The organism is Pseudomonas sp. NCHU5216, from assembly GCF_052156495.1.
Lineage (GTDB): Bacteria > Pseudomonadota > Gammaproteobacteria > Pseudomonadales > Pseudomonadaceae > Aquipseudomonas.
Map to the genome: position 1 here is coordinate 56,029 of NZ_JBQLIX010000017.1, position 42,923 is coordinate 98,951.

The window sequence follows — 42,923 nt, forward strand, 5'->3', positions numbered from 1 at the left end:
AGCAGGTATCCGATCCTGCCTTCTATCAGCAGCCGGTGCAGATCACCACGCAGGTATTGGCGCGCCTCGACGACTTGCAGAAGGAAATGGACAAGTTGCTAGAGCGCTGGGCCGAGCTGGAAAGCTAACCAAGGAACGAACGGGCAATGGCCATCGAATACCGCATCACCCTGGATGACGAACATCAGTTCAGCTACCGGATCGAGCTGAACCGCGAGTATGACCCGGAGCTGGCGCAACGCACGCCAGCCTGGACCCGCCTCGAGCATCAGCAGTGCAGCAACTGTCCGCTGAGCCGCGAACAGTTCAGCCATTGCCCGGCAGCGGTCGACCTGCATCGCGTCATCGAGGACTTCCATGGCCTGCCCGCCTTCAAGAAGGTTGGCGTGTGGGTGCGTACCCCCGAGCGCGAGTACAGCAAGAATCTGGGCCTTGAAGAAGGGCTGCGGGCGCTGCTCGGGGTGATCATGGCCACCAGCGCCTGCCCGGTGCTGGGGCGCCTTAGGCCGATGGCGCAGCACCATCTGCCGTTCGCCAGCAATCAGGAATTCATCCTGCGCGCCGTGTCGCTGTACCTCACTCGGCAGTACTTCAACATGCGTGAAGGGCGTCTGGCGGACTGGGAACTCAAGGGGCTGGTGCGGCATTTCCAGCAGCTCAAGCTGGTCAACCAGGCGTTCTGGCAGCGCATTCACGATACCTGTGAGGGCGACTCCAACCTCAAGGCCTTCCTCACCTTCTTCTCGCTGTCATCGAGCATGACGGTGACCCTGGAAACCCAGTTGCAGAAGATTCGCCCTCTGGTCATGAGCGCGGGCGAAGCCTTCGACTGAGGGCCTGCCCGATGCGCCAGGCGCTGATGCATCGGGCAGGCTGGGCAGCTATCAGTCGGTTTTCTTCAGGCGCACGGCGAGCACGTCGCAGGGGGCACCATGCAGCACGTCGTTGGCGGTGGAGCCCAGCAGCAGGGCCAGGCCATGGCGGCCATGGCTGCCGACCACGATCAGGTCGCAGCCTTGTTCCTCGGCCAGGCGGTGGATTTCCTGGCGCGGCTGACCGTAGGCCAGGTGCCGACGATCATCTGTGATTTCCGGGTATTTGCCGCTGAATGCGTCCAGGCGTTCGCGGGCTTGCTCGAACTGCTGTTGTTGCAGCATCGACAGATCCATCGGTACGTCACCGCCAAAGGCCATGGCCATGGGCTCGACGATATGCACCACGGACATCTTCGCGCCGCTGGCCTGGGCCAGCTTGCGCGCGCGGCTCACCACCGGGTCGCATTCCTCGGTGAGGTCGACGGCGACCAGGATATGTTGGTAGGGCATGGTGAAGTCCTCCTGAGGATAAAAACCGCTTCGCATCCAGTATGGCCCTGGATGCCTGCTCGTGTCCCAAAGAAAAGATTCTTTGCGGAATCTCGGGAAAGTCAGTCTTGATACCGGTCAGGCAATACGGTGTGGGTTGTTCTGGTGACTGTTCCGAATTGCCGCGTTTCTGCTGATGTTTTTGGTTTCGCCCTCCCGGGCGAGTCACTTTTGACGGGCAAAAGTAACCAAAACCCTCCGCCCGGTCATCCGGCCCTGGCTGCGCCAGGGTTCGCTCACTCCATCGCCGTTCCAGAGGCCCGCCACGGTGGGCCATCCCTGGCCCATCGTGGCTTTCGCGACATCCATGTCGCTCAACCTCTTCCACGACGATTCCGTTCGCCCTCCTGGGCGGGCTCTGCACGCGCCTGAATCCGAGGTAACCCAGAATTAGCGTAGAGTGCTTGAATGGGGCAGCCGTAGGGCGGGCTCAGGAGCGCCAGCGAACAGCCCGCCGGGCCATGCCCAGTTCGGCACCACGGCTCACGCCCCCAACCAGCGGCCTACTGCCTCCGATGTCAACCAAGCATTCTCCCCCCCTTAAATGTGCAGAGCGCAAAGAAAAGCCCGATGCAAGCATCGGGCGGTGGTAAGGCCAGGCAGGCCGGAAACGGGGAGGGCATCAAAGCTGGTGCGCGGCATACAGGGCCGCGACCTCTTCCAGGCCGTCGATGATGCTGTCGGAATACTTGTTGACCAGAAAGGGTACGGTGTTCTGGTTGTAGTTAAGCAGGGATTTCTCGATATAGCGGAACTTGGTGACGATATTGCCAATGGCCGTGTTGATCTCGGGCGTATTCTGTGGCGCCTGGGCCAGGGCGTCGAGGCCACTGGCGAACTCCCGTACCTGCTCGTCGATGGCGCGCTCTTCGCCACCGCCGAAGAAACTGCCACCGATCGAGGCGCTACGCGAGGCATAGTCCAGGGCGATGTTCTGCATCAGCAGGCTCTGTTCACGGCTGCGCTGGGTGAGCGCCGGTACGCTCTGGCCACTGTCCTGTTGGATCGTCTGGTACAGCGCCTGGCTGAGTTCCATCAGTTGCTCATTGCTCTTGGCCAGGGCGGCGATGGGTTGCAGGTCGGTGAAACCCTGTTTCTTCATGGTCGCCATCAATTGTTGCAACCTGTCGCGGTAGTCCTGCCATTGCTGTTGCAGCGCGTCCTGCTGCGCCTTCGCAGCTTCTCCCGACTGAGTGGGCAAGCCCTCGAGCCGGCTCTGCGCCCGCTGCACCGCGTCGTTGATCATACGCGCGTAACGTTGATCCCCTTCCATGGCGTTGTACATGTAGAAATCGCTCAGGCTCTTCTGCGCGGCCAGGCGCATCTGCTGAATCTGCAGCAGGTCATCGGCGGGGCCCGCGAACGACGAGGTCGCGAGCAAGGTGCTGAGGATGAGGGTGAGCAGGGCGCTCAAGGGCAATGCAAGCTTACCGCGGCTCGACATCGTGAAGCTCCGTCTGGCCCATCGAGGGGCTCGATTTGTTGTGTTCAGGTTCGCGCCACTGGTTCGGCTTGGGCGAACGAGAAGCGACTGTACTCGCTAGCCCGGGCGTTTGGCTAGGCACCAGCAGGGCGAGGCGTGCTGAAAGCAGTGAATGCACCAGTCTGGGGCGTGTCTAAACTGCAGAAAGGCCTTTGCAACGAGGCCAATTGACAAGTTCGGGCTTTTCCCCGAAGGTGTGCACACCCAAATCAAACGGGCGTATGAATTGAGCGTTTGCCTGGTAAGGCGCGCCGCTACAGCCCGAACATCGCGTCGGCGGGTGTGTCGTACCGATTGGGGCTATGCTCGAACGGCCATGCCGCGAGCTGGCCTGGCGGTTGGCTCCGATGTGTACTGTTCAGCTTCCATACCGTGGAGATCAGTTGATGATTTACGAAGGTAAAGCCATCACGGTTAAGGCTCTTGAGAGCGGCATCGTCGAATTGAATTTCGACCTCAAGGGTGAGTCCGTCAACAAATTCAACCGTCTTACCCTGAACGATCTGCGTGCTTCCGTGGACGCGATCAAGGCCGACGGTTCGATCAAGGGCGTGATTGTCACCAGTGGCAAGGACGTGTTCATCGTCGGTGCCGATATCACCGAGTTCGTCGACAACTTCAAGCTGCCCGACGAAGAGCTGGTGGCGGGCAATCTGGAAGCCAACAAGATTTTCAGCGATTTCGAGGATCTCGGCGTGCCGACCGTGGTCGCCATCAACGGCATCGCCCTCGGTGGCGGCCTGGAGATGTGCCTGGCCGCTGATTACCGCGTGATGAGCGCGACCGCCAAGATCGGCCTGCCGGAAGTCAAGCTGGGCATCTACCCGGGCTTCGGTGGCACCGTGCGTCTGCCGCGCCTGATCGGTACCGACAACGCCGTCGAGTGGATCGCCTCCGGCAAGGAAAACCGTGCCGAAGACGCGCTCAAGGTTGGCGCCGTGGATGTCGTGGTCAAACCCGAGCTGCTCAAGGACGCTGCCCTGGATCTGCTCAAGCGCGCCATCGCCGGCGAGCTGGATTTCAAGGCCAAGCGTCAGCCCAAGCTGGAAAAGCTCAAGCTCAATGCCATCGAGCAGATGATGTGCTTCGAGACTGCCAAGGGCTTCGTTGCAGGGCAAGCCGGCCCGAACTACCCGGCGCCGGTCGAAGCCATCAAGAGCATCCAGAAGGCCGCCAACTTCGGTCGTGACAAGGCGCTGGAAGTCGAGGCCGCCGGCTTCGTCAAGCTGGCCAAGACCTCGGTCGCCGAGAGCCTGATCGGCCTGTTCCTCAACGATCAGGAACTGAAGAAGAAGGCCAAGCAGCACGACGAGATTGCCCGTGACGTGAAACTGGCCGCCGTGCTCGGCGCCGGCATCATGGGCGGCGGCATCGCCTACCAGTCGGCCTCCAAGGGCACCCCGATCCTGATGAAGGATATCCGCGAAGAGGGTATCCAGATGGGCTTGGACGAGGCCTCCAAGCTGCTCGGCAAGCGCGTCGAGAAGGGCCGCATGACCCCGGCGAAGATGGCCGAGGCGCTCAACGCCATCCGCCCGACCATGTCCTACGGCGATTTCGGCAACGTCGACATCGTGGTCGAGGCCGTGGTCGAGAACCCCAAGGTCAAGCACGCCGTGCTGGCCGAGGTGGAAGGCCATGTGCGTGAGGACGCGATCATCGCTTCCAACACCTCGACCATCTCCATCACCTACCTGGCTCAGGCCCTCAAGCGCCCCGAGAACTTCGTCGGCATGCACTTCTTCAACCCGGTGCACATGATGCCGCTGGTGGAAGTCATCCGTGGCGAGAAGTCCAGCGACGTGGCCGTGTCCACCACCGTGGCCTACGCCAAGAAGATGGGCAAGAACCCGATCGTGGTCAACGACTGCCCGGGCTTCCTGGTCAACCGCGTGCTGTTCCCGTACTTCGGCGGTTTCTCCAAGCTGCTGGGCTTCGGTGTCGACTTCGTGCGCATCGACCGGGTGATGGAGAAGTTCGGCTGGCCCATGGGCCCGGCTTACCTCTCCGACGTGGTGGGCATCGACACCGGCCACCACGGCCGTGACGTGATGGCCGAAGGCTTCCCGGACCGCATGGCGGTGGAAGGCAAGACCGCCGTCGACGTGATGTACGAGGCCAATCGCCTGGGCCAGAAGAACGGCAAGGGCTTCTACGCCTACGAAACCGACAAGCGCGGCAAGCCGAAGAAGGTCTCCGACCCGGCCGCCTACGAGCTGCTCAAGTCCATCGTGGTCGAAGAGCGTGAAGTCAGCGACGAGGACATCATCAACTTCATGATGATCCCGCTGTGCCTGGAAACCGTTCGCTGCCTGGAAGACGGCATCGTCGAGACCGCAGCAGAGGCCGACATGGGCCTGATCTACGGTATCGGCTTCCCTCCCTTCCGCGGTGGTGCGCTGCGCTACATCGATTCGATCGGTGTGGCCGAGTTCGTCGCCCTGGCCGACAAGTACGCCGAGCTGGGCGCCCTGTACCACCCGACCGCAAAACTTCGTGAAATGGCCGCCAAGGGCCAGAAGTTCTTCGGTTAACCGTGCAGCGAACAGAGCGAGAGTAGAAATATGAGCCTGAATCCTAGAGATGCAGTGATCGTCGACTTCGGTCGTACCCCGATGGGTCGTTCCAAGGGCGGCATGCACCGCAACACCCGCGCCGAGACCATGTCCGCGCATCTGATCAGCAAAGTGCTGGAGCGCAACGCCAAGATCGACCCGGCTGAAGTCGAGGATGTGATCTGGGGCTGCGTCAACCAGACCCTGGAGCAGGGTTGGAACATCGCGCGCATGGCGTCGCTGATGACCCAGATTCCGCACACCAGCGCCGGCCAGACCGTCAGCCGCCTGTGCGGTTCGTCCATGAGCGCTCTGCACACCGCCGTGCAGGCGATCCAGACCGGCAACGGCGACGTGTTCGTCGTCGGCGGCGTGGAGCACATGGGCCACGTCGGCATGATGCACGGTGTCGATCCGAACCCGCACCTGTCGCTGTACGCCGCCAAGGCGTCCGGCATGATGGGCCTGACCGCCGAGATGCTGGGCAAGATGCACGGCATCAGCCGTGAGCAGCAGGACGCCTTCGGTGAGCGTTCGCACCGCCTGGCGCACAAGGCCACCGTCGAAGGCAAGTTCAAGGATGAAATCATCCCGATGCAAGGCTACGACGAGAACGGTTTCCTGAAGATGTACGATTTCGACGAAACCATTCGTCCGGAAACCACCTTGGAAAGCCTGGCTGCATTGAAGCCTGCGTTCAACCCGAAAGGCGGCACCGTGACTGCAGGTACTTCCTCGCAGATCACCGACGGCGCTTCCTGCATGATCGTCATGAGCGCCCAGCGTGCTCAGGACCTGGGCATCCAGCCGATGGCCGTGGTGCGCGCCATGGCCGTTGCCGGTGTCGATCCGGCGATCATGGGTTATGGCCCGGTGCCGTCCACTCAGAAGGCGCTCAAGCGTGCCGGCCTGAGCATGGCCGACATCGACTTCGTCGAGCTCAACGAAGCCTTCGCGGCCCAGGCCCTGCCTGTGCTGAAGGATCTAAAACTGCTCGACAAGATGGAAGAGAAGGTCAACCTGCACGGCGGCGCGATCGCTCTGGGTCACCCCTTCGGTTGTTCCGGGGCCCGTATCTCCGGTACCCTGCTCAACGTCATGAAGCAGAACGGCGGCACTTTCGGTGTCTCCACCATGTGCGTGGGCCTTGGCCAAGGCATCACCACCGTCTTCGAACGCATCTAAGCGTTAGTGGACAAGAACCGGGGCCCAGTGCCCCGGTTTTGCTTTTTACGGCTTTTTATTTCGGGAACCGCTCATGCAGTTGCAGCCAGGACTCTATCGTCACTACAAAGGCCCGCAGTACCGCGTATTCGGGGTGGCGCGCCATTCCGAGAACGAGGAAGAGGTTGTGGTTTACCAGGCCCTGTACGGCGAGTTTGGCCTGTGGGTGCGGCCGCTGAGCATGTTCTGTGAAGAGATCGAGGTGGACGGCAAGCGCGTTCCGCGCTTCGCTTTGATTCAGGCTGAAGTCAGCCCTATCGGCAGTTCGGAAGTCTGACTGCGCAGTCCCTGCGCTTGACCTACGCTTGGTCGCCACTATATATAGCGGGGCCTCAAGGCTCCCAGCCTTTTATATTTCGCAATTCAGGAATTTTCTGATCCATGGGCAAATCGCTGGTCATCGTGGAATCCCCGGCCAAGGCCAAGACCATCAACAAGTATCTGGGCAGCCAGTACGTGGTGAAGTCGAGCATCGGCCACATCCGTGACCTGCCTACCAGCGGCTCGGCAAGCGCCAGCAAGGAGCCGGCCAAGCGCGGCAAGGCGGCCGGCGAGGCCCCTGCGCTGTCGCCCAAGGAAAAGGCCAAGCGCCAGTTGTTCGCGCGCATGGGGGTCGACCCCGAGCATGGCTGGAAGGCCAAGTACGAGATCCTGCCTGGCAAGGAAAAGGTGATCGACGAACTGCGCCGCCTGGCCAAGGATGCCGACACCATCTATCTCGCAACCGACTTGGATCGCGAAGGGGAGGCCATCGCCTGGCACCTGCGCGAGTCCATCGGTGGCGACGACAGCCGCTACAAGCGTGTGGTGTTCAACGAGATCACCAAGAAGGCGATTCAGGATGCCTTCTCCAAACCTGGTGATCTCGATATCAACCGTGTTAACGCGCAACAGGCGCGACGCTTCCTCGACCGCGTGGTGGGCTACATGGTTTCGCCGCTGCTGTGGGCCAAGATCGCCCGTGGCCTTTCGGCTGGTCGTGTGCAGTCGGTGGCGGTGAAGCTGGTCGTAGCGCGTGAGAAAGAAATCCGCGCCTTCGTCCCGGAAGAATACTGGGAAGTGCACGCCGACCTGGGTACCGCGAAGAACGCCAAGGTGCGCTTCGAGGTGGTGCGCGAGAACGGCGCGGCCTTCAAGCCGGTCAACGAAGCCCAGGCCATGGCCGCGCTGGACAAGCTCAAGGCGTCCAGCTACAGCGTGGTCAAGCGCGAAGACCGCCCGACCAGCAGCAAGCCCTCGGCGCCTTTCATCACTTCGACCCTGCAACAGGCGGCGAGCAACCGCCTGGGCTTCGGCGTGAAGAAGACCATGATGATGGCTCAGCGTCTCTACGAGGCCGGCTACATCACCTACATGCGTACCGACTCGACCAACCTGTCGGCCGATGCAATTGACATGGTCAGGGGCTTTATCGGCAATGAGTACGGCGACAAGTACCTGCCGGGCAAGCCCAACCTGTATTCGAGCAAGGAGGGCGCTCAGGAAGCGCACGAAGCGATTCGTCCGTCCGACGTCAATCTGCGTCCGACCCAGCTTTCCGGCATGGAGCGCGATGCCGAGCGCCTGTACGACCTGATCTGGCGCCAGTTCGTGGCCTGCCAGATGCCGCCGGCCGAATACCTGTCCACCAGCGTCACCGTGGCCGCTGGCGACTTCGAGCTGCGTGCCAAGGGCCGCATCCTCAAGTTCGACGGTTACACCCGTGTGCTGCCGCAACAGAGCAAACCGGGCGAGGACGACGTGCTGCCGGAGATGAAGGAGGGCGAGGGCCTCAAGCTGATCAAGCTCGATCCCAGCCAGCACTTCACCAAGCCGCCGGCGCGCTACTCCGAAGCCAGCCTGGTCAAGGAACTGGAAAAGCGCGGCATCGGTCGCCCGTCCACCTATGCGGCGATCATCTCCACCATTCAGGATCGTGGCTACGTGACGGTGCACAACCGCCGTTTCTATGCCGAGAAGATGGGTGACATCGTCACCGAGCGTCTCGACGAAAGCTTCGCCAACCTCATGGACTATGGCTTTACCGCCACCATGGAAGAGCACCTCGATGACGTGGCTCAGGGCGAGCGCGAGTGGAAGCACCTGCTCGACGAGTTCTATGCCGACTTCAAGAAAAAGCTCGAAGCCGCCGAGGCGGGTGAGGGCGGCATGCGCGCCAACCAGCCGACCCTGACCGACATCCCCTGCCGCGAGTGTGGTCGGCCGATGATGATTCGTACCGCCTCCACTGGCGTGTTCCTGGGCTGCTCCGGCTATGCGCTGCCGCCGAAGGAACGCTGCAAGGCCACCATCAACCTGGTGCCGGGTGACGAGATCGCCGCCGATGACGAGGGCGAGTCCGAATCCCGCGTGCTGCTGGGCAAGCACCGCTGCCCGATCTGCTCCACCGCCATGGATGCCTACCTGCTGGACGAAACCCGCAAGCTGCACATCTGTGGCAACAACCCGGACTGCACCGGCTACGAAATCGAGCAGGGTCAGTACCGCATCAAGGGTTATGAAGGCCCGAGCCTGGAATGCGACAAGTGCGGCAGCGAGATGCAGCTCAAGACCGGCCGCTTCGGCAAGTTCTTCGGCTGCACCAACCCAAGCTGCAAGAACACCCGCAAGCTGCTCAAGAACGGTGAAGCCGCGCCGCCGAAGATGGACAAGGTGGAGATGCCGGAGCTCAAGTGCGAGAAGGTGGATGACACCTACGTGCTGCGCGATGGCGCCTCGGGGCTGTTCCTCGCCGCCAGCCAGTTCCCCAAGAACCGCGAAACCCGTGCACCGCTGGTGCTGGAGATCGTTCCGCACAAGCACGAGATCGATCCCAAGTACCACTTCCTCTGCGACGCGCCGCAGAAGGATCCGGATGGCCGTCCGACGGTGATTCGTTACAGCCGCAAGACCAAGGAACAGTACGTGCAGTCCGAAGTGGACGGCAAGCCGACTGGCTGGCGTGCCTTCTACGATGGCGGCAAGTGGAAGGTCGAGGACAAGCGCTGACACGCGTCCGCACTGGCTGAACGCCTGCCGAGCCTCATTGCCGGCTCGCTTGAGGGGCAATTGATGGCGAATGCCTGACGAGATGCGCACCAGCCCCTGCCGGTGCGCGTATCATGAGTCGATCTGCTGTGGAGGGCATCGCGATGGCCAAAGAAATCTACACCCGCACCAATCAGAAGATCTTCTTCGCCGGTATTGCCCTGGACAACTGGCGCAAGGCCGAAACCTCCAATGCCTTCAACTTGCAGGCGCTGGTGCAGGCCGAGCGCGAGGCCGCGTTGTTCCATCTCTACGGTGGGCTGCTGGGGCTGTGCCACGAGATTGCCGGTTACTACCGCATGAGCGAGGCTGCCCCTTCTCGTGTCGAGGTCTTCGTGCAGCAGGCGGTACTAGAGGCTACGCCCAGCCCCGAGCTGGCCGAGCTGGTTGAATTGGCTCAGCAGAGCGAAACCTGGTTGGCGCAGTTGCTGGCGGCCTATGCCGCGCTGTTCCAGCCGCCGCGCGAAGAGCGCAAGGCCAAGGTTGACCCGGCCATGCCGTTGATCACAGCGGTCAGCGTCGGTGAAGAGCCTGCAGAGCTGAGCCTGGACGACATCGAGGCCTGGCGTCAGCAGCTCAGGGGCCTGGTGCTGCGTTTTCGTGAGGGCCTCAGCGAGTGCTGAGCGCGTTATCTGGACGAGTGGGCTGGGGTTGAGCCGGGCCGGCTGTTACAATTTCATGTTTTTTGCAAAGAGACCGAGCCATGCCTACATCCTTTCTGGAAATCGTCGAACTGCCCGATGGGCGTATCGCCTTGCGCCGTGCAGAGGATGAGGAGGCATTGGTAACCCTGGATTTCTCTGCCGATGCCAAGGCTTTTCTGCAGGGTCAACATATCGAGGTGGCCAAGGCCATGCTCAATGTCGGCGTGCAGATGGCCGGTCGCATGGCCGAAGGTGAGTTGGTGGCCGAGGAAGAAGAGTCGCCGCGCGTTCTGCACTGATGCAGTGACGAGTTGCAAGCCGCAAGCCGCAAGCCGCAAGCGACAAGCAAGAGCAAAAAGCCCCTCCGTCAGGAGGGGCTTTTCTTTGGGCTGCAACACCGATCCATAGGCCAAATCATTTGACAAATCGTCGTCCGGCCTGAGGCTCTTGCAGCTTGCAGCTTGCAGCTTGCAGCTTGCAGCTTGCAGCTTGCAGCTTGCAGCTTGTCAGCCCAGGCTGATATTCAGGCTCTGTGCCTGGCCGGCTCGCGCGGCTTTGGCCAGGCGTAGCCGGGTGCTGCGCTCGACTGGGTGTAGCCAACTGATCACGGTATGGCTGCGGCCCAGCTTGAGCGCTTCTTCGGCCAGCTCCAGTGCGCTTTGGCCCTGGCGCGGGTGCAGCAGCAGAATGCGTTCGCGGTTGAGGCCGGCGTCGCGCAGCCAGGCCTGGGTCAGGCTGGCCGGTGGCGCTACCAGGGTCAGCCAGCGGGCGTCCTGATCCTGGCTCAGTTCGCGCAGGATCGGGGCCAGCAGGTGCAGGCAGTGGCCGGCTGCGCCGCGTAATGCCAGTTCGCTGAAACCCTGGTCGTCTGCTGCATCGCCCAGCAGGGCGTCGCTGGGGGTAGCGCTGAGAAAGGCATCGAACAGGGGGAGTTGCGGGCGCTCGAACGACTGCTGCATGTGCATGGGAGCCTCCTGTGGCGCTTAGCGGCGAATCACGCCGACGCTCAGACCTTCGATCACCAGTTCCTGATGTTCGAGATCCACTTCGATCGGGGAAAATTCCGGGTTCTCGGCAATCAGCCAGACCTTATTGCCTTCGCGCTTGAAGCGCTTGACCGTCACCTCGTCGTCGATGCGGGCGACGACGATCTGGCCGTTGCGCGCTTCGCGGGTGGTATGCACGGCGAGCAGGTCGCCGTCGAAGATGCCGATGTCCTTCATGCTCATGCCGCGCACACGCAGCAGATAGTCGGCTCTGGGCTGAAAGAAGGCCGGGTTGATCTGGCAGGATTCTTCGACATGCTGCTGGGCGAGGATAGGGGCACCGGCGGCGACGCGACCGATCACCGGCAGGCCATCGTCCTCGTTGGCGGCGCCAGGCTCGAAACCGGGGATGCGGATGCCGCGTGAGGCGCCTGGGGTCATCTCGATGGCGCCCTTGCGGGCCAGGGCCTTGAGGTGCTCTTCTGCCGCGTTGGGCGACTTGAACCCCAGCTCCTGGGCGATTTCCGCGCGGGTAGGGGGGTAGCCATTGTCTTCCAGGCAGCGCTTGATGAAGGCAAGGATTTCAGCTTGGCGTGGCGTCAGTTTCAGCATGGCTGGGCTCTGTCTTTTTATACAGTGACTGGGATTATATACAGTAAGCGTGGCTTGGCAATCATCAATTTCAGTGTGCTTGCGCGGGTCTGTAACTTGTCGCCCGCTATGGGCGTCATTGCCTGTTGTATGCTGTGACTGCTCGGACAAAATCCGGCTCGCGCGGCTTGACAATTCGATGGGCTGAAACGTATGTTTCAAACAAGTGTTTGTCAGGTGATCATTCATGGCTCAGTCGGAAACCGTTGAACGCATTCTCGATGCTGCGGAACAGCTGTTCGCGGAAAAGGGCTTCGCCGAAACCTCGTTGCGCCTGATCACTAGCAAGGCCGGTGTCAACCTGGCGGCGGTGAACTACCACTTCGGCTCGAAGAAGGCGCTGATTCAGGCTGTCTTCTCGCGCTTTCTCGGCCCCTTCTGCGCCAGCCTGGAAAAGGAGCTCGACCGCCGTCAGGCCAAGAGCGATACCCCGGCTACGCTCGAAGAGCTGCTGGAATTGCTGGTGGAGCAGGCGCTGGCGGTGAAACCGCGCAGCGGCAACGATCTGTCCATCTTCATGCGCCTGCTCGGCCTGGCCTTCAGCCAGAGCCAGGGGCACCTGCGCAAGTACCTGGAAGAGGTCTACGGCAAGGTATTCCGCCGCTACATGCTGCTGGTGCACGATGCCGCACCGCGCATCCCGCCGCTGGAGCTGTTCTGGCGCGTGCACTTCATGCTCGGTGCGGCGGCGTTCAGCATGTCCGGGATCAAGGCGCTGCGGGCGATGGCCGAAACCGATTTCGGTGTGCACACCTCCATCGAGCAGGTCATGCGCATGATGGTGCCCTTTCTGGCTGCCGGCATGCGCGCTGATAGCGGTGTTGCCGATCCTCTGCTGGCAGGCGCTCAGCTCAAGCCCCGGAACAAGCCTGTGAGCGTGCCCGCCAAGGCGTGAGAGCGGTGGGCTCGCCTTGAGTCATCCGCTAAGCTAGCGGGCATGGCGAATCTCGATTCATTGCACATTTCCCTGGCCGATCAGATGCTCTATGGCTTTGCTGCCGGGCGTCTGCGCGTGCGCTTTGCCGTTTCCACAGCGCTCAATGGCCCCGGCGAGCGCAATGGCAGTGGCTGCACACCGCGCGGCCTGCATCAGGTACGTGCGCGTATCGGCGCCGGGCTGCCGCTGGCGGCGGTGCTGCGAGGGCGACGCTGGACGGGGGAGGTCTGGTCACCCGAGTTGCACCAGCAGTTTCCCGGGCGCGACTGGATACTGACCCGCATTCTCTGGCTTAGTGGCCTGGAGCTGGGGCGCAACCGTCTGGGCGAGGTGGACACCTTTCGCCGCTATATCTACCTGCACGGCACACCGGATACGGAACCCATGGGGGAGCCGTTGTCCCATGGCTGCGTGCGCATGCGTAACGCCGACATGTTGACGCTGTTCGAGTGCGTGCCGCTGCATTGCCCGGTGCGCATCGACGAGGCGTCATGCCCGCAGTGGGCCGCAGGCCAAGATTTTCAATAAGGAATATCCCTATGCAAGGCTCTTTGATGATGGATGTCGCTGGCACCTGGCTGACCGCCGAGGATCGCCAGATGCTGCGCCAGCCCGAGGTGGGCGGCCTGATCATCTTCGCTCGCAATATCGAATCACCGCGCCAGGTGCGCGAGTTGTGCCAGAGCATTCGTGCCGTGCGCCCGGATCTGCTGCTGGCGGTGGATCAGGAGGGCGGCCGCGTGCAGCGCCTGCGCCAGGGCTTCGTGCGTTTGCCGGCGATGCGTGCCATTGCCGACAACGACAATGCCGAAGCCCTTGCCGAACACTGTGGCTGGCTGATGGCCACCGAAGTGCTGGCGGTGGGGCTGGACTTGAGTTTCGCCCCGGTGCTCGACCTCGATCATCAGCGCAGCGCGGTGGTCGGTAGTCGCGCCTTCGACGGCGACCCGCAGCGTGCCGCCACGCTGGCCGGTGCCTTCATCCGTGGCATGCACCAGGCCGGCATGGCGGCGACCGGCAAGCACTTCCCGGGGCATGGCTGGGCCGAGGCCGACTCCCATGTCGCCATTCCGGTGGACGAGCGCAGCCTCGATGAGATTCGTGCCTGTGACATGCAGCCGTTCCGCTTGCTCGGTGGGGCCCTGGATGCGGTGATGCCGGCGCACGTCATCTACCCCGAGGTGGATGATCAGCCCGCCGGTTTCTCACGCCGTTGGCTGCAGGAGATTCTGCGTGGCGAGCTGGGTTTCGACGGGGTGATCTTCAGCGATGACCTGTCCATGGCCGGTGCCCATGTGGCCGGTGATGCCGGGCAGCGCATCGAGGCTGCGCTGAGTGCCGGGTGCGACATGGGCCTGGTGTGCAATGATCGGGCCGCCGCCGAGGTGGCGCTGATTGCCCTGCAGCGTTTGCAGGTGACGGCGCCGCCGCGCCTGGCGCGGATGCGCGGGCGCGGTCACGCCTGCACCGATTACCGCGCTGCGCCGCGCTGGTCGCAGGCCATGGCCGCGCTGCGCGCCGCACAGTTGCTGGACTGACGCCGATGACCCTGCACGCCATCATCGGAGGCAGTGGGCTGACCCAGCTCGAAGGGCTGCGCATCGAGGCCGAGCTGAGCATGGAGACGCCTTATGGCACGCCATCGGCGCCAATCTTGCGGGGTGAGCTGCGTGGGCGCGCCGTGCTGTTCCTGGCGCGTCACGGCCACCCACATCGTATCCCGCCGCATCAGATCAACTACCGCGCCAATCTCTGGGCACTCAAGCAGGCCGGCGCCGAGGCCATCATCGCGGTCAATGCGGTCGGCGGCATTGCCCAGGCCATGCCGGCTGGCCACTTCTGCGTGCCGCAGCAGCTCATCGATTACACCTACGGGCGCGGCCATACCTTCTTCGAGGGTGAGCTGGAGCGGGTGACCCATATCGACTTCAGCGAGCCCTATGACGCCGACCTGCGCGCCGCGCTGATCACTGCCCTGCGCAGCGAGGGCGTGGCCTTCAGTGACCATGGCGTCTACGGTTGCACCCAGGGCCCACGCCTGGAAACGGCAGCGGAAGTCCTGCGTCTGGAGCGTGATGGCTGCGATCTGGTGGGCATGACCGGCATGCCCGAGGCGGCCTTGGCCCGTGAGCTGGAACTGCCTTACGCCTGCCTGGCGCTGGTGGTCAACCCGGCTGCCGGCAAAGCGCCGGGCCTGATCACCATGGCCGATATCGAGCGCGTGCTGGAGCAGGGTATGGGCACGGTCAGGTCGGTGCTGACGCGGGTATTGGTTGTTTGAACGAATGAAAAGGGCCGCTGAGCGGCCCTTTCATCTGTCGGGTGGTGCGCTCAGAGCGGGCTGATGCGAATCAGAGCGCCCAGGCTGCCATGGTCGAGGTAGGCCAGGCTGTTGTCTTTCAGGCGCTGGCTCACCTTCATGTGTTCGCTGGCCTCGACCAGGCCGTCCGCGCTGAAGTGGTTGATCCACAGATCCAGATTCAGGTCGGTGAAGCGCTCCTGCACGAAGTTCAGCGTGCCTTCGACCGGGTAGTGGCCGAGCTGGCCATCGCCGCTGGTGATGGAGACGCTACTCGGGGTGTTGCCCAGGGTCTGGCTCCAGGCCTTGTGCAGCAGCAGTTGGTAGCCATTGCCGGGGTTGAGCTTGGCCGCTTCGCCGTTCAGCGCGGTGGAGCGTTCGCTACCGCCGATCGGCAGGGCGTTGCCGGCCCAGTCGTCCGGGGCGATCTTCGGTGCTATCACGGGTTCGCCGCCCTGGCGGAACACCAGCAGCTCGACCTGGTACAGGCGATCGGCGAAGGCGCTGGGGGCGAGCAGGCAGAGCAGCAGGGCAATCAGGTGCAATGGGCGCGTCATGGGAGAGTCCTTCAGGTGGTGGGCGCGAGGCGCTCGAACAGGGCTTCCAGGGTGTTGAAGCGTTCTTCCGCGCGCTCCATCGGCACCTGGATCTTGAAGACGGTGGCGCCTTCGAACTTGTAGCGTTTTGGCTGGGCCTGGATCAGCTTGATCAGGGTCAGCGGGTCGACGCAGGTTTCCGCGGCGAATTCGATACGACCGCCCTGCGGGCCGGCGTCGACCTTGGTGATGCCCAGCTTGTCGGCCTGCAGCTTGAGCAGGGTCAGGCGCATCAGGTGCTTGGTCGGCTCGGGCAGCAGGCCGAAGCGGTCGATCATCTCCACCTGCAGTTCCTTCAGGCCGTCCTCGTCGCTGGCCGAGGCGATGCGTTTGTAGAGGATCAGGCGGGCATGCACGTCGGGCAGGTAGTCCTCGGGGATCAGCGCCGGCACGCGCAGGTTGATCTCCGGGCCGCCGCCCAGCGGCTGCTCGAGGTTGGGTTGTTCGCCTTTCTGGATGGCCTTGACCGCGCGCTCGAGCATTTCCATGTACAGGGTGAAGCCCACAGCCTGGATCTGCCCGCTCTGGCCGTCGCCGAGCAGTTCGCCGGCGCCACGGATTTCCAGGTCATGGGTGGCGAGGATGAAGCCGGCGCCGAGATCCTGCGCGCCGGCGATGGCTTCCAGACGCTTCTGCGCATCCTCGGTCATGCTCTTGCGCGGCGGCGTGAGCAGGTAGGCATAGGCCTGGTGGTGGCTACGACCGACGCGGCCGCGCAGCTGGTGCAACTGGGCCAGGCCGAACTTGTCGGCGCGTTCGATGATGATGGTGTTGGCGCTGGGCACGTCGATGCCGGTTTCGATGATGGTCGAGGCCACCAGCACGTTGAAACGCTTGTGGTAGAAGTCGCTCATCACCTGTTCGAGATCACGCTCGCGCATCTGTCCGTGGCCGATGCCGATACGCGCCTCGGGCACCAGCTCGGCCAGATCGGCAGCGCATTTCTCGACGGTCTTCACATCGTTGTGCAGGTAGTACACCTGGCCGCCGCGCAGCAGTTCGCGCAGCAGCGCTTCCTTGATGGTCGGCTTGTTCTCCTCCATGACGAAGGTGCGTACCGACAGGCGCCGCGCCGGCGGCGTGGCGATGATCGACAGGTCGCGCATGCCGGCCACGGCCATGTTCAGGGTGCGCGGAATCGGCGTGGCGGTGAGGGTGAGGATGTCCACCTCGCTGCGCAGGGCCTTGAGCTGTTCCTTCTGGCGCACACCGAAGCGGTGTTCCTCGTCGATGATCACCAGGCCGAGGTTGTGGAACTTGACGTCATCCTGCAGCAGCTTGTGGGTGCCGATGACGATGTCCACCTTGCCGTCGGCCAGTTGTTGCACGGCGCCTTCGACTTCCTTGGCGCTCTTGAAGCGGCTCATCACCTCCACCTTCACCGGCCAGTCGGCGAAGCGGTCGCGGAAGCTGTTGTAGTGCTGCTGGGCGAGCAGGGTGGTGGGCACCAGCACGGCCACCTGCTTGCCGCTGTGCACGGCGATGAAGGCGGCGCGCATGGCCACCTCGGTCTTGCCGAAGCCGACATCGCCGCAGACCAGGCGATCCATCGGCTTGCCAGCGAGCATGTCGGCGCGCACGGCGTCGATGGCGGCCTGCTGATCAGGGGTTTCCTCGAAGGGGAAGCCGGCGCTGAAGGTGGCGTAGTCCAGGGCCGGATCCTGGAAGGCGAAACCTTCGCGGGCGGCGCGGCGGGCGTAGATGTCGAGCAGCTCGGCGGCCACGTCGCGCACCTGTTCGGCGGCCTTGCGCTTGGCCTTCTGCCAGGTTTCCGAGCCAAGCCGGTGCAGCGGCGCCAGGGCATCGTCGCTGCCGCTGTAGCGGGCGATCAGGTGCAGGCTGGCCACAGGCACGTAGAGCTTGGCCTCGTCGGCGTACTGCAGGGCGAGAAATTCGGCGGCCTGGCCGTCGAACTCCATGGTCACCAGGCCCAGGTAACGGCCGACGCCGTGATCGATATGCACCACCGGCGCGCCTTCGCGCAGCTCGGTGAGGTTCTTGATCACGTTGTCGCCGCCTTCGCGGCCTTTCTCGCGGCGGCGACGTTGCATCACGCGCTGGCCGAACAGCGGATTTTCCGGCAGTAGCGCCAGATCGTCGAGCAGCAGGCCTTCGTCCAGCGGGGCGATGCAGATGTTCAGGCGTTCGGTGCTGGCGACGAAGGCCGGCCAGCCGTCGACTTCCTTGGGCTTGAGCTTGAGGCGGGCGAGCAGTTCCAGCAGCACTTCGCGGCGCCCGGCCGATTCGGCGCAGAACAGCACGCGGCCCTGATATTCCTCGATGAAGCGGCGCAGCGCCGCCAGCGGCTCTCCGGCCTTGGCCTGGATCGCCAGGTCGGGCAGGGCGCTTGCCTCGAAACGGGTGTTGCCGACGCCGGATTCGATATCGTCCTGGTTGACCACCACCCGCGGCCAGTTCTTCAGGCGGGCGAAGCAGTCTTCCACCGGCAGGAAGATGTCGGCCGGCGGCAGCAGCGGGCGTTCGGGGTCGACGCGGCGGTCTTCGTAGCGGGCGCGGGCATCCTGCCAGAACTGCTCGGCGGCTTTCTCGATGCCCGGCAGGGAGAACACCTGGGTGTCGCCTGGCAGGTAGTCGAACAGGGTGCCGGTTTCCTCGAAGAACAGCGGCAGGTAGTACTCGATGCCGGCCGGGGTGATACCCGAGGACAAGTCCTGGTAGATCGGGCAGCGACGGAAATCCACGTCGAAGCGCTCGCGAAAGCGCCCACGGAAATCTGTGACGGCCTTTTTCTCCAGGGGAAACTCGCGCGCCGGCAACAGGCGGATCGATTCCACCTTGTCCACCGAGCGCTGGTTTTCCGGGTCGAAGGTGCGCAGGGTCTCGATCTCGTCATCGAACAGGTCGATGCGGTAGGGCACCTCGCTGCCCATGGGGAAGAGGTCGATCAGCGCGCCGCGCACGGCGAACTCGCCATGCTCGTAGACGGTATCCACGCAGCGGTAGCCGGCGGCTTCCAGGCGCGTGCGCATCTGCTCCACGTCCAGCTTCTGGCCGACGTCCAGCACCAGGCTGCTGCCCAGCAGGAAACGCTTCGGCGCCAGGCGGTGTAGGGCGGTGGCGATGGGCACTACGAGAATGCCGCGGCTCAGTTGCGGCAGGCGGTAGAGCGTGGCGATACGCTGGGAAATGATGTCCTGGTGCGGCGAGAAGACGTCGTAGGGCAGGGTTTCCCAGTCCGGGAAATGCAGCACCGGCAGATCCGGAGCGAAGAAGGCCAGCTCTTCCTGCAGGCGCTCGGCGCTCTGGCTACCCTCGCTGAGCACCAGGGTGAAACGCCCGGCATGGCTGGCTGCTTCGGCGATGGCCAGGGACAGGGCGGCGCCGGGCAGGTTGCCCCATTGCTGTTTGCCGGCGCTGGCCGGCAGAGACGGAAGACGCAGTACGGACACGGGCGGCTCACGGTCGTGACGAAAAGGCCGGGAATTGTAGCGGGGCTTGGCGGTCAATGTCAGTCGCGACAGGCGCGCATTGCTCATGCTTGCGTGCGCCGTCATAATGTAGCCCCTTTTTTCAGCCCCTACATGTGGAAGGTATTGCCCGTGACTCAGAAGCCCGACCAGTGTCTCGGTGAATGGATCGATCGTGAAGCCCTTGCGGAAGCCATGATTCCGCTGATTGGTCAGCTCTACCGCAACAACAATGTGGTGACCTCGATCTATGGCCGTGGCCTGATCAACCGTTCGGTCATCGACATCCTCAAGGCTCACCGTTTCGCCCGTCACCGCCTGGCCGACGAAACCGAGCTGTCGGTGCACGACACCTTCCCCATGCTCAAGGCCATGAGCGAGCTCAAGCTGGGCGCCGCCTCCGTCGACCTGGGCAAGCTGGTCGCCAAGTTCAAGGCTGAAGGCGCAGGCCGCAGCGTCGAGCAGTTCGTCAAGGACGAGCTGGCCGATGTGGTTGGCAAGCAGAACGGTTCGGCCCGTGAAGGCACCGACGTGGTGCTCTACGGCTTCGGCCGTATCGGCCGCCTGCTGGCGCGCATCCTGATCGAGAAGACCGGCGGCGGCGACGGCCTGCGTCTGCGTGCCGTGGTGGTGCGCAAGGGCGCCGACAACGACCTGGTCAAGCGCGCCAGCCTGCTGCGTCGTGATTCGGTGCATGGCAAGTTCGATGGCACCATCACCATCGACGAAGAGCACAACACCATCACCGCCAACGGCAACCTGATCCAGGTGATCTACTCCAACGACCCGGCGTCCATCGACTACACCCAGTACGGCATCAAGAATGCCCTGCTGGTGGACAACACCGGCAAGTGGCGTGATGCCGAAGGCCTCGGCCAGCACCTCAAGTGCCCGGGCATCGACCGCGTGGTGCTGACCGCACCGGGCAAGGGCGCGCTGAAGAACATCGTGCACGGCATCAACCACGGCGAAATCACTGCCGAGGACAAGATCATCTCCGCCGCTTCCTGCACCACCAACGCCATCGTGCCGGTGCTCAAGGCGGTCAATGATCAGTACGGCATCGTCAACGGTCACGTCGAGACCGTGCACTCCTACACCAACGACCAGAACCTGATCGACAACTTCCACAAGGGCAGTCGTCGTGGTCGTAGCGCCGCGCTGAACATGGTGATCACCGAAACCGGCGCGGCCACCGCTGCCGCCAAGGCGCTGCCGGTGCTCAAGGGCAAGCTGACCGGCAACGCCATCCGCGTGCCGACGCCGAACGTGTCCATGGCCATCCTCAACCTGAACCTGGAAAAGGCCACCAGCCGCGAAGAGATCAACGAGTACCTGCGCCAGATGGCCATGCACTCGGATCTGCAGAAGCAGATCGACTTCGTCAGCTCGCAGGAAGTGGTGTCCACCGACTTCGTCGGCTCGCGCCATGCCGGTGTGGTCGATGCCGAGGCCACCATCGCCAACGATAACCGCGTCGTGCTGTACGTCTGGTACGACAACGAGTTCGGTTATAGCTGCCAGGTGGTGCGCGTGATGGAAGACATGGCCGGGGTCAACCCGCCTGCCTTTCCCCGCTGATCAGCGGCCAGGGTGACAGAACGGGAGCTTCGGCTCCCGTTTTTCTTTTCCGCTGGCTCGCCTGGTCAGCAGTCTGTTGCTGACTGTTACCGAAGCGCCAAAAAAACAAGCGCTTGGGTGGTCAGTGCTGGGGGGCATCTTTATAATCGAAGGGATTTTTTACCCAGGTTAGGCACCTTCGTTCATGCCAGCGGTGCGTTGGCGTGAGTGGCCCTATTGGGGTCGTCGACTGTTGCCCCTGTCCTATAAAAAGCTTTCTAAATCAGTGGTTAGGCAAACCTATGATCAAACTAAAGCATGGGCTCGATCTGCCCATAACGGGTGCGCCGACGCAGCGTATCGAGGCCGGCAGGCCCGTACGTAGTGTCGCCGTCATCGGCTTCGACTATCACGGGATGAAGCCGACGATGGAGGTGGAAGTAGGGGATCGGGTCAAGCTCGGTCAACTGCTGTTCACCGACAAGAAGACACCCGGCGTGCGCTATACCGCCCCCGCTGCCGGCGTGATCAGCGCCATTCACCGCGGTGAGCGGCGTGTGCTGCAGTCGGTGGTCATCGATGTCGAGGGCGACGAGCAGGAAACCTTCGCCCAGTACGCGGCCGACCAGCTCGAGTCGCTGAGCGACGAGCAGGTGCGCGAGAACCTGCAGCAGTCCGGCCTGTGGACGGCCCTGCGTACCCGTCCGTTCAGCAAGGTGCCGGCCATCGACGCCGTGCCCAGCTCGATCTTCGTCACCGCCATCGATACGCACCCGCTGGCCGCCGATCCTGCACTGATCATCAATGAACAGGCCGAAGCCTTCGAGCAGGGCCTGAAAGTGCTTGGCAACCTGGCCAAGGTTTTCCTGTGCAAGGCCGAAGGCGCCAGCCTGCCTGGCGAGAAACTGGCCAAGGTACACAGCGAAGCCTTCGCCGGCCCGCACCCGGCGGGCCTGCCGGGCACTCACATTCACTTCCTCGACCCGGTCAGCGCCAGCAAGAGCGTGTGGCAGATTGGCTATCAGGACGTGATCGCCGTGGGCAAGCTGTTCACCACCGGCCAGTTGTTCGTCGAGCGCGTCGTCGCCCTGGGTGGCCCGGTGGCCGAGCAGCCTCGTCTGCTGCGCACCCGTCTGGGCGCCAATCTGGAAGAACTCACCGCCGGTGAGCTCAAGCCGGGCGCCAATCGCGTCATTTCCGGCTCGGTATTCGGCGGGCGTACCGCCCGTGGTGCCTTCGCTTTCCTCGGCCGTTACCATAATCAGGTGTCCTGCCTGAGCGAGGGCAACGAGCGCGAGATGATGCATTACCTGCGTGCCGGGGTGAACAAGCACTCGGTGCTGAACATCTTCGTGTCCAAGCTGGCCAGCGGCAAGCTGTTCGACTTCACCACCACCACCAACGGCAGCCCGCGCGCCATGGTGCCGGTGGGCAACTACGAAGCGGTAATGCCACTGGACATCCTGCCGACGCAACTGCTGCGTTACCTGATCGTCGGTGACACCGAGATGGCGCAGAAGCTGGGTTGCCTGGAACTCGACGAAGAAGACCTGGCGCTGTGCACCTACGTCTGTGCCGGCAAGTATGAATATGGCCCGATCCTGCGGGACAACCTCACCCGCATCGAGAAGGAGGGTTAATCCGTGGGCATTCGTGCATTCCTCGACAAGATCGAGCACAACTTCGAGAAGGGCGGCAAGTACGAGAAGTGGTACGCCCTCTACGAGGCCATCGACACCTTCTTCTATCGTCCTGGCAGCGTGACCAAGACCACCGCTCACGTGCGTGATGGCATCGACCTCAAGCGCATGATGATCACCGTGTGGCTGTGCACCTTCCCGGCCATGTTCTTCGGCATGTGGAACACTGGCTACCAGGCCAACCTGATCTTCGCCCAGAGCCCCGAGCTGCTGGCGGCGCAGGATGGCTGGCGCTTCGCCCTGATCGGCTCGCTGGCCGGTTTCGACCCGAACAGCCTGTGGGACAACTTCATCCAGGGCGCGGCCTACTTCCTGCCGGTCTACGCGGTGACCTTCATCGTCGGCGGCTTCTGGGAAGTGCTGTTCGCCTCGATCCGCCGTCACGAGGTCAACGAAGGCTTCTTCGTCACCTCCGTGCTGTTCGCCCTGATCCTGCCGCCGAGCATTCCGCTGTGGCAGGTGGCCCTGGGCATCAGCTTTGGCGTGGTGATCGGCAAGGAAGTGTTCGGCGGTACCGGCAAGAACTTCCTCAACCCGGCGCTGACCGGCCGCGCCTTCCTGTTCTTCGCCTACCCGGCGCAGATGTCCGGTGACGCGGTGTGGACGGCGGTGGACGGTTTCGCCGGTGCCACCTCGCTGAGCCTGGCGGCTTCCGGCGGCGTCGATAACGTGATCAACCACGGCATCACCTGGATGGACGCCTTCGTCGGTACCATTCACGGTTCGATCGGTGAGACCAGCACCCTGGCCATCGCCATCGGCGGCCTGATCCTGCTGCTGACCCGCATCGCGTCCTGGCGCATCGTCGTCGGTGTGATGTTGGGCATGATCGGCTTCAGCCTGCTGCTCAACGCCATCGGTTCGAGCACCAACCCCATGTTCGCCATGCCCTGGTACTGGCATCTGGTGGTGGGCGGCTTCGCCTTCGGCATGTTCTTCATGGCCACCGACCCGGTGTCGGCTTCCATGACCAATACCGGCAAGTGGATCTTCGGTGCCCTGATCGGCGTGATGGTGGTACTGATCCGTGTGGTCAACCCGGCCTTCCCCGAGGGCATGATGCTGGCGATTCTGCTCGCCAACCTGTTCGCACCGCTGATCGACCACTTCGTCGTTCAAGCCAATATCAAGCGGAGGCTGGCACGTAATGTCTAGTCAAAAAGAATCCACCGTCCGCACGCTGACGGTGGCCGTGCTGGTGTGTCTGGTGTGCTCGGTGTTCGTTGCCGGCGCGGCCATCGCACTGAAGCCGACCCAGGTGGAGAATCGTCTGCTGGACAAGCAGCGCAGCATCCTCGCCATCGCCGGCCTGGGGCAGCCGGGCATGTCCTCGGCCAAGGTCAAAGAGGTGTTCAACAGCACCATCACCGCCAAGCTGGTGGATCTGCAGACCGGCAAGTTCTCCGATGCATTCGACCCGCTGACCTTCGATCCGCTCAAGGCGGCCAAGGATCCCAAGCTGTCCACCGCGCTGCCGGGCAGCGAGGATATCGCCGGGATCAAGCGTCGTGAGCGTTACAGCACCGTGTACCTGGTGGAGAAGGACGGTCAGGTGCAAACCCTGATCCTGCCGGTACGCGGCTATGGCCTGTGGTCGACCCTGTACGGTTTCATCGCCATCAAGGGCGATCTGAACACCGTGGTCGGCATGGGCTTCTACCAGCATGGCGAGACCCCCGGTCTCGGCGGCGAGGTGGACAACCCGAAATGGAAGGGCCAATGGCCGGGCAAGACGCTGTTCGACGAGAACGGCAAACTGGCGGTGAAAGTGGTCAAAGGCGGTGTCGATCCGCAAAGCCCGCAAGCCGCGCATCAGGTCGATGCCCTGGCTGGTGCGACCCTGACCAGCAACGGCGTCAGTCACCTGCTGCAGTTCTGGCTCGGCCAGAACGGCTTCGGTCCGTTTATCGCTAACCTGCGTGAAGGGGAGGCCTGATCATGTCGCAGCCGACTATCAAAGAAGTCCTGCTCAACCCGGTATTCAACAACAACCCCATCGGCCTGCAGATCCTCGGGATCTGCTCGGCCCTGGCGGTCACCTCGAACCTGAAGACCGCGCTGGTGATGTCCGTTGCCCTGACGTTGGTAACGGCCTTCTCCAACCTGTTCATCTCGATGATCCGCAGTCAGATCCCCAGCTCCATCCGCATGATCGTGCAGATGGTGATCATCGCATCCTTGGTGATCGTGGTGGATCAGGTGCTCAAGGCCTATGCCTTCAGCCTGTCCAAGCAGTTGTCGGTGTTCGTCGGTCTGATCATCACCAACTGCATCGTGATGGGCCGTGCCGAAGCCTTCGCCATGCAGAACCCGCCCGTGCTGTCGTTCTTCGATGGCATCGGTAACGGTCTGGGCTACAGCGCCATGCTGATCGCCCTGGGCTTTATCCGTGAACTGTTCGGTGCCGGCAAGCTGATGGGCTATGAGGTGTTCCCGGTGATCAACGACGGCGGCTGGTACCAGCCCAACGGCATGCTGTTGCTGCCACCGTCCGCGTTCTTCCTGATCGGTCTGTTCATCTGGGCGCTGCGTAGCTGGAAGAAGGATCAGGTCGAGAAACCGAGCTACAAGATGGCGCCTCAGGTGTCCAACAAGGAGGCCTACTAATGGAGCACTATCTCAGCTTGCTGGCCAAGGCGGTGTTCGTCGAGAACATGGCGCTGGCCTTCTTCCTCGGCATGTGTACCTTCATCGCCATCTCCAAGAAGGTGGAGACCGCCATCGGCCTGGGTATCGCCGTTGTCGTGGTGCAGGTCATCACCGTTCCGGCGAACAACCTGATCTACACCTACCTGCTCAAGGACGGTGCGCTGGCCTGGGCCGGCCTGCCCCAGGTCGACCTGAGCTTCCTCGGCCTGCTCAGCTACATCGGCGTGATCGCCGCCATCGTGCAGATCCTGGAAATGCTGCTGGATAAGTACGTGCCGGCGCTCTACAACGCCCTGGGCGTGTTCCTGCCGCTGATCACCGTGAACTGCGCCATCATGGGCGGCACCCTGTTCATGGTCGAGCGTGACTACAACCTGGCGGAAAGTACCGTGTACGGCTTCGGTTCGGGTCTCTCCTGGGCACTGGCCATCGCCGCGCTGGCGGGCATTCGCGAGAAGCTCAAGTACAGCGACGTGCCGGCTGGCCTGCAGGGGCTGGGCATCACCTTCATCACCATCGGTCTGATGTCGCTGGGCTTCATGTCCTTCTCCGGCGTGCAGCTGTAAGGAAAGGATGAACAGATGAATTACGAAATCTTCCTTGCCATCGGCATGTTCACCGCCATCGTGCTCGCGCTGGTGCTGATCATTCTCGCGGCGCGCGCCAAGCTGGTCTCCAGCGGTGACGTGAGCATCGAGATCAATGGCGAAAAAACCATCGTGGTACCGGCCGGCGGCAAGCTGCTGCAAACCCTGGCCGCCAACAACATCTTCCTGTCCTCGGCCTGTGGCGGCGGTGGCACCTGCGCTCAGTGCAAGTGCATCGTGGAAAGCGGCGGCGGCGAGATGCTGTCCACCGAAGAGTCGCACTTCACCAAGCGCGAGGCCCGCGAGGGCTGGCGCCTGTCCTGCCAGACCGCGGTCAAGCAGGACATGAAGATCGAGGTGCCGGAAGAAGTCTTCGGCGTGAAGAAGTGGGAGTGCACCGTCGAGTCCAACCCCAACGTGGCCACCTTCATCAAGGAACTGACCCTGCGTCTGCCCGAGGGTGAGAACGTCAACTTCCGCGCCGGTGGTTACGTGCAGTTGGAATGCCCGCCGCACACCGTGCACTACAAGGACTTCGACATTCAGCCCGAGTACCGCGGCGACTGGGACAAGTTCGACCAGTGGAAGTACGTGTCCACGGTGGATGAAACCACCATCCGTGCCTACTCCATGGCCAACTACCCGGAAGAGCAGGGCATCGTCAAATTCAACATCCGTATCGCCTCGCCACCTCCCGGCAAGGACCACCTGCCGCCGGGCAAGATGTCGTCCTGGGTGTTCAGCCTCAAGCCGGGCGACAAGGTCACCGTGTACGGGCCCTTCGGTGAGTTCTTCGCCAAGGACACCGATGCCGAGATGGTCTTCATCGGCGGTGGTGCCGGCATGGCGCCGATGCGTTCGCACATCTTCGACCAGCTCAAGCGCCTCAAGTCCCAGCGCAAGATCAGCTTCTGGTACGGCGCGCGTTCGCTGCGCGAGGCCTTCTACGTCGAGGAATACGATCAGCTGCAGGCCGAGAACCCGAACTTCCAGTGGCACCTGGCGCTCTCCGACCCGCTGCCAGAAGACAACTGGACCGGCCTGAAAGGCTTCATCCACAACGTGCTGTACGAGAACTACCTCAAGACCCACAAGGCCCCCGAGGATTGCGAGTTCTACATGTGTGGCCCGCCCATGATGAACGCCGCGGTGATCAAGATGCTCACCGACCTGGGTGTCGAGCCGGAGAACATCCTCCTCGACGACTTCGGCGGTTAAGCATGAAGTCTGCTGTATTTCAGCCCGTTATCGCTGTCGCCCTGGCGGCAGCCCTAACGGGCTGCTTGCATTCTGAGCGTGTCGAAGAGTTCGGCGGCCCGACCATGGGCAGCACCTATTCGGTCAAGTACGTGCGCAGCGAAGGCGTGGCGCCACAAGCCGAGATCAAGGCGGCCACCGAGGCGATCCTCGCCGAGATCGACCAGCAGATGTCCACCTACCGGGATGACTCGCTGATCGAGCGCTTCAACCAGGCGCCAGCCGGTACCTGCCAGGCCATGCCCGAGGGCGTGCTGGAACTGGTACGAGCCGGCAATCGCCTGCACGAGGAAAGCCAGGGCGCCTTCGACCTGACCCTCGAACCCTTGCTCGACCTCTGGGGCTTCGGCCCGCGCGGCAAGGGCGAGGCGGTGCCGAGCGCCGAGCAACTGGCCGAGGTACGCCAGCGTGTCGGCCAGCAGCACCTGCATATCGAGGGTGAGCAACTGTGCAAGGACGCCGACGTGCAGGTCGACTTCAACAGCATCGCCGCTGGCTATGCGGTGGATCGCATCGTCGCCCGTCTCGGCGAGCTGGGTGTCACCAGCTATCTGGTGGAGGCCACGGGCGAACTCAAGGCCGCCGGGCTCAAGCCCGATGGCAAGCACTGGCGTATCGGCCTGGAAGCACCGCGCGACGACGAGCGTGTGGCGCAGCGCATTCTGCAACTCGATGGCTACGGTATCTCCACCTCGGGTGATTACCGCAACTATTTCGAGGAGAATGGCCAGCGCTACTCGCACACGTTCGACGCCTTGAGTGGGCGCCCCGTGCGCCACAAGCTGGCGGCTGTCACCGTGGCCGATCCATCGACCTTGCGCGCCGATGGCTTGTCTACTCTGTTGATGGTGCTCGGGCCGGAGGCCGGCATGGCCTTCGCCGAGCGTAACGGGATTGCCGCGTTCTTCGTGACGCGAGAGGGCAAGGGCTTCGTCACACAAGGCACGAGCCGATTCGAGCAGCTATTCGCTGCGGGAGATGAGCAATGACTTTTCTGGTGGCATTTCTGGCCATGATCCTGGTCGTCGGCATGATGGCCATTGGCGTGATCATGGGGCGCAAGCCCATCGCCGGTTCTTGCGGTGGCATCGCCAACCTGGGTATCGAGAAGGAGTGCTCGATCTGTGGTGGCAGCCGCGAGAAGTGCGAAGAGGTGAACCGCGACAAGAACGAAGCGCCGCGTACCGATCTCGCTTACGACGCCAGCAAGCGCTGAGTGCAAGCGAAGCATTGAACGATAGCCGGCCCCACTATCCGGGGCCGGCCCTGCCGAGGGTGCGCCACAAGCGCTCCGGCCTGATCTGAAGGAGTAAACATGGCGGTCTACAACTACGATGTGGTGGTGCTGGGCTCGGGCCCGGCGGGCGAGGGCGCGGCGATGAACGCGGCCAAGGCCGGGCGCAAGGTGGCCGTGGTGGACAACCGTCCGCTGGTCGGCGGCAACTGCACTCACCTGGGCACCATCCCGTCCAAGGCGCTGCGCCACTCGGTGCGGCAGATCATGCAGTTCAACACCAACCCGATGTTCCGCCAGATCGGTGAGCCGCGCTGGTTCTCCTTCCCCGACGTACTCAAGAGCGCCGAGAAGGTCATCGCCAAACAGGTGACTTCGCGCACCGGCTACTACGCGCGCAACCGCATCGACACCTATTTTGGCACCGCCAGCTTCGCCGACGAGCAGACCGTCGAAGTGGTCTGCCTCAATGGCGTGGTGGAGAAGCTGGTGGCCAAGCAGTTCGTCATTGCCACCGGCTCCCGTCCCTATCGCCCTGCCGATGTCGACTTCAGCCACCCGCGCATCTACGACAGCGACACCATCCTCAGTCTCGGCCACACGCCGCGCCGCCTGATCATCTACGGTGCCGGCGTGATCGGCAGCGAGTACGCCTCGATCTTCAGTGGTCTGGGTGTGCTGGTGGATCTGATCGACAACCGCGATCAGTTGCTCAGCTTCCTCGACGACGAGATCTCCGATGCCTTGAGCTACCACCTGCGCAACAACAACGTGCTGATTCGTCACAACGAGGAGTACGAGCGCATCGAAGGCCTGGAGAACGGTGTCATCCTGCACCTGAAGTCGGGCAAGAAGATCAAGGCAGACGCCCTGCTGTGGTGTAACGGCCGCACCGGCAACACCGACAAGCTGGGCCTGGAGAACATCGGCATCGCGGTCAACAGCCGTGGCCAGATCCAGGTGGACGAGTTCTATCGCACCGAGGTCAGCAACGTTTACGCCGCCGGTGACGTGATCGGCTGGCCGAGCCTGGCCAGTGCCGCCTCCGACCAGGGCCGTTCCGCTGCCGGCAGTATCGTCGACAACGGTAGCTGGCGCTTCGTCGATGACGTGCCCACCGGCATCTACACCATCCCGGAGATCAGCTCGATCGGCAAGAACGAGCGTGAGCTGACCCAGGCCAAGATCCCCTACGAAGTGGGCAAGGCCTTCTTCAAGGGCATGGCCCGTGCGCAGATCTCGGTAGAGCCAGTGGGCATGCTGAAGATCCTCTTCCACCGCGAGACCCTGGAAGTGCTCGGCGTGCACTGCTTCGGCTACCAGGCTTCGGAGATCGTGCATATCGGCCAGGCGATCATGAACCAGAAGGGCGAGGCCAACACGGTCAAGTACTTCATCAACACCACCTTCAACTACCCGACCATGGCCGAGGCCTATCGGGTAGCGGCGTTCGACGGCCTCAACCGGCTTTTTTGAGCGGCTCCGGCCGGCGGCCTGAGCCGGTCGGGGAGGTGGGCTGGGAGCAGGCTTGCGACTGGCGCTGGCCGAATCGGGAGAGCTTCTAGCGTCTCAGGCTGCAGCAACGACAAAACCGGCCTCGCGCCGGTTTTGTCGTTATGGGCGGTTGTATGGGTAGCCCGGATGCAATCCGGGAGTTCGGGTGCAGGCATCCCCGGATTGCATCCGGGCTACGTGGCGGCTGGTTACGTTGTAGGGTGCGCTGCGCGCACCAGGGCTATCGACGGAGCTGGCTCCGAGCCGAGTGCTGGTGCGCAGGGCGCACCCTACGAGGTTCAACCGCGCAACGTCTGCACCGCGAGGCCGGGGAAGTCGGTGATGATGCTGTCGACACCGAAGTCGGCGAGGCGACGCATCAGGGCCGGTTCATTGACCGTCCATACCGAGACGTGCAGGCCTTGCTTCTGCGCCTTGAGCAGGCGCTCCGGGGTGCACCGCGTCCAGTTCAGTCGTAGCCCGGATGCAATCCGGGAGCTTGGGTGCAGGCTTCCCCGGATTGCATCCGGGCTACGTGGTTTCCGCTGCAGGCGCGAGTTCGTAGGGTGCGCTGCGCGCACCAGGGCTATCGACGGAGCAGGCTCCGAGCCGAGTGCTGGTGCGCAGGGCGCACCCTACGAGGTTCAACCGCGCAGCGTCTGCACCGCCAGGCCAGGGAAGTCGGTGATGATGCTGTCGACGCCGAAGTCAGCGAGGCGGCGCATCAGGGCCGGTTCATTGACCGTCCATACCGAGACGTGCAGCCCTTGCTTCTGCGCCTTGAGCAGGCGCTCCGGGGTGCACAGCGTCCAGTTCAGCGCCAGCAGGTGACAGTCGTAGTGCGCCGCCACCTTGAGCGGGTCGAGCCAGGCGTATTCGGCGACCAGGCCCAGTTGCAGGTGCGGCGTCAGTTCGCGCGCGGCCTTGAGCACCTCACGCGAGCTGGAGGTGATGCTGATGCGCTCCTGCAGGCCATGTTGCTCGGCCAGCTCGGCAATGGCCAGCACGGTGCGCGCCGCGCGAACCTTCGAGGCGCTTTTCACCTCCAGTTGCCAGTGCTCGAATGGGCACTGCTCGAACAGCGTGCGCAGGCGTGGAATGGGGCAGGGGCGTACCCAGCCGGGGCCGCCCTGGCGAGCGTCGTAGCCTTCCAGGTCGTCGGCGTCGTGCTCGACCACCTTGCCGCGCTGGCCGGTGGTGCGTTTGAGGGTCGGGTCATGAATCACCATCAGCTCGCCGTCACGGGAGAGATGCAGATCCAGCTCACAGCGTTTGACGCCGTGCTCCAGGCAACGCTGGAAGCTGACCAGGGTGTTTTCCGGGGCTTCGCCCTTGGCGCCGCGATGGCCGTAGATGAGGGTCACTGTTGCTCCTTGGCGGGGTGACGTGGCTGATGGTGACGCACGCTGTCGATGACATGTTCGTACTCGAAATAGACGCTGAAATCGCGGTAGTCCCAGCGCGTGATCGGCGGCTTGCCGACCGGCGCGTGTTCCTCATCGGCGAGGCCGAAACGCTCCAGCACCGCACGCTGTGACTCGCCCTTGTGCGGCAGGTTCTGCGTGTCGATATCGGCACCCTGGCTGCCGATGGGAATGATCAGGGTCTCGGCGAGCAGGGCGCCGGGTATGAGCAGGGAGATCAGCAGAGCGAGGCGGTGCATGCTGGGGCTTCCTCGACGGGGGTCATTCGCGGGCCTGGCGCCGTTCCAGCGCCTGTTTCTGCAGGATGTGGCGGGCCAGCAACTGGCGCTGGGCATCGGTCAGTGCCTCGAACTCGGTACCGATCTCGTACTGGCCATCGGCGCGCTGGCTGCAGTGCACCACCTGCGCGCGCAGCAGCAGGCCGAGTGCCTGCGGCATCAGCACCATCTTGATCGCCAGATGGCTGCCGGGCGAGACAGGGTTCAGGTTGTTGAAGCTGATACCACCCTCGGACAGCGACACGCGCCGAGCCGAGCCGATGTCACGCAACAGGCTCTGGGCCATGGCCTGGCCGAGCAGGTCGATGCGCTTGTTGATCACCTTGAGGTAGTTGGCCAGGGTGCGGTCGCGCTCGCTGATATGGCGCAGCAGGTGCTGCGACTCGAAGTCCAGCAGGTGCAGGTCGCTGAGCAGGTTGAACAGCGGAGAGGCATCGTGAAGCACGTCGCTGGACTGGGCTTCGGCACCGGAAAGCAGGTTGAATTCCAGTGCGATCGTATCCTCGATACGGTAGTATTCGCGGCGATCATCTACATCGTTGGTCGACATGGCGAACCCATGGCAGCAGTGGTGGTCAGAGAACTCGTTGACGATCCGGCCAGGGCCAGGTTCGCACTGGTTCTGAGTGTAAGGCCGCTGCTCGGGCCCCGCCACAAGGACGTTCCTCTTTCCCCCGAATCCTCCCCCGACATGTTCAAACCTCTGTTCGTCTTCATCGGTACGCGCTACACACGAGCCAAACGCCGTAACCACTTCGTTTCCTTCATTTCCCTGACCTCCATGCTCGGCCTCGCCCTGGGGGTGATGGTGATGATTCTGGTGCTGTCGGTGATGAATGGTTTCGACCACGAAATGCGTACCCGGGTGCTGGGCATGATCCCGCATGCCACGGTCGAATCGGCCACGCCGGTGAGCGACTGGCCGGCGCTGGAGCGCCAGGTCAGGCAGAATCCACGGGTGCTGGCGGTGGCGCCCTTCACCCAGATGCAGGGCCTGCTGACCCATGATGGCAAGGTGCAGAAGGTGCTGATCAACGCCATCGACCCGGAGCAGGAGCATAAGGTGTCGATCATCGACAACTTCCTGCGCGAAGGCGATCTGGCGAGCCTGGCGCCTGGCGAGTTCGCCATGATCATCGGCGACAAGGCCGCGACCAAGTTGGGCGTGAAGGTCGGCGACAAGGTCACTTTCGTCGCCCCCGAGGTCACCGTGACCCCGGCCGGCATGTTCCCGCGCCTGAAGCGCTTCACCATCAGCGGCATCTTCCATGTCGGTGCTGGCGAGATCGACGGCGGCCTGGCCCTGGCCAACATCAGTGACCTGGCACGCCTGAAACGCTGGCAACCTGATCAGGTGCAGGGGCTGCGTCTGAAGTTCGATGACCTGTTCCAGGCCCCGCGTGCGGCCTGGGAAATCGCCCAGCGCCTGGATGGCGATTTCTACGCCCGCGACTGGACGCGCACCCATGGCAACCTGTACCAGGCCATCCGCATGGAGAAGACCATGATCGGCCTGCTGCTGTTGCTGATCGTCGCCGTGGCTGCGTTCAACATCATCTCCACCCTGGTGATGGTGGTGAACGATAAGAAGGGCGATATCGCCATTCTGCGTACCCTGGGCGCCACGCCCCGGCAGATCATGGCCATCTTCATGGTGCAGGGCACGGTGATCGGCGTGGTCGGCACCCTGATCGGCGCCGTGCTGGGCATTCTCGCCGCGCTCAACGTCAGCGCCCTGATCGCCAGCATCGAACACCTGCTGGGCATCAAGTTCCTCAATGCCGACGTCTATTTCATCGATTACCTGCCGTCGCAACTGCAGTCTGCCGACGTCATCATGGTCTGCAGCGCCGCCCTGTTCCTGAGTTTCTTCGCCACCCTGTATCCCGCCTGGCGCGCTTCGCGTACCCAGCCTGCCGAGGCCCTGCGTTATGAGTGAATCCATGAACCCGAACGCCATGAAACAGCACAATGCCGTGCTCAGTTGCCGCAACCTGAGCAAGCGTTACGACGAAGGCCCCGAGTCGGTGGTGGTGCTCGATGGCCTGGAACTGGAGCTTTTCCCCGGCGAGCGGGTGGCCATCGTCGGCAGCTCCGGTTCGGGCAAGAGCACCTTGCTGAACATGCTCGGTGGCCTGGATACACCCAGCGAGGGCAGCGTGTGGCTGGCCGGTGAGCAGCTTTCCGCGCTCAGCGAAACTGCCCGTGGTCTGCTGCGTAACCGCGCGCTGGGTTTCGTTTACCAGTTCCACCACCTGCTGGCCGAGTTTACCGCCCTGGAAAATGCCTGCATGCCGCTGCTGATCGGCAAGACGCCGATCCCCGAGGCGCGCCAGCGCGCCACCGCGCTGCTGCAGCGGGTTGGCCTCGGTCACCGCCTCGATCACAAGCCGGCCGAGCTGTCCGGCGGCGAGCGTCAGCGCGTGGCCATTGCCCGCGCCCTGGTCAACCGTCCGGGCCTGGTGCTGCTCGACGAGCCTACCGGCAACCTCGACCAGCACACCGCCGAAGGCATCCAGGAGCTGATGCGCGAACTCAGCCAGGATTCCAACACCGCCTTCCTGGTGGTGACCCACGACATGCAGCTGGCGCGGCAGATGGATCGCGTGCTGAGCCTGCAGGACGGCAAGCTGGTGGCCATCTGATGTTTCGTCCGCTGAGTCTGTTCATCGGCACCCGCTACACGCGGGCCAAGCGCCGCAATCACTTCATCTCCTTCATTTCGCTGACCTCGATGATCGGCCTGGCGCTCGGCGTGCTGGCGATGATCGTGGTGCTGTCGGTGATGAATGGCTTCCAGAAGGAAATGAGCACGCGCATCCTCGGCATGGTGCCGCACGCCATGCTCTATGGCGCCGAGCCGGTGGCCGACTGGCGTGCCCTGGCCGCCAAGGCCATGGCCAACCCGCAGGTCGTGGCTGCGGCTCCTTATGCCGAGCTGGAGGGCATGCTCTCGCACCGTGGCGTGATGCAGCCGATCCAGATTCATGGCATCGACCCGGCCGAGGAGGCCAAGGTGTCGATCCTGCCCGAGCATATCCGCCAGGGCAGCCTGAACAATCTGCAGCCGGGTGAGTTCGGCGTGGTCATCGGCGACATCACCGCGCGCCGCTTCGGCCTGCAGGTGGGCGACAAGCTGACCCTGATCATCCCCGAGCTGAGCAACGCCCCGGGTGGTGTCACGCCGCGCATGCAGCGCCTGAACGTGGCGGCGATCTTCAAGGTGGGCGCCGAGCTGGACAGTTCGCTGGCGCTGATCAACGTCGCCGACGCCGCTGCCATGCAGCGTCTGCCGGAGGGCACCGTGCCGGGCATTCGCCTGGCGTTGAAGGATCTGTATCAGGCGCCGCAGGTGTCCAAGGCCCTGGTGGCCGAGCTGGGCGCCGGCTACCGTGCCGATGACTGGACGCACACCCAGGGCAGCCTGTTCAGCGCGATGAAGATGGAGAAGACCATGATCGGCCTGCTGCTGCTGTTGATCGTCGCGGTGGCGGCCTTCAACATCATCGCCACGCTGATCATGGTGGTGTCCGACAAGGGCGGTGACATCGCCATCCTGCGCACCCTGGGCGCCACGCCGCGGCAGATCATGGCCATCTTCATGGTGCAGGGCTCGGTGATCGGCCTGGTCGGTACCCTGATCGGCGCGGTGCTGGGTGTGCTCGCCGCACTCAATGTCAGCGCTCTGGTGGCTTGGTTGGAGTCCTTCGCCGGTGAGCGGGTACTGAGCTCCGACGTCTACTTCATCAACAGCCTACCGTCGGATCTGCAATGGCTGGACGTGGCGCTGATCTGCTCGGCGGCGCTGATCCTCAGCTTCCTGGCCACGCTCTATCCCTCCTGGCGTGCGGCGCAGGTACAGCCAGCCGAAGCGTTGCGCTACGAATGAAGCGGCAAGCGGCAAGCGGCAAGCGGCAAGCCACAAGCTGCAAGTGGATGGTGCTTTACTTGCCGCTTGAAGCTTGCCGCTTATAACTGCTTTTGCCTACTCTGCTGGCGCTTGCGCCAGCTACGCTGTACCCACCAGCGCCAATAGAGCATGGTCAGGCAGTAGCCGAGTAGGGCCAGCACCACGGCGGTGACGAAGGAGCCCAGGTACAGGGGTTTCCACAAGGTGGCCAGCTCGGCGGTGAACCATTCCAGGCTCAGGTGCGAGGGCATGCGCATCGATGGCGTGTTGCTCAGCCAGGCGCCGAACTTGTAGGTGCAATAGAAGATCGGCGGCATGGTGATGGGGTTGGTCAGCCACACCAGGCCAATGGAAATCGGCAGGTTGGCGCGCAAGGGGATGGCCACGGCCGCCGCCGCCACCATCTGCATGGGCATGGGAATCAGCGCCCAGAACAGGCCGATGGCCATGGCGCGTGCCACGCAATGGCGATTCAGGTGCCAGAGATTGGGGTCATGAATCAGCGTACCGAGAAAGCGCAAGGACTTGCTGGTCTTGATACTTTCCGGCGAGGGCATGTAGCGTTTGAATAGACGGCGCGGCATGAAGGGTCTCTGACGATCACGAGCCGTGTCATTATGCCCGCACTCAGGGACGATGGTCTGAAGATATTGTGACCACTTGCCACGAGGGAATGGCGATGCGCGCAGGGATGCTGGCGTTGGCCGCAGGATTGCTGGCCTTGTCCTTTCTACCGGCCTTGCCGTCGACGGAACTGCTGCTGGCAGCGTTCGGCGTCGGTACTCTGCTGCTGTTTTCCCGTCTTTACCCGTTGGGCTTCTTCCTGCTCGGCCTGGCCTGGGCCTGCACCTCGGCGCAATGGGCGCTGGATGATCGCCTGGCACCCGAGCTCGATGGCCGCACGCTGTGGCTCGAAGGGCAGGTGGTGGGGCTGCCGGAGGTGGGCGAGGGCGTGATGCGTTTTCGCTTCGAGGGTGCTACTTCTCGGCGTGCACGACTGCCGCAACGCATGCGCCTGGCCTGGTATGGCGGACCGCAACTGCATGCTGGTGAGCGCTGGCGCCTGGCGGTCAACCTCAAGCGCCCGCAGGGGCTGGTCAACCCGCAGGGCTTCGATTACGAAGCCTGGTTGCTGGCCCAGCGTATCGGTGCCACCGGCACCATCAAGGCCGGGCGACGCCTGAGCCCAGCGCAAGGCCTGAGCAGTTGGCGCGATGCCCTGCGTCAGAGGCTGCTGGCCACGCCGGCAATGGATCGCGAGGGTGGCCTGGCAGCGCTGGTGCTGGGCGATGGCTCCGGGCTCAGCACGGCGGACTGGCGCCTCTTGCAGCACACCGGCACGGTGCACCTGATGGTCATATCCGGGCAGCACATCGCCTTGCTGGCCGGTTTTCTGTACGCCCTGGTGGCTGGCCTGGCGCGTCTCGGTTGGTGGCCCAGGCGCCTGCCCTGGTTGCCCTGTGCCTGCCTGCTGGCGCTGGCCGGCGCACTGTTCTATGGGCTGCTGGCGGGGTTCGAGGTGCCGGTCAGGCGCGCCTGCGTGATGGTGGCGCTGGTGCTGCTGTGGCGTCTGCGCTTTCGTCATCTGGGCGTGGGCTGGCCGCTGCTGATCGCCTTGTTGTTGGTGCTGATCCTCGAACCCCTGGCGGCGCTGCAACCAGGTTTCTGGCTGTCGTTCGCAGCGGTGGCGCTGTTGACCCTGATCTTCGGTGGTCGCCTTGGGCGCTGGGGCTGGTGGCAGGGCCTGACGCGCGCGCAATGGACCATGGCCATCGGCCTGCTGCCGATGATGCTGGCGCTGGGCCTGCCAGTGAGCATCAGCGGGCCGCTGGCCAATCTGCTCGCGGTGCCCTGGGTGAGCCTGCTGGTGGTGCCCCTGGCGCTGCTTGGCACCTTGCTGTTGCCAATCCCTGTCGTGGGTGGCGGGTTGTTGTGGCTGGCCGGGGCCGCGCTGCACCTGTTGTTCGTCATGCTGGGCTGGATCGCCGCCTGGTTGCCAGCCTGGCTGCCCAGCAGTCTGCCCGGGTGGGCCTGGTTGATGGCGCTCGGCGGGGCGTTGCTGATGCTCCTGCCAGCGGGCATTCCCCTGCGTTTGCCGGGTATCGCCTTGCTCCTGCCGGCATTGCTGTTGCCTGCGGAGAAGTTGCCGGCGGGGCGGGCCGAGGTCTGGCTGTTCGATGTCGGCCAGGGGTTGTCGGTGCTGGTGCGCACCCGTGAGCACAGCCTGCTCTACGATGCCGGGCCTCGTTTTGGTGATTTCGACGTCGGCGAGCGGGTGGTGCTGCCCTCTCTGCGCACACTGAATGTCTCGCGCCTCGATCTGTTGCTGCTCAGCCATGCTGACAGCGATCATGCCGGTGGCGCCGAGGCGATCCTGGCTGGCCTGCCGGTGGCGCGCCTGGTCAGTGGCGAGCCCCAGCGCCGCCCGTTGCCCAGGCCGGCCGAGCCCTGCCAGAGCGGTGAGCGTTGGCAGTGGGATGGGGTGCGCTTTGCGACCTGGCAGTGGGCGCAGGGCGAGACGGGTAACCAGCGTTCCTGCGTGCTGTTGATAGATGCGCAGGGGGAACGTCTGCTGCTGACCGGTGATATCGATGCAGCGGCCGAGGCGGCGCTGCTGGCCAGTGACCTGCCGCGCCCGGTGCAGTGGTTGCTGGCACCGCACCACGGCAGTCGCAGCTCATCGAGCCAGGCCCTGGTCGAAGGTCTGGCGCCACGGCATGCCTTGATCGTGCGCGGGCGCCACAATCATTTCGGCCACCCGCACCCCCAGGTGCTGGCGCGCTATCGGCAGATTGGCGCGCAGGTACACGACACGGCCATCAGCGGTGCGCTGCAACTGACATTGGGCGCGCATGGCAGGGTGCGCGGAGAGCGTGAAAAGCCTCGCTTCTGGCGGGATGGCCGAGAGCCGCGGCTGTGACGAAACGCCCACAGACCCTTTGAACCCTATGCTAGAGTGGCGCGACTTTTTCGAGGGGGATTCACTACCGTGTGGGAACTGGTCAAAGCTGGCGGCTGGATGATGCTGCCGATCATTCTCTGCTCCATCGCCGCTGCCGGCATCATCGCCGAGCGCCTCTGGACCCTGCGGCCCGCCCGCGTCACTCCGGCCAATCTGCTGGCCCAGGTGTGGCGCTGGATCAAGGACAAGAAGCTGAACAACCAGAAACTCAAGGAACTGCGCGAGCACTCGCCGCTGGGGCAGATCCTCGCCGCTGGCCTGGCCAACTCCAAGCATGGCCGCGAGGTCATGAAAGAGTGCATCGAGGAGGCCGCCGCCCGCGTCATCCATGAGCTGGAGCGCTACCTCAACGCCCTCGGCACCATCGCCGGCATCGCCCCGTTGCTCGGCCTGCTCGGCACCGTGCTGGGCATGATCGACATTTTCAGCTCCTTCATGGGCAATGGCACCGGCAATGCGGCGATCCTCGCCGGCGGTATCTCCAAGGCCCTGATCACCACCGCTTCGGGGCTGTTCGTGGCGATTCCGGCGCTGTTCTTCCACCGCTATCTGCAGCGCCGCGTCGACGAGCTGGTGGTGGGCATGGAGCAGGAGGCGATCAAACTGGTGGAAATGGTGCAGGGTGATCGCGACGTCGACCTGGGCGAGGACAAGGCGTGAAATTCCGGCGCAAACCGCGGGAGAACGTCGAGATCAACCTGGCCTCGTTGATCGACGTGGTGTTCATCCTGCTGCTGTTCTTCGTGGTCACCACCACCTTCACCCGTGAGACCCAGCTCAAGGTCGACCTGCCCGAGGCCGCCAGCGGTACGCCGCCGGAGCAGACCGAGCTCAAGCAGATCGAGGTGCTGATCGGCGCCGATGGCAGCTATTCGGTCAACGGCAAGGCGCTGATGGAAAGCAATCTGAAGAATCTGATGGCCGCCATGCAGAAGGAATCCGACGGTGACAACAGTCTGCCGCTGATCATCAGCGCCGACGGCAAGACCCCGCACCAGGCGGTGATCACCGCCATGGACGCGGCCGGCGAGCTGGGCTTCGCGCACCTGCGCATGACCACGGTGGAAGCGCAGGAAGCTCCCTGAGTGAGCGTCGCTGACCGTCTGCTCGAGGCCTGGTATCGCGGCCACCCGGCGCTGGCGCTGCTGCGCCCGCTGGAGTGCCTGTATCGCCGCGTGGTGCAGGGCAAACGTGCGCGCTTCCTGGCCGGGGAGGGCGACATCTATCGCGCGCCGGTGCCGGTGCTGGTGGTGGGCAACATCACCGTCGGCGGCACCGGCAAGACGCCGCTGATCCTCTTCCTTATCGAACACTGCCGCGCTCGCGGCCTCAAGGTCGGCGTGGTCAGCCGGGGTTATGGCGCCACGCCGCCTAGCCTGCCCTGGCGCGTGCGTGCCGAGCAGCCGGCCACGCAGGCCGGTGACGAGCCGCTGCTGATCGTCCAGCGCACGGGCGTGCCCTTGATGATCGACCCGGATCGCAGCCGCGCAGTGCGCGCGCTGCTGGCCGAAGAGGCGCTGGATCTGATCCTCTGCGACGACGGCCTGCAGCACTACCGCCTGGCGCGCGACCTGGAACTGGTGCTGATCGATGCCGCCCGTGGCCTGGGCAACCGCCGCTGCCTGCCGGCCGGGCCGCTGCGTGAGCCGGCCGAGCGCCTGGATGAGGTAGACGCCGTGCTGTTCAATGGCGCCGAGTCAGATCGCCCCGATGGATTTGCCTTCCGCCTGCAACCTTCGGCATTGGTCAACCTGGCCAGTGGCGAGCGGGTAGGGCTCGAGCATTTCCCGGCCGGGCAGACCGTGCATGCGGTGGCGGGTATCGGCAACCCGCAGCGTTTCTTCAATACCCTCGAAGCGCTAAACTGGCGCCCGGTTCCGCACCCCTTCGCCGACCACGCCCAGTACGATGCCGCGCAGCTCGCTTTCGAGCCGCCGCTGCCGCTGCTGATGACCGAGAAGGATGCGGTGAAATGCCGGGCCTTCGCCGCCGCCGACTGGTGGTACCTGGCCGTCGATGCCGTGCCCACGGCGGCCTTCGTCGACTGGCTGGACAAGGCGTTGGCCCGCCTCATACCGGGGTCTCGATGACCCCAGCAAGGACTCCATCATGGACCCGAAACTGCTCGACATTCTCGCCTGCCCGATCTGCAAGGGCCCGCTGCAGCTTTCCGAAGACAAGACCGAACTGATCAGCAAGGGCGCCGGCGTGGCTTACCCGATCCGCGACGGCATCCCGGTGATGCTGGAGAGCGAAGCCCGCACCCTGACCACCGACGAGCGTCTGGACAAGTAAATGAGCGCAGCCTTCACCGTCGTCATCCCCGCCCGATACGCCTCCACCCGCCTGCCCGGCAAGCCGCTGCAGGACATCGCCGGCAAGCCCATGGTGCAGCACGTCTGGGAACAGGCGCAGAAGAGCTCGGCCAGCCGCGTGGTGATCGCCACCGACGATGCACGCATCGTCGAGGCTTGCCAGGGCTTCGGTGCCGAGGTGCTGCTGACCCGCGAGGATCACAATTCCGGCACCGACCGCCTGGCCGAAGTCGCCACTCAGCTTGGTTTGCCGGCCGATGCCATCGTGGTCAACGTGCAGGGCGACGAGCCCTTGATTCCGCCGGCCATCATCGATCAGGTCGCGGCCAACCTGGCGGCCAATCCGCAGGCAGGTATCGCCACCCTGGCCGAGCCCATCGACGACGTTGCCGCGCTGTTCAACCCCAACGTGGTCAAGGTGGTGGCCGACAAGAACGGCCTGGCCCTGACCTTCAGCCGCGCGCCGCTGGCCTGGGCGCGCGATGCCTTCGCCAAGAGCCGCGAGGTGTTGCCGGCTGGCGTGCCTTATCGCCGCCATATCGGCATCTACGCCTACCGCGCCGGCTTTCTGCACGATTTCGTTGCCTGGGGCCCGTGCTGGCTGGAAGACACCGAGTGCCTGGAGCAACTGCGGGCGCTGTACAACGGTGTGCGTATTCATGTCGCCGATGCGCTGGAGGCGCCGGCAGCCGGTGTCGATACCGCTGAAGACCTGGAGCGGGTACGCCGCCTGTTGGGGGCCTGATGAAGGTTCTGTTCGTTTGCCTGGGCAATATCTGCCGTTCGCCCACCGCCGAAGGCGTGCTGCGCCACAAGCTGCACGCGGCGGGGCTGGAGGATCGGGTACAGGTGGATTCCGCTGGCACTGGCGACTGGCACGTGGGCAAGGCGCCGGACGGTCGCACCCGCCAGGCCGCGCTGCGCCGTGGCTATGACCTGTCGGCGCAGCGCGCGCGCCAGGTGGAGGCAGCAGACTTTCAGCGCTTCGACCTGATCCTGGCCATGGACAAGAGCAACCTGCGCAACCTCGAGGCCCTGCGCCCGGGGGATGCTCGCGCCGATCTCGACCTTTATCTGCGTCGCTATGAACTGGCCCTGGATGAAGTGCCCGATCCTTACTACGGCGGCGAAGACGGCTTCGAGCAGGTGCTGGATCTGATCGAACAGGCCAGTGATGCGCTGCTGGTGGAAATCAAGGGGCGTCTGTGAGCCTGAATCTGCAGAGCGACGTGTCGCTCAAGCCCTTCAACAGCTTCGGCGTCGAGGTATGCGCACGGCTGTTCGCCGAGGCCCATGACGATGCCGAGGTGCGTGAAGCCCTGACGCTCGCCGCACAGCGCGATCTGCCGCTGCTGGTGATCGGCGGCGGTAGCAACCTGCTGCTGACCGGCGATGTCGAGGCGCTGGTGCTGCGCATGGCCAGCCGTGGCATTCGCATTGTCGAAGACGACGGCGAGCAGGTGCTGGTGGAGGCCGAGGCCGGCGAGCCCTGGCACCCCTTCGTGCAGTGGAGCCTGGCCCAGGGCCTCAATGGCCTGGAAAACCTCAGCCTGATTCCCGGCACCGTCGGGGCCGCGCCGATGCAGAACATCGGCGCCTATGGCGTGGAGCTCAAGGATCTGTTCGTCAGCCTCACCGCGCTGGATCGGCAGAACGGCGAGCTGCGTGACTTCGGCCTGGAAGAATGCGCCTTCGCCTATCGCGACAGCCTGTTCAAGCGCGAAGCCGGGCGCTGGCTGATCCTGCGCGTGCGCCTGCGCTTGAGTCGCACGCCGACCTTGCGTCTGGACTACGGGCCGGTGCGCCAGCGTCTGCTGGACATGGATATCGACGTGCCCAGCGCCAGCGAGGTCAGCCAGGCGATCTGCGCCATTCGCAGCGAAAAGCTGCCGGACCCGGCCGAGCTGGGCAATGCCGGCAGTTTCTTCAAAAACCCGGTGGTGCCGTTCGAGCTGGCCGAGCGCATCCGCGCCGAGCATGCCGACCTGGTCAGCTACCCGGCGGGTGCCGGCCAGGTCAAGCTGGCTGCCGGCTGGCTGATCGAGCGGGCAGGGTGGAAGGGCTTCCGGGAAGGTGATGCCGGGGTGCATCGCCAGCAGGCGTTGGTGCTGGTCAACTACGGCGCGGCCAGCGGCGCGCAACTGCTGGAGCTGGCGCAGCGTATCCAGGCTGATGTGTTGGCGCGCTTCGGCGTCGAGCTGGAGATCGAGCCTAACGTGCTGTGAGCCCTGGACTGGCAAGTTTGTGTGTTGGTGTTCTGGACGCCGCTTTGGGTGTCTTCCGATATTCCGGGTTTCGCCCCCTCGGGCGACTCACTTTTCTTTGAAGTGCGCAAAGAAAAGTAAGCAAAAGAAACGCA

The 42,923-nt window shown here is 63.8% G+C and carries 43 protein-coding genes and 1 pseudogene (1 of these 44 running past the window's edge); 33 read left to right on the forward strand and 11 right to left on the reverse strand.

From position 1 onward, the window contains the following. Positions 1–128, forward strand: the 3' portion of a protein-coding gene (locus tag ACSVIK_RS13880; protein WP_442444874.1) for an ATP-binding cassette domain-containing protein. It extends 1,798 nt beyond the left edge of the window; the window shows 128 of its 1,926 coding nt (coding positions 1,799–1,926); the start codon falls outside the window, past its left edge; it ends in the stop codon at positions 126–128. An 18-nt stretch (positions 129–146) separates the two neighbouring features. Then, entirely contained in the window at positions 147–833 is a 687-nt protein-coding gene (locus tag ACSVIK_RS13885) for a DUF6901 family protein (protein ID WP_268183092.1), read from the forward strand. Between the two features lie 51 nt (positions 834–884). Here ACSVIK_RS13885 and ACSVIK_RS13890 read toward each other — a convergent pair whose 3' ends face one another. Both ACSVIK_RS13890 and ACSVIK_RS13895 read right to left on the reverse strand, forming a co-directional pair. Continuing rightward, positions 885–1,325, reverse strand: coding sequence for a universal stress protein (locus ACSVIK_RS13890; protein WP_268183094.1), 441 nt, complete (start codon positions 1,323–1,325; stop codon positions 885–887). Between the two features lie 661 nt (positions 1,326–1,986). Next, a complete protein-coding gene (locus tag ACSVIK_RS13895) occupies positions 1,987–2,808 on the reverse strand; it encodes a hypothetical protein (RefSeq protein WP_442444875.1) in 822 nt (273 codons plus the stop codon). A 425-nt stretch (positions 2,809–3,233) separates the two neighbouring features. On the opposite strand from ACSVIK_RS13895, the gene fadB reads away from it, so the two are divergent. The 6 genes from fadB (at position 3,234) to ACSVIK_RS13925 (ending at position 10,596) form a co-directional block, all read left to right on the forward strand. Further along, a complete protein-coding gene (gene fadB / locus ACSVIK_RS13900) occupies positions 3,234–5,381 on the forward strand; it encodes a fatty acid oxidation complex subunit alpha FadB (RefSeq protein ID WP_442444876.1) in 2,148 nt (715 codons plus the stop codon). Between the two features lie 30 nt (positions 5,382–5,411). After that, the gene (gene fadA, locus ACSVIK_RS13905; protein ID WP_013714769.1) at positions 5,412–6,587 is read left to right on the forward strand and encodes an acetyl-CoA C-acyltransferase FadA; all 1,176 of its coding nucleotides are present in this window, start codon (positions 5,412–5,414) and stop codon (positions 6,585–6,587) included. Positions 6,588–6,660: 73 nt separating this feature from the next. Next, a complete protein-coding gene (locus tag ACSVIK_RS13910) occupies positions 6,661–6,903 on the forward strand; it encodes a DUF1653 domain-containing protein (RefSeq protein ID WP_179590019.1) in 243 nt (80 codons plus the stop codon). Positions 6,904–7,007: 104 nt separating this feature from the next. After that, positions 7,008–9,614 carry a type I DNA topoisomerase gene (topA, locus tag ACSVIK_RS13915; protein ID WP_442444877.1) on the forward strand — a complete coding sequence of 869 codons (2,607 nt, stop codon included), beginning with the start codon at positions 7,008–7,010 and terminating at the stop codon, positions 9,612–9,614. Positions 9,615–9,757: 143 nt separating this feature from the next. Then, positions 9,758–10,276 (forward strand): DUF6586 family protein, encoded by a 519-nt coding sequence (locus ACSVIK_RS13920; protein ID WP_442444908.1) that lies wholly within the window; start codon positions 9,758–9,760, stop codon positions 10,274–10,276. Positions 10,277–10,356: 80 nt separating this feature from the next. Beyond that, a complete protein-coding gene (locus tag ACSVIK_RS13925; RefSeq protein ID WP_442444878.1) occupies positions 10,357–10,596 on the forward strand; it encodes a hypothetical protein in 240 nt (79 codons plus the stop codon). 207 nt (positions 10,597–10,803) lie between these two features. Here ACSVIK_RS13925 and sulA read toward each other — a convergent pair whose 3' ends face one another. Together sulA and lexA are read right to left on the reverse strand one after the other, a co-directional pair. Beyond that, complete coding sequence (gene sulA / locus ACSVIK_RS13930; protein WP_442444879.1) at positions 10,804–11,262, reverse strand: SOS-induced cell division inhibitor SulA; 459 nt, start codon at positions 11,260–11,262, stop codon at positions 10,804–10,806. A gap of 18 nt (positions 11,263–11,280) precedes the next feature. Beyond that, positions 11,281–11,895, reverse strand: coding sequence for a transcriptional repressor LexA (lexA, locus tag ACSVIK_RS13935; RefSeq protein WP_277372181.1), 615 nt, complete (start codon positions 11,893–11,895; stop codon positions 11,281–11,283). 226 nt (positions 11,896–12,121) lie between these two features. Between lexA and ACSVIK_RS13940 the strand changes: the two genes are divergently transcribed. The 4 genes from ACSVIK_RS13940 to ACSVIK_RS13955 are packed head-to-tail and all read left to right on the forward strand — an operon-like array spanning position 12,122 to position 15,152. Then, the gene (locus ACSVIK_RS13940) at positions 12,122–12,829 is read left to right on the forward strand and encodes a TetR family transcriptional regulator (protein ID WP_442444880.1); all 708 of its coding nucleotides are present in this window, start codon (positions 12,122–12,124) and stop codon (positions 12,827–12,829) included. A 42-nt stretch (positions 12,830–12,871) separates the two neighbouring features. Beyond that, on the forward strand, positions 12,872–13,399 hold the full coding sequence (locus ACSVIK_RS13945; protein ID WP_442444881.1) for a L,D-transpeptidase family protein: 528 nt from the start codon (positions 12,872–12,874) through the stop codon (positions 13,397–13,399). An 11-nt stretch (positions 13,400–13,410) separates the two neighbouring features. Continuing rightward, positions 13,411–14,409, forward strand: coding sequence for a beta-N-acetylhexosaminidase (nagZ, locus tag ACSVIK_RS13950; protein ID WP_442444882.1), 999 nt, complete (start codon positions 13,411–13,413; stop codon positions 14,407–14,409). A 5-nt stretch (positions 14,410–14,414) separates the two neighbouring features. After that, positions 14,415–15,152 carry an S-methyl-5'-thioinosine phosphorylase gene (locus ACSVIK_RS13955; RefSeq protein WP_442444883.1) on the forward strand — a complete coding sequence of 246 codons (738 nt, stop codon included), beginning with the start codon at positions 14,415–14,417 and terminating at the stop codon, positions 15,150–15,152. 50 nt (positions 15,153–15,202) lie between these two features. On the opposite strand, the gene ACSVIK_RS13960 is transcribed toward ACSVIK_RS13955, so the two are convergent. Continuing rightward, positions 15,203–15,727 (reverse strand): CsiV family protein, encoded by a 525-nt coding sequence (locus ACSVIK_RS13960; protein WP_442444884.1) that lies wholly within the window; start codon positions 15,725–15,727, stop codon positions 15,203–15,205. 11 nt (positions 15,728–15,738) lie between these two features. Beyond that, a complete protein-coding gene (gene mfd / locus ACSVIK_RS13965; protein WP_442444885.1) occupies positions 15,739–19,176 on the reverse strand; it encodes a transcription-repair coupling factor in 3,438 nt (1,145 codons plus the stop codon). 132 nt (positions 19,177–19,308) lie between these two features. Between mfd and ACSVIK_RS13970 the strand changes: the two genes are divergently transcribed. From ACSVIK_RS13970 to sthA, 10 genes are all read left to right on the forward strand, one after another. Beyond that, positions 19,309–20,775, forward strand: coding sequence for a glyceraldehyde-3-phosphate dehydrogenase (locus tag ACSVIK_RS13970; protein ID WP_442444886.1), 1,467 nt, complete (start codon positions 19,309–19,311; stop codon positions 20,773–20,775). 281 nt (positions 20,776–21,056) lie between these two features. Then, a complete protein-coding gene (locus ACSVIK_RS13975; protein ID WP_442444887.1) occupies positions 21,057–22,394 on the forward strand; it encodes a Na(+)-translocating NADH-quinone reductase subunit A in 1,338 nt (445 codons plus the stop codon). 3 nt (positions 22,395–22,397) lie between these two features. Beyond that, positions 22,398–23,609 (forward strand): NADH:ubiquinone reductase (Na(+)-transporting) subunit B, encoded by a 1,212-nt coding sequence (locus tag ACSVIK_RS13980; RefSeq protein WP_442444888.1) that lies wholly within the window; start codon positions 22,398–22,400, stop codon positions 23,607–23,609. Continuing rightward, complete coding sequence (locus ACSVIK_RS13985; protein ID WP_442444889.1) at positions 23,602–24,390, forward strand: Na(+)-translocating NADH-quinone reductase subunit C; 789 nt, start codon at positions 23,602–23,604, stop codon at positions 24,388–24,390. Before ACSVIK_RS13980 ends, ACSVIK_RS13985 begins: the two co-directional genes overlap by 8 nt. Beyond that, positions 24,387–25,061: an NADH:ubiquinone reductase (Na(+)-transporting) subunit D gene (locus ACSVIK_RS13990; RefSeq protein WP_442444909.1), complete on the forward strand. Its 675-nt coding sequence runs from the start codon at positions 24,387–24,389 to the stop codon at positions 25,059–25,061. The genes ACSVIK_RS13985 and ACSVIK_RS13990 overlap by 4 nt, the downstream gene beginning before the upstream one ends. Further along, the gene (gene nqrE, locus ACSVIK_RS13995; RefSeq protein WP_268183135.1) at positions 25,061–25,669 is read left to right on the forward strand and encodes an NADH:ubiquinone reductase (Na(+)-transporting) subunit E; all 609 of its coding nucleotides are present in this window, start codon (positions 25,061–25,063) and stop codon (positions 25,667–25,669) included. The genes ACSVIK_RS13990 and nqrE overlap by 1 nt, the downstream gene beginning before the upstream one ends. 15 nt (positions 25,670–25,684) lie before the next feature. Beyond that, positions 25,685–26,908 (forward strand): NADH:ubiquinone reductase (Na(+)-transporting) subunit F, encoded by a 1,224-nt coding sequence (nqrF, locus tag ACSVIK_RS14000; protein ID WP_442444890.1) that lies wholly within the window; start codon positions 25,685–25,687, stop codon positions 26,906–26,908. 2 nt (positions 26,909–26,910) lie between these two features. Beyond that, positions 26,911–27,936 carry an FAD:protein FMN transferase gene (locus ACSVIK_RS14005; RefSeq protein WP_442444891.1) on the forward strand — a complete coding sequence of 342 codons (1,026 nt, stop codon included), beginning with the start codon at positions 26,911–26,913 and terminating at the stop codon, positions 27,934–27,936. Beyond that, complete coding sequence (gene nqrM, locus ACSVIK_RS14010; protein WP_442444892.1) at positions 27,933–28,163, forward strand: (Na+)-NQR maturation NqrM; 231 nt, start codon at positions 27,933–27,935, stop codon at positions 28,161–28,163. The genes ACSVIK_RS14005 and nqrM overlap by 4 nt, the downstream gene beginning before the upstream one ends. Before the next feature lie 99 nt (positions 28,164–28,262). Continuing rightward, on the forward strand, positions 28,263–29,657 hold the full coding sequence (sthA, locus tag ACSVIK_RS14015) for a Si-specific NAD(P)(+) transhydrogenase (RefSeq protein WP_442444893.1): 1,395 nt from the start codon (positions 28,263–28,265) through the stop codon (positions 29,655–29,657). A 317-nt stretch (positions 29,658–29,974) separates the two neighbouring features. Here the strand turns inward: sthA and ACSVIK_RS14020 are convergent. From ACSVIK_RS14020 to ACSVIK_RS14035, 4 genes and pseudogenes are all read right to left on the reverse strand, one after another. Beyond that, a pseudogene (locus tag ACSVIK_RS14020) lies at positions 29,975–30,154 on the reverse strand (glycerophosphodiester phosphodiesterase); the annotation flags it as partial. A 165-nt stretch (positions 30,155–30,319) separates the two neighbouring features. Continuing rightward, complete coding sequence (locus ACSVIK_RS14025; RefSeq protein WP_442444894.1) at positions 30,320–31,039, reverse strand: glycerophosphodiester phosphodiesterase; 720 nt, start codon at positions 31,037–31,039, stop codon at positions 30,320–30,322. After that, positions 31,036–31,338 (reverse strand): phosphodiesterase, encoded by a 303-nt coding sequence (locus ACSVIK_RS14030; protein WP_442444895.1) that lies wholly within the window; start codon positions 31,336–31,338, stop codon positions 31,036–31,038. Before ACSVIK_RS14030 ends, ACSVIK_RS14025 begins: the two co-directional genes overlap by 4 nt. Before the next feature lie 22 nt (positions 31,339–31,360). Next, a complete protein-coding gene (locus ACSVIK_RS14035; protein ID WP_442444896.1) occupies positions 31,361–31,927 on the reverse strand; it encodes a PilZ domain-containing protein in 567 nt (188 codons plus the stop codon). 141 nt (positions 31,928–32,068) lie between these two features. On the opposite strand from ACSVIK_RS14035, the gene ACSVIK_RS14040 reads away from it, so the two are divergent. From ACSVIK_RS14040 to ACSVIK_RS14050, 3 genes are read left to right on the forward strand one after another with little or no spacing between them, the layout of a single operon-like run. After that, complete coding sequence (locus ACSVIK_RS14040) at positions 32,069–33,316, forward strand: lipoprotein-releasing ABC transporter permease subunit (protein WP_442444897.1); 1,248 nt, start codon at positions 32,069–32,071, stop codon at positions 33,314–33,316. Between the two features lie 19 nt (positions 33,317–33,335). Continuing rightward, positions 33,336–34,022, forward strand: coding sequence for a lipoprotein-releasing ABC transporter ATP-binding protein LolD (gene lolD / locus ACSVIK_RS14045; RefSeq protein ID WP_442444910.1), 687 nt, complete (start codon positions 33,336–33,338; stop codon positions 34,020–34,022). Then, complete coding sequence (locus ACSVIK_RS14050) at positions 34,022–35,266, forward strand: lipoprotein-releasing ABC transporter permease subunit (RefSeq protein ID WP_268183150.1); 1,245 nt, start codon at positions 34,022–34,024, stop codon at positions 35,264–35,266. The genes lolD and ACSVIK_RS14050 overlap by 1 nt, the downstream gene beginning before the upstream one ends. An 80-nt stretch (positions 35,267–35,346) precedes the next feature. Here the strand turns inward: ACSVIK_RS14050 and ACSVIK_RS14055 are convergent, their stop codons facing one another. Next, entirely contained in the window at positions 35,347–35,871 is a 525-nt protein-coding gene (locus ACSVIK_RS14055; protein ID WP_442444898.1) for a DUF2062 domain-containing protein, read from the reverse strand. A gap of 95 nt (positions 35,872–35,966) precedes the next feature. Here ACSVIK_RS14055 and ACSVIK_RS14060 point away from each other — a divergent pair, with 95 nt between their 5' ends. From ACSVIK_RS14060 to murB, 8 genes are all read left to right on the forward strand, one after another. Continuing rightward, on the forward strand, positions 35,967–38,207 hold the full coding sequence (locus ACSVIK_RS14060) for a DNA internalization-related competence protein ComEC/Rec2 (protein ID WP_442444899.1): 2,241 nt from the start codon (positions 35,967–35,969) through the stop codon (positions 38,205–38,207). A 69-nt stretch (positions 38,208–38,276) separates the two neighbouring features. Then, complete coding sequence (locus tag ACSVIK_RS14065; protein WP_442444900.1) at positions 38,277–38,909, forward strand: MotA/TolQ/ExbB proton channel family protein; 633 nt, start codon at positions 38,277–38,279, stop codon at positions 38,907–38,909. Next, positions 38,906–39,334: an ExbD/TolR family protein gene (locus ACSVIK_RS14070; protein WP_442444901.1), complete on the forward strand. Its 429-nt coding sequence runs from the start codon at positions 38,906–38,908 to the stop codon at positions 39,332–39,334. Before ACSVIK_RS14065 ends, ACSVIK_RS14070 begins: the two co-directional genes overlap by 4 nt. Continuing rightward, positions 39,335–40,339 (forward strand): tetraacyldisaccharide 4'-kinase, encoded by a 1,005-nt coding sequence (gene lpxK, locus ACSVIK_RS14075; protein WP_442444902.1) that lies wholly within the window; start codon positions 39,335–39,337, stop codon positions 40,337–40,339. Positions 40,340–40,358: 19 nt separating this feature from the next. After that, positions 40,359–40,544: a Trm112 family protein gene (locus ACSVIK_RS14080; protein WP_268183161.1), complete on the forward strand. Its 186-nt coding sequence runs from the start codon at positions 40,359–40,361 to the stop codon at positions 40,542–40,544. Further along, positions 40,545–41,309 carry a 3-deoxy-manno-octulosonate cytidylyltransferase gene (kdsB, locus tag ACSVIK_RS14085; RefSeq protein WP_442444903.1) on the forward strand — a complete coding sequence of 255 codons (765 nt, stop codon included), beginning with the start codon at positions 40,545–40,547 and terminating at the stop codon, positions 41,307–41,309. Further along, positions 41,309–41,773, forward strand: a complete 465-nt coding sequence (locus ACSVIK_RS14090; protein ID WP_442444904.1) for a low molecular weight protein-tyrosine-phosphatase — start codon at positions 41,309–41,311, stop codon at positions 41,771–41,773. Before kdsB ends, ACSVIK_RS14090 begins: the two co-directional genes overlap by 1 nt. Further along, the gene (gene murB, locus ACSVIK_RS14095; RefSeq protein ID WP_442444905.1) at positions 41,770–42,789 is read left to right on the forward strand and encodes a UDP-N-acetylmuramate dehydrogenase; all 1,020 of its coding nucleotides are present in this window, start codon (positions 41,770–41,772) and stop codon (positions 42,787–42,789) included. The genes ACSVIK_RS14090 and murB overlap by 4 nt, the downstream gene beginning before the upstream one ends. Positions 42,790–42,923: the final 134 nt, after the last annotated feature.

Coding starts and splice junctions, on each gene's coding strand:
- ACSVIK_RS13885 (WP_268183092.1), top strand. CDS start 147: ATGGCCATCGAATACCGCATCACCCTGGATGACGAACATCAGTTCAGC.
- ACSVIK_RS13890 (WP_268183094.1), bottom strand. CDS start 1,325: ATGCCCTACCAACATATCCTGGTCGCCGTCGACCTCACCGAGGAATGC.
- ACSVIK_RS13895 (WP_442444875.1), bottom strand. CDS start 2,808: ATGTCGAGCCGCGGTAAGCTTGCATTGCCCTTGAGCGCCCTGCTCACC.
- fadB (WP_442444876.1), top strand. CDS start 3,234: ATGATTTACGAAGGTAAAGCCATCACGGTTAAGGCTCTTGAGAGCGGC.
- fadA (WP_013714769.1), top strand. CDS start 5,412: ATGAGCCTGAATCCTAGAGATGCAGTGATCGTCGACTTCGGTCGTACC.
- ACSVIK_RS13910 (WP_179590019.1), top strand. CDS start 6,661: ATGCAGTTGCAGCCAGGACTCTATCGTCACTACAAAGGCCCGCAGTAC.
- topA (WP_442444877.1), top strand. CDS start 7,008: ATGGGCAAATCGCTGGTCATCGTGGAATCCCCGGCCAAGGCCAAGACC.
- ACSVIK_RS13920 (WP_442444908.1), top strand. CDS start 9,758: ATGGCCAAAGAAATCTACACCCGCACCAATCAGAAGATCTTCTTCGCC.
- ACSVIK_RS13925 (WP_442444878.1), top strand. CDS start 10,357: ATGCCTACATCCTTTCTGGAAATCGTCGAACTGCCCGATGGGCGTATC.
- sulA (WP_442444879.1), bottom strand. CDS start 11,262: ATGCACATGCAGCAGTCGTTCGAGCGCCCGCAACTCCCCCTGTTCGAT.
- lexA (WP_277372181.1), bottom strand. CDS start 11,895: ATGCTGAAACTGACGCCACGCCAAGCTGAAATCCTTGCCTTCATCAAG.
- ACSVIK_RS13940 (WP_442444880.1), top strand. CDS start 12,122: ATGGCTCAGTCGGAAACCGTTGAACGCATTCTCGATGCTGCGGAACAG.
- ACSVIK_RS13945 (WP_442444881.1), top strand. CDS start 12,872: ATGGCGAATCTCGATTCATTGCACATTTCCCTGGCCGATCAGATGCTC.
- nagZ (WP_442444882.1), top strand. CDS start 13,411: ATGCAAGGCTCTTTGATGATGGATGTCGCTGGCACCTGGCTGACCGCC.
- ACSVIK_RS13955 (WP_442444883.1), top strand. CDS start 14,415: ATGACCCTGCACGCCATCATCGGAGGCAGTGGGCTGACCCAGCTCGAA.
- ACSVIK_RS13960 (WP_442444884.1), bottom strand. CDS start 15,727: ATGACGCGCCCATTGCACCTGATTGCCCTGCTGCTCTGCCTGCTCGCC.
- ACSVIK_RS13970 (WP_442444886.1), top strand. CDS start 19,309: ATGTGGAAGGTATTGCCCGTGACTCAGAAGCCCGACCAGTGTCTCGGT.
- ACSVIK_RS13975 (WP_442444887.1), top strand. CDS start 21,057: ATGATCAAACTAAAGCATGGGCTCGATCTGCCCATAACGGGTGCGCCG.
- ACSVIK_RS13985 (WP_442444889.1), top strand. CDS start 23,602: ATGTCTAGTCAAAAAGAATCCACCGTCCGCACGCTGACGGTGGCCGTG.
- nqrE (WP_268183135.1), top strand. CDS start 25,061: ATGGAGCACTATCTCAGCTTGCTGGCCAAGGCGGTGTTCGTCGAGAAC.
- nqrF (WP_442444890.1), top strand. CDS start 25,685: ATGAATTACGAAATCTTCCTTGCCATCGGCATGTTCACCGCCATCGTG.
- ACSVIK_RS14005 (WP_442444891.1), top strand. CDS start 26,911: ATGAAGTCTGCTGTATTTCAGCCCGTTATCGCTGTCGCCCTGGCGGCA.
- nqrM (WP_442444892.1), top strand. CDS start 27,933: ATGACTTTTCTGGTGGCATTTCTGGCCATGATCCTGGTCGTCGGCATG.
- sthA (WP_442444893.1), top strand. CDS start 28,263: ATGGCGGTCTACAACTACGATGTGGTGGTGCTGGGCTCGGGCCCGGCG.
- ACSVIK_RS14030 (WP_442444895.1), bottom strand. CDS start 31,338: ATGCACCGCCTCGCTCTGCTGATCTCCCTGCTCATACCCGGCGCCCTG.
- ACSVIK_RS14035 (WP_442444896.1), bottom strand. CDS start 31,927: ATGTCGACCAACGATGTAGATGATCGCCGCGAATACTACCGTATCGAG.
- ACSVIK_RS14040 (WP_442444897.1), top strand. CDS start 32,069: ATGTTCAAACCTCTGTTCGTCTTCATCGGTACGCGCTACACACGAGCC.
- lolD (WP_442444910.1), top strand. CDS start 33,336: ATGAAACAGCACAATGCCGTGCTCAGTTGCCGCAACCTGAGCAAGCGT.
- ACSVIK_RS14050 (WP_268183150.1), top strand. CDS start 34,022: ATGTTTCGTCCGCTGAGTCTGTTCATCGGCACCCGCTACACGCGGGCC.
- ACSVIK_RS14055 (WP_442444898.1), bottom strand. CDS start 35,871: ATGCCGCGCCGTCTATTCAAACGCTACATGCCCTCGCCGGAAAGTATC.
- ACSVIK_RS14060 (WP_442444899.1), top strand. CDS start 35,967: ATGCGCGCAGGGATGCTGGCGTTGGCCGCAGGATTGCTGGCCTTGTCC.
- ACSVIK_RS14080 (WP_268183161.1), top strand. CDS start 40,359: ATGGACCCGAAACTGCTCGACATTCTCGCCTGCCCGATCTGCAAGGGC.
- kdsB (WP_442444903.1), top strand. CDS start 40,545: ATGAGCGCAGCCTTCACCGTCGTCATCCCCGCCCGATACGCCTCCACC.
- ACSVIK_RS14090 (WP_442444904.1), top strand. CDS start 41,309: ATGAAGGTTCTGTTCGTTTGCCTGGGCAATATCTGCCGTTCGCCCACC.